Source organism: Acetobacter nitrogenifigens DSM 23921 = NBRC 105050, assembly GCF_000429165.1.
Classification (GTDB): Bacteria; Pseudomonadota; Alphaproteobacteria; order Acetobacterales; family Acetobacteraceae; genus Acetobacter; species Acetobacter nitrogenifigens.
In genome coordinates, this window is the sequence record NZ_AUBI01000006.1 from 172,679 (window position 1) to 230,349 (window position 57,671).

Consider the following 57,671-nt stretch of genomic DNA (forward strand, 5'->3'; position numbering starts at 1 on the left):
CCGCCTCCGCGCTGACCATCACGCGGGCATCAGCCGAACGAATAATCATAGCCTGCGTCGTTGGTAATTCGATCACTCTCTCGGAACGGCCAGTCATGAACCGGTCAACGGCGTTCCGGACGCCGGGAATGATTGAGTAATCGTGCGTGATAAGTATGCCCCCCGGAAGCATGCGCGGATAAAAGAATTCCAGGCCTGCATAAGTCGCGCCTTCAAGATCAACATCCAGATGCACAAAGGAGAATCGCAAATTCTCCAGACCTGCGGTGCTGGCCGGAAACACACCCTGATGAAAATGAACGCCCTTGTACCCCGTCAACACATTCTGGACTTCAGTCAGAGTTCCTCGAAATTCACCTTTTCGAAAAGTGCCTCTTTCCGCACCTGAAGGCTTTGGAAGGCCCGAGAAAGTATCGAACAGATGCAGCGGGGTGGCCCCTTTCACGGAACATAGCAGACGCGCCGAGCAGCCTTTATAGACCCCGAATTCAGCGAAAGCGCCACCATGTTCCGTCTGCGCCTGCGCCAACGCATGCAACATAAAAGATTCGTCGCCGCTGAGCAGTGAGTCCGCTTTCTTGCGGCACGATTCTATGGTGTCGATAACCTGTTTCGATTTATGGCCGCGCAGCAAAGCGAGTTGAAGATGCGTTTGAACGTCGGATGACAGAAAGCGGAAAACCCTGTTGCGACTTACAATCCGTCTAAGCCGTTCGTTTCGCATCCACATCCGCGTCTTTCCCCCTATCTGACTCAGGCCATGCGCCCTGCTTCGCTTCCTGTCGGCCGGGATAGCAGGCGTTCGACAACATCGATCAAAAGACTGCGCCCTTCGACCAGATCCGCTACCGCTTCGATCACCGGAACCGCCACGTCATGCCGCTTCGCAAGAGCCAGAAGGGCGCCGGAGGTCGCTACGCCTTCGGCCACGCCCGCAGGCGAGTGCAAAGCTTCCGCAAGCGTCATGCCATTTCCCAACGCGGCGCCGACACGAAAGTTGCGGGAAGCGCCCCCGGTGCAGGTGAGCAGCAGGTCGCCCACCCCTGCAAGACCCGCCAGCGTCTCGGGGCGTCCACCCAATGCGGCGGCCAGACGTCCGATCTCCGCCAACCCTCGCGTCACCAGCGCCGCGCGCGCATTTTCGCCCAGACCTGCGCCAATCGCCGCCCCGGCTGCTATCGCGATCACGTTCTTCGCGGCGCCGCCAAGCTGCACCCCGACAATGTCGTCGCTGTCATAGAGACGAAACCGAGGCGTCGTCAGCAGATCGCCCAGAGCGCGAGAAAGATTCGCCTCCCGTGCTGCGATCACCGCCGCCGCCGGCAAACCTGCCGCGATTTCATGCGCAAAATTCGGGCCGGACAACACCGCGCCGGAAACGCCGGGGAGCGTCTCTTCAAGAATCTGAAGCGGAAATCGTAAAGTTCCAGGCTCGACGCCCTTGCAGCACAGGACGACCGGCGCGCCGCTGTTGAGGCCGCCCAACACGGACGGCAGATGCTGCATCGGAACCGCCAGCAGCACCATGTCGGCGCGCTCTGGCATCCGCCCGCTCACCGACACCGTGTCGGGCAGCGGATGTCCCGGCAGACGCGGCATGGCGCCGTTCGTCAGACGCGCCGACGGGTCGCGCGCCCAGAGATGCACCTGCGCGCCCGCTCGCGCGGCCTGCAAGGCCAGCGCCAGCCCCCACGACCCGGCGCCGATTACAGCGATACGCTTCATTCCGGCGCGACCCATTCAACCTTCGCCTGCGTCTCTCCGTCGCCCAGATGGCGGCACAGCGGCTCAAGCATCATGCGCGCTTCCTCGTCGAACCGATAGGGCGGCTGCACCACCAGAAGCCCACACCCATTGAGACGCGACGGGTCCAGCGGCGGCCGCAGGGTGAACTCCACATTCAACACGTCGCGCAGCCCCGCATCCCGGATCGCATCCAGAAACGCCCGGACCGGCGCCCCATGCTTGATCGGATACCACGCGGCCACCATGCCGGTGGAAAAGCGCGCGCGAGCCTGCGTCACCGCCTGCGCCAGCCGTGCGAACTCATCAGTCCGTTCGAACGGCGGGTCGATCAGCGTCAACCCGCGTTTGGCCTGCCTTGGCGGCAACAGGGCGCCGATCGCCTCATACCCGTCGCGATGATGAACCGACACATTCGCCTTGTTCCGAAACAGGCGCCGCAATACCGCCTGATCTTCCGGATGCAGTTCGCAGCAGATGAGTTCGTCCTGCGGGCGTAGCAGGCGCGCGACCAGCTCCGGCGAACCCGGATAATGAAACGTGCCTTCCTCCGGCCTCAAACTGGCCCGCACCATATCCAGCCAGGGGCGCAGCGGCGCCAGTTCCGACGCGTCCTCTGGAATGGCAAGCAGCCGCCCGATCCCATCCCGCCATTCGCCCGTGGCTTCCGCCTGAACGCCCGCAAGATCGTACCCGCCAATCCCGGCATGGGTGTCCAGAACCGCAAACGGCGTAGCCTTGCGGGTCAGCGCGCCAACCAGCGCGGTCAACAGGGCGTGCTTCATGCAGTCGGCGAAGTTGCCAGCGTGGTAAGCGTGTCTGTAGTTCACTGAGAAATCACCGTAACATGTTGTTTTAATTTAAATTTACTGCAGGGGATGTCAGCTTGACTTACCCGCATACCCTCGCGTCACCGAATGTTGACCCGCATACCTTAGAGATGAGCCGATGACTGAGCCATCCTTCGCTCTGGTCAGCAGCCCAAACCTGACCGTCTGGCTCGCTCAACCGCTGATCTGTTGGCCATCGTCGAACGCATCCACGCCAAAAACGCGTCGTTAGTGATTTTGTCGATGGGCGGTCAGAGTTTGGATACGTCCAATCCCACGTCAAAAATGATGCTGACCATGTTGGCCGCCGTGGCCGAATGTGAACGCGACCTGATGTTGGAACGGCAACGAGAAGGCATCGCGGTGGCCAAATCAAACTGCAAATATCAGGGCCGCCCACCGATAGCTAACGAACAACGCGACGCGATCCTGACCATGCTGAACAACAGCATGTCACTCACGGAAACCGCCCGTCGATTGGGAATCAGCCGCGCCACCGTCTATCGCATAAAACGTGATTGGTATCATGGATTTCTATGATTTAAGACCATTAAATTCGCGCTCTTGTAGCGATTGCCATACACGCTGGTGGCGTGCTCTGCATATCGGGATAATACGTTTGAGGCGTGCCATATTTTTTTCACGAGAGTGAACCGACATTATACATTCATTTCTAGTGATTTGCGTTATCCGCATACAAGCAATTAAACTTTGTATTGCACGTCCTGTTTCAAGAGAGAATATGGCGGTAATTTGATATTGAATTTCCTGAAGTTCTATCAGCCGATTGAATGGGCTTTCAATGAAACGTTCCTTTAATTTTTCCTCTTGGGCTGAAAACACATTGCTGATTCGGCCGGATTTTTGTCTTATTTCCTTGAGTTTATTTAAAAACTCAATGCGGCCGTCGGCGAATCCGCTATCAACTTGTCTTCGAAAGCACTTGTCGACGATTTCAATATATTCGACACGTCTTGAAAATTTTTCGAGATTTAATTTCTCACGAGCGATTTCCTTTTGCGTTTGGGCAATTTCATGATTCACGGTGCCTAATCACCAACCGATGTAACCGACAAATCCGGTTACCAGAATCTGCGCGGCTGAGACGATTTGAGGCGCATATGTCACATACCACGGTTTGGCCAACGGCTTCGAATCATCGACAAGATGTAATGCGCCATCACTAGTCAAAATTCTGACGCCTGTTCCCGATGAAGCGTCTTTCATGCCCGCCACAATCGCCTGAATGTCGGATGGTGACAGCTTGATCGCGTCTGGTGCTGACGGCGGGTGTGGGGCGCTGTTGGCGATGCTCTGCCGGACCAGTTCGGCGATTGAATTGAGGTCGGCTTGGGAAAGATGCGCAACGATGTCGGACATATGAATCCAAAGGGTGTGTTTCCGATATGTTCACCCTAACACGAAAATCTGACTGCCCGTTACAACTTTGGCGTCAACCTGCGTGTATACAGGAACTCTCATCAAAGAATCCCCGCTGCGTCACCATTGAGAACCCCCGTGCGCTTGCCCCTGCGACTCTTGGGGCTCTACAAATGCACCAAAGCCCTGAGGCCACTGATTGTCGTTCACGACGCTTGAAAAATGAGGTTGAATTTCATGGTTCTTTCTCCAACTCTTCGCCTCTCGAACGGCGTCGAGATGCCCCAGTTCGGTCTGGGAACCTGGCCGATGGACGACGCGCAGGCCGCCGGCGCCGTCAGCCATGCGATTGACGCTGGTTATCGTCTTTTCGACACGGCTGAGAATTACCGCAACGAAGCCGGCGTTGGAGAGGGCGTTCGGCGCAGTTCCGCATCACGTGCCGAAATCTTCATCACCACCAAATTCAACAAGGAGTGGCACAGCCGCGACGGCGTACGGACGGCGTGCGAAGCAAGCCTGCGCCGTCTTGGGTTGGATTACGTTGATCTGCTGCTGATCCACTGGCCCAACCCTGCGCAGGACCGCTATGTCGAGGCGTTCGAGGGTATGGCCCAGCTGCTTGAGGCCGGGCTGACCCGTTCGATCGGCGTCTCGAACTTCAAGCCGGCTCATCTGGCGAAACTCTTCGACGCAGGCTTTGTGCCGCACGTCAACCAGATCCAGCTCGATCCGTATCTGCGCAGGGACGAGCTCGTCGCCATCCATCGCGAAAAAGGCATCGTCACGGAAACGTGGAGTCCGCTGGGCCGTAATGGCGAAATCATGCATGATCCGGTCATCGGAGAAATCGCCGCCCGAATGGGCAGGACGGTCGGGCAGGTGATCCTGCGCTGGCACCTGCAGAGCGGCTTCGCCACGACGCCGAAATCTGTCGATCCTGCGCGACAGAAAGAAAATCTTGGTTGTGTTTCCTTCGATCTTTCCAATGACGACATGGCGCGAATCGACAGCCTTGGGCGTACGGACATGCTGCCTGTCGATGCAGATAAATCGGGACATTAAAGCGACAGGGGGCCGCACAAGCGAACTGACGGTTGTGACGCACGTCGCGACGTCAGTTTCGAATTTTCGGTGATCTGCGTCCCGGCCCCGGCGGTGTTTCCGGTTCAGAGCGGCCGTGTCGGCATGATGCTTCTGCGTGACGCGTCACTATAGAAGTGCAATGAAAATTGCATTTTTAAAAAGGAGAAAATGCAAAATCAGGACGCAGTATGCCCTTGCGTGTAGCTCCTGTGATACCGTCCACCAAGATCCGTAAGCAGTTCATAACCGATCGTGCCTGCCGCGGCCGCGGCTTCGTCCAGCGAGATATGCGGGCCGATCAGATCGAACGGCGTACCCGCCGACACGGGCGAACCGCCCAGATCGGTAATGTCTACGGCGAGGGAATCCATAGACACCCGGCCAATGATCGGCAAATGCGTCTCAGGATGCGACGGCAGGACGGCGCGCCCGCGATTGGAGGCCGCGCGGTGGAAGCCGTCGCCGTAACCGATGCCAAGCAGCGCTACCCGCGTCGGGCGCGCCGCGGTGAACAGCCCGCCATAACCGACAGTCTGCCCCGTCGGGATGTCGCGCGTCTGAATCACCCGCGCCTGCAACCGCACGACGGGCCGCATGGGGTTGGGCCGCCCCGGCGTCGGGTTGACGCCATAAAGCGCCGCTCCCGGACGGACGATGTCAAAATGCCAGTCAAGACCAAGAAAAATCCCTGAAGACGCCGCAAGGCTGCGGGGCAGCTCAGGAAGCAGCGCCGTCAGACGCAGGAAGGCGGCCAACTGCGCGGCGTTCGCCGGATGCTGCGGCTCGTCAGCGCACGCCAGATGGCTCATGACGAAAAGCGGTTTGACTCCCGCCAGCATGCCTGGATCATTCGCAATATTCGTGACGATTTCGGCGGTCAGACCAAAGCGCGCCATGCCGGAATCAATCTGGATCACAGCGGGCAACATGCGCCCCAGACTGGCGGCGAGCGCGCGCCATTCGGCAAGTTGCTCGACGCTGTTCAGCACCGGCGTCAGCCCGGCTTCCAGAAGATCGCGCGATGTGCCCGGCGGAGGCCCATGCAGCACGAAAATCGAAATATCCCGGCTGATCGCGGGGCGCAGCGCCACACCCTCCGACAGATGCGCCACGAAGAAGCGGCGGCAACCGGCCTTCTCGAGCGTCGGCCCGACAGTCAGCGCGCCGAGGCCGTAAGCATCGGCTTTGATCGCCGCGCCGCACTCTCCGCCCACGACGCTTTGCAGTGTCCGATAGTTCGCGGCGATTGCCGCCAGATCGATCGTTAGGGCGCCGCCCGCCCATTGCGCAGCGATGTCCATTTCAGAACGTCCTCGATACATGCGGGGTTTTGCTCCGGAGAATGGAGAGCATGAAGGCCTCTGCGCTTGTTCCGGGCGCCCGCTCGGGTAGCGCCCGCGTGTTCCGATGAATCAGTATAAGGCGGCGATCCGCCCGCGCCACCCTCTCGTTACGAATTCGGAACGCCTTTGCTTGTCGAATATTCGAAATGCAGCGCCTGATCGGGGTGGACGATCGGATGGATCGCATGCGCCGCCATCGCGCCCTCGCTGAAACCCTGCAGGATGAGCTTCAGCTTGCCCGGATACGTCGCGACGTCGCCGATGGCGAACACGCCGGCCAGACTTGTCTCGCATGTCGAGGGCGTAACCGGAATCGTTGAGCGGATCTGGTCCATGCCCCATTGCGCGACAGGGCCAAGGTCGGTCGCCAGCCCAAAGAACGCCAGCAGATGATCAGCTTCAAGGCGGCGGCTTTCACCGTCCAGCGTCACCAGCTCCACTTCTCGCAACGCGCCGCTTTCGCCATGCAGGGCCTTGAGCTGGAACGGAGTGACTTTCTCGATCTCGCCGCGCTCCACGGCCTCGTCGAGCTGCCGCAGGCTCTCGGGCGCGGCGCGGAACTTGTCGCGGCGATGCACCAGATAAATCTTGCGCGCCAGTTCTTTCAACGAGAGCGCCCAGTCGAGAGCGGAGTCGCCCCCGCCTGCGATCACCAGCGTTTTCCCCTCGAAGTCCGCGCGGCGGCGGACATAATACTGCACCGAGCCTGTGTCTTCATAGGCTTCAAGCCCGTCCAGCGGCGGACGGTTCGGACCGAACGCCCCGGCTCCGGCCGCGATGATCACGGCCTTGGCGTGGATGACCTCGCCCTTGTCCGTGCCAAGGATGAACGCCCCGCGGTGACCTTTCAGGGTTTCTACACGGCGACCGAGCATCCGGGGGATGTTGAACGGCTCGATCTGGCGGGCGAGGGATTCGATCAGCGCAGCCCCTTCGATCGCTGGGTGGGCCGGAATGTCATAGATCGGCTTTTCGGGATAAAGCGCGGCGCACTGACCGCCGATATCGGCGAGGGCATCGACAAGCACGCAGTCGATCTTGAGCATCGCGCACTCGAACGCGGCGAACAGACCCGTAGGCCCGGCTCCGATGATGGCTACATCCGTCGTGATCGTCCCGTCTGTCATGTGTCGTCTCTCTCCTGCCGTGATCGGGGGCGGCGTCAGCGCAGGGTCAGCATGACCGTAAGCGTCTGATTGTCGTGTCTGGCGAAGTCGTTGTGCGTCAGAGCGGAGGCGAACGCAACGCGGTCGTTCAGCCGTTACCGGCTGATCCAGCCGCCGGTCGCGCGGAGGCGGCGGCTTTCGCGCCGCCGGGGACCGCTGCAGCGGGATCGTCAACGCGGTTCCACCAGCCGCCGCCGAGTGACTGGAACAGCCCCACCGTATCCGACAGCCGCGCCGCGCGGGCCTGAATCAGGGTCAGCATGGTTTGCAGGCGCGCCTCTTGCACGTTCAGCAGAGCGACCTGACTGACGTCGCCGAGGCGAAGCTGCGCCTGCATGATCTGGGCGCTTCTGTCCGACTCATGTTCGGCCGCAGCCGACTGAATCAGCGCGTCCGCGTCGGTGTGGACGGCGCTGAGGCTGTCGGCGACGTCCTGCACGGCGGAAACGATCGTCGCCCGATACTGGGCGGCGGCTTCCTCGTACCGTTTGCGCGCAGCCTGCTCCTGATGCTGAAGCTGGAACCCGTCGAAGATCGGCTGGGTCAGCATCGCGCCCAGCGTCCATTGACCGTATCCGGGCGTGGCCATCTGGGCGATCGTCGCCGCCGCGAAGCCGGGGTCGAAGCCAAGCTGAATGTTCGGCAGACGGTTGGCGATGGCGACGCCGACCTGCGCGCATGCAGCGTGGAAATAGGCTTCCGAGGTGCGGATATCCGGCCGCTGGGAGATGAGCTGCGCAGGCACGCTGACCGGCAGGACCCCGGGCAGCACGAACCGATCCAGCTCAAACTCCGGGGTCGGTGCGTCCGGCATGTCGTTGGACAGCGCCGCGATCTCGTCATGCAGCGTCGCCAGAGTCTGGCGCAGGGGCGGCAGCGTTGCGCGCGTCTGGGCCAGCAGGGTGCGCTGCATCGCAACGTCGGCGCCCGACATTGCGCCGAGGGCCTGCTCAGCCAGAGACGCCTTCAAAGTGCGTTCCTGATCCGCGACCAGCGCCTCGGTCGTCTCGATCTGGGCGCGCGTCATGGCGTAGGAAATGGCGGCGTCCACGGTGGAGCTGGTCAGGGTCAGCCACGCGGCTTCAAGCTGGTTGCGCTGCGCTTCACGTTCCGCCGCCGCTGACTCGATCTGACGGCGCACCCCGCCCCAGATATCCGGAGAGTAGGAGATGTTCAGCTGCGCCGTGTGGATTGTATACAGCCAGGAATTTGCGATCGGCACGTTGGAGTACGCCCGCGACGTCTTGAAGCGCGCCGGGTTGTAGAAACCGCTGACCGAAGGATACAGCGCGCTCTCGGTCGCTTTCTTGTCCTGTTGCGCGGCCTGAAGCGCGAGCTTCGCGGCTTCGAGCGTCGGGCTTCGCGCCAGCACGCGTTTCAGAAGCTGATCGAGCTCCGGATAGTGGAACAGCGTCCACCAGTCCGCTGGGATGTCCTTGCCCATGGCCAAAAGCTGTGGCGCGTCCTGATTTGACGGCAGACCCTTCTTCGCTTCGCTGCCCGACGTGCGCGCCAGACCTCCCGGTCCGTAAGTGGTCGTCGGCGCGTCAGGGCGGTGGAAGTCCGGCCCGACTGCGCAGCCCGCAAGCGCGCTCAGGGCGGCGGCTCCGAGAAGTTTCCTCATGCCGGAGACCCTCCGGTTTCGCCCGCATGCGATGCGGTCCGTTGTCGGTCCTCGCGACGTTTCGCCCAGGCTTCGATCCGCGCGTAGTACGTCGGCAGGATGAACAGCGTCAGGAAGGTGGCGATGCCCAGACCGCCCACCACCACGGTGGCGAGGCCGCGTTGCACATCGGTGCCGATGCCTGTCGCGATGGCGGCGGGCAACATGCCGACGCTTGCGACTGTCGCCGTCATGAGCACCGGACGGAAGCGCTCTCCGGCGCCCTCAAGGACTGCTGCGCGCAACTCCATGCCGTTGGCCCGGTGGCGGTTGATGTTCGAAACCATGATGATGCCGTTTTGAACCGCGACGCCGAACAAGGCGATGAAGCCGACGGCGGTCGCGACGTTCAGCGTTTCGCCACGCAGATGCAACGCCACCAGCCCGCCAAGCGTCGCCAACGGCACGACGCCGAGCACCAGCGCCGCCTGACGGAAAATGCGGAACTCCCCGAACAGCAGGACCAGCATGACCGCGAACATGATCGCCAGCGCGACCGTCAGGCGCGCCTGCGCGTGTTGCTGCTCCTGAAATGTGCCTGCCCATTCGAGCTTATATTGGGAGGTGTCGAAGCGAACGGCGCGGGTTATGCGCGCCTGAGCTTCCGTCAGGTATTGCGACAGCGCGCGATCGCCGTTGTTGACGCGAATGGTGATCTGACGGTGGTTGTTCTCATGCGAAATGTTGCTCTCGCCGGTTTCCAGCGTGATCTTCGCAAGCTCGTTGAGCGATATCTGGGAGCCGGAGGCCGTGGTGAACGGCATCCGTCCCAACGTCTGCAGATTGGCTGCGTCCGCCTGCGGAATGCGCACCGTCATGTTGTAGCTACGGTCACCGACGTAAAGCTGTGAGACGGCGGCGTCGCCGATCCCGTTCTGCACCACGTTCATCACGTCCGACCCGGCGACGCCGTAGCGCGCGACCGCCATGCGGTCGACGGAGATGTTCATCTCAGGAATTTCAGGTTCCTGAAAAATCGACGCGTCGCGGGTGCCCGGAACGGTCCACAGCACGCGGACGATTTCGTTGCCGATCCGGCGTAACTCTCGGAAATCCTGCCCGTAGACGCGCAGCACCAGCGGCGAATGCGCGCCGCCGACAAGGTCGTTCATTCCGTCTTCTATGGGCTGGCTGATGTCGAAGCTGATGCCCGGAATCTGGCGCAGGCGGGCGCGCAGTTTCTGCTCAAATTGCTTCTTTGTCTCGCCGCGTGGCCAGGTGCCGTAGGGTTTCAGCCCTACGGGCATTTCGATATGCGACGGCGTCCACGGGTCGGTTCCGGAGTCGTTGCGCCCGAGTTGCGTGATGGCGAAAGAAATTTCTGGAAATTCGTCGACTGCGCGGCGGATATCGCTGGCGATCGCGCTTGCCTTGTCGATCGAGATGCCAGAAGGCATCTGCACCTGTAGCCACAGCGCGCCTTCGTCCAGTTCAGGCAGGAACTCACGTCCGACCGTCGCCCCAAGCGCAATGACGGAAGCAAAGGCGACGACTCCAGCGAGATAGGCGATCTGCGGCCGGTCGACGATGCGGCCGAGCCAGCGCACATAGGTCCGGTGAAGCCACTCAAGCGGTTTGTTGTGAAACAGCCGGTGCGGCTTGCGCATCGCCAGCCACGCAAGCGCCGGCGTTAGCATGGTCGCGCTCAGCAACGCGCCGAACAGGGCGAAGCTGACTGTGAACGCCATCGGGCGAAAGAGTTTTCCTTCCGCCGCCTGAAACGCGAAGAGGGGGCTGTAGGCGACGATGATGATCAGCGTCGAGAACATGATCGACCGGCCGATATGGCCCGTGGTTTCGAGCACCTGGCTCATCTCCACCACGTCGTTCGGCCGCTCTTCGCGGATGCGCAGGATCGCCTCGGTCACCACGATGGCGCCGTCTACGACGACGCCGAAATCGATCGCGCCCAGAGAGAACAGGTTCGCAGGCATGCCGAGCAGGTTCATGACGACGAACACGAACGCCAGCGCCAGAGGAATGGTGATGGCTGCGACCAGCGCGCTTCGGGGGCTGCCCAGGAAAAGCACAAGCACGATCACCACGAGGCCGACGCCCTTGAACACCGTGTCCATCACCTTGTCGGTGGTGGCGCGGACAAGCACATCCCGGTCGATATAGGGCACGATCCTTACGCCCATCGGCGCAAGCTGCTTCTGCAGGCTGTCGACCTGGGCATGAACGCTCTGCAGAATCAGCGATGCGTTCTGCCCGCTGAGCATCGTGACGATGCCTTCGAGCGTGTCCGGGTTCGAGTCTTTGCCAAGAATGCCTTCGCGCACCTGATGGCCGAGCTGCATCTGGCCGAGATTGCGCAGGAACACCGGCACGCCGTTGCGCTGCGTCACCGAGATTTCGCCCATCTCGTCCAGCGTGCGCACCAGACCGCTGCCACGCACGACATAAGACTGGTCGCCGCGCGTCACGCGACCGCCGCCCGCGTTTCCGTTGTTGTTGCGGATTGCGGTCAGGACGTCATTGAGACCGATGCCGTAATAATGGAGTGAACCGGGATTCAGGACGAGCTGGTATTCCTTGATGAATCCGCCGAAATTCGTCACGGCGGCGATGCCCGGAATCTGGGTCAGCGCCGGAACGACGATCCATTTCTGGATGTCCGACAACTGCATCAGATTGGCGCGATCGGACTCCAGCGTATAGCGAAAAATCTCGCCCGACGGTCCGGTGACCGGACCCAGCCCCGGCGTCGCCCCGTAGGGCACGGTCACTTGAGCCAGTTGTTCGGTCACGCGTTGGCGCGCGAAATAGACGTCAGTGCCGTCCTTGAAGATCAGCGTGATCAGCGAAAGGCCGAACGTGCTGCTGGATCGGGAGTCGATCAGGCCCGGAGTGCTCGCGAGCTGACGTTCCAGCGGCGTAGTGATCTGCTGCTCGACTTCTTCAGCGGCGAGGCCAGAAACCTGCGTCGTGACCTGCACGGTCACGGCGCCCAGATCCGGATAAGCCTCGATCGCGATGCTTCGCCAGGCCAGAACGCCCCAGATTGCGAGAGCTATTGCCGCGGCGAAAACCAGGCGTCTGTTGCGAAGACAGCCTGCAATGACCCGATCAATCATCATTCAGCAGGATCGCGCCAACGGTGACGACGGAATCGCTGGGCGACAGACCGGAGGTGACGCGGCACTGGTCCCCTTCGTCATAGACGATCTCGACCGCGCGCCGTTCGAACACATGGGGGGCCACGCGGACGAAGACCGTCACCTTGTCATTGTTCATCAACAGCGCCGATTGCGGCACCGAGATCGTCGGTGGTTGCGGCTCCATGACCGTAATCGCTGCGTACATGTTCGGTCGCAACGCGCCGTCCACGTTTGGCAGGACGGAGCGTACCCGCAGCACCGCCATGTTCGGCTGGACGATCGGGTCGATGGCCGAGACCGTCGAGTGCAGGATGACGTTCGGAAAAGCGGACGGCGCGACGTTGACCTGCTGACCGACCGTGACGCCGCGGATATCGCGTTCGGGCACGTCGGCGATAGCCCACAATTCTTCCGAATTGGCCATGACGATCAGCGGCTGAGTGATGTCGACGACGTTCATGCCAGCGGTAGCGTTGACCGCGCTCACGTCGCCTTCGATCGGCGCCTTGAGGGTTATGATTCCGTCGGCGCCAGATGCGGATTGCAGCGCGCTCAATCTGGCCTGCGCGCGGTCCTCCTCGGCCTGCGCCTGCAGCAGGTTGCTGCGGGCGTTTTCGAGATCTTTCTGGGCGCCGCCGCCTGCGGCCAGAACGCCCTGGGCGCGGGTGAATGCGCGTTGCGCGAACTCCAGCCCCGCACGGGCCTTCGCCTCGTCGCTGGTTGCCTGCGCGGCGTCGCCGGAGATGACGCGAGCCAAAATCTGCCCGGCCTGCACATGATCGCCCGGATTCACCGTGACTTCCTGAATCAGGCCGGTGACGGGCGAAAAAACCGTGACGCTACGGGACGGTTCGGCGACGATCTGACCCGGCGTCCGGACCCCGCGATTCCAGATGCTCGCCGTCACAGGCGTCACGACAAGCGTTTTGTCGAGGGCGGAGTCAGCCTCGACCACCACCTGCCCTCGGGCGTTGCGGTGCGCCGGATTGTTCTCTGCGTTGGCCTGGCTCGCAAACCCGGAGCATGAAAGCATCGCAGCCGCCGCGACAGCGTAACGTCCGGATGTCTTGGGACGATGCATCCCGGTAACTGGAGCGGCGGCGCCCAATGGGCCGGGACGGCCGACGATTGGCAGGTTCATAATGGATAAGGCGCCCGTTCCCGAATTGCGGCTGGTCTGGAATGACATGCGTCGCAGACTGAATGAAGGTGCAATCATGCGACGACATCACGGGTAAAATGTGGCGGGCGACGCTGACGCCGCCACCGGGCGTCGTCGTTGTACTGATCGCCGGACGCCGTCTCTAGATGGCCTTTTTGAGGCTGCGCTCGGGCAGCCAAGCACCTAACTGAGTCCGGGGCGCTCCGCAATGGGCGGGCGATGCGCTTGGAGAGGTGAAGTGACGATCCGCGAGGCCCGGTGGAGGATCTTGAAACAGTTTGCGGCGATTTGTTCGCTTTTACGCGCTGAAAGGCGGCAGTTAGCGTGATTTATAAAAATATCTTATGAAATCAAAGATCTTTGTGAAGTTTTTATTTCCGCCGCAACGTGCTGTGTGTTCGTCCGAACCTAGCGGCTTGGAGGGTGGACATGTATTGAAATAATTTTGACGTGAATGGGAAATATTTATCGCCGCCAGACGGACCTCCGCTGGCGCGCCATGTCGCGAACTGTGATCGGTCCCGCGAATTGCGCCGGTGGACAATGCCGGAAAACGGGTGAATGACACATATTCCCTTTCGCCCCCTACGGTTCGTGATGTTCTCCGCCAAATCAGCCCAACACCTGCTCGCAGGGGCTCCGCCGCCACTTCCACTGATCGTGTTACTTGGCGCCATCACTGCGATCGGTCCGCTTTCAACCGACATGTACCTTCCGGCGTTTCCCACGCTGGACAAGGAACTGGAGGGCGGTGGGCCGGGTTCCGCGCAGTTCACGCTCGCGACATGGTTCGCGGGCCTTGCCGTAGGACAGTTCTCGTGCGGGCCGCTGTCGGATCGGTTCGGGCGGCGCGCTCCGCTGATCGCGGGATTGCTGGTCTTCACGCTGGCCTCCATCGGCTGCGCCACGACCTCCGATTTCCATGCGTTCTGCCTGTTTCGCTTTCTGGCGGCCCTTGGCGGAGCGGTCGGCGCCGTCGTGCCGCGAGCATTCGTGCGCGACATCGCGACCGGTCGGGACGGCGCGCGCATCATGACGCAGCTTACTTTAGTGTTTGGCGCGATGCCGATCCTCGCGCCGTCGCTGGGCGGCGCGGTCCTCACGTTCGGCTCGTGGCGCTGGATCTTCTGGATCGCGGTGCTCTACGGGGTCGCGGGCATTCTCGCCGTCTATCTGATGTTGCCCGATACATTGCCGCTGTCCCGTCGGGTTCCCTTGCATCCCGCTGCGATCCTTAATCGCTACATCAACCTTCTGGGCGAGCCGAATTTTGTGCTCAACGCGATTATCGCAAGTGCGGGCACTTTCGTTACATTCGCCTATCTGGGTGGAGCTCCCGTGGTGTTCGAACACCTGATCGGTTTCACGCCGATGCAGTTTGCGCTGTTCTTTGGCGTGAACGCAGCCACGTTCATTCTGTGCAATCAGATCAGCGGCAAACTAGTGCAGCGCGTTCCGGTCGAAACTCTGATGCAGAGAGGCGTCGCCGCCTGCGCTTCCGCTGCGGCCCTGTTCCTTCTGCTGACCGTGCTGCACGTCGCAACCCCCGGCCATCCGGCGCTCGTCGCCGTGCTGATCATGATGACGACCGGAACTCTGGGTTTCGTCGGCGCGAACGCTACCGTATTGGCGTTCCACCATCACGGGGCGCAGGCCGGAAGCGCCTCCGCGTTGCTGGGAACGATGCAGTTCAGCATCGGCGCGATCAGCGGCGTTCTGATGGGATACATGCCGACGAGTTCCATCATCCCGATGGCGTTCGTCATGGGCATTGGCGCGTTGATGATGGTCGTGGCCGACGTTCTTCGCAAACGACTGTGCGCTCCGGTGACAGCCTGAACCCTGCCGCATCGTTTGATCCGGTCAAACCAGCTTCAACGGTTCATCGGGCCTGCAAATGTCTGCAACTGCGTCAGGTGCGTAGCTGCACGGATATCGGCCAGAAACTCGTCTCGTGAGCCATCTACGATTTTGCCGTCCCTGATCCACGTGACACGCGCCCCGACGCACTGATCCAGACACGTGACGGCGATGGCGGGGCGCAAGGCGACGCCGCTGGCGCAAGCCATGTCCGCGTGTATGTCCGATGCCAGCGCGGCTGGGTCGAGCAGTCCGAAGCGTTGTGTTTCCTGCCAGGGATTGGGCTGATTTGTAGGGTCATCCACTGCAAAGAAGGGCGCGATGTTGCGTTCATCGCTCATCGGGCCCCGGCCGTGGCGGGTCAGGTAACAGCGCGTCACGTAGAATGCCTCGATCGTCTCCAGGCTGGCTTCGCGGGCGATCGCGGCAATATTGGCGACGCCGGTGTTCGAGCGGGTGAGGTAGGGAAAGTCAGGATAGTTTTGGTCCAGTCTCAGACCCTGCGCGGCTTCAAAGATCACGGTTTGGTCTGCGCCCAGTGTGGCGTCCTCCCTCAGGTCGACGGCGCTGGAAAAGAAAAGGCAATCATCCACAAATCGCTCGATGATACCGGACGACGCAGCGTGGCTCAGCGGGGAATCATTTCCGAATTCCAGACCCAACTGCTGCATCCGCGCGGGCAACCAGTCCCCCTGAATGGCGCGCAGTTTGTCACGCAGTTGCGGCGCCCGCAGATCGGCGACAGTCAAGGTATGTTCTGTGTCCTCAGTTCGTCCTACGGTTTCGCCAAATCCCATGCCGCACGACCCGTGCCGCCCTTCGCCACGAGATGACTCCAGAGCCTGATTGATCATCATGTCCCATGGCGTCGTGACCGCGCCGCGCGGGTCCGCGGTTACATGCACGCAACCGCTTTTCGCTGCGACCTGGTCCCGCTCTTCGCGAAAAAGCATGGGGTGGGAGACCATGAATTGCGACAGATGCGTTGACGCTCCCGCAAGCGCGCCCGAGCCGATATGGTGAAAGACGTGGCGTGTTCCGTCGGCGAGCGTAACCGTGTGCCCGGCCTGAGCGCCACCGTTGCTGCGCACCACGATCACGGCTCCCGGCGCCAGGGTCGCCAACCAATCGACCACGCGCCCTTTGCCCTCGTCGCCGTAGGCGGCTCCGATCACAGCTTGCGCGGCATGCGTCATTTCACGATGCTCCTTTAACGAGGAAAGCCGAAAAATCCGTCAGTTGATTGAGAGAGCTTGAGACGTGGCGGACCACCGTCTGTTGTGGCGCCGCCATGCGCGACGTCGCCCACCGCTTCGATCGTCGTTACGATGGTTTCCGCCAGTCGTGACGGGTCTCGTAAATGAATGACCCGTTCTGGAAGAATCGACTCCCATGAGCGACGCACACGATCGAGATTCCGCGCAGCGTAGGTGCCGTCCACGATGATATGAAATACTTCATATCGTTCTCGCGCCAGCGCGACGACCTCCCTTCCTCTGACGCCGCGTTGTGAAGAAAGCCCAAGGACCCGTTTGATCTGCTCCCGAGAGACGCCGTCCAGTACAGGTTCGTCGCCGACTGTGAACAAAAAGCCTTTCTGACCGCGCCGCTCGAAAGCATCATGGGACGTTTTCCATGCCGCAAACGCATGCGCCAGACAGTAGCTTTCTCCATCGTTGCCGCCGCCGCCTCCCTCCAGCCACAGACCGCGCAGTTGCTCGATGATGCGCAGATCGGCCTCGAATTGCGTCGCCTGCAAGGGAGCGCGATCACAAAACGCGTCTCCGATTGCAAGCGCCATGACGTGCGGGTCGCTGACCGGCCTGCGGTCCAGCAATTGCGTGAACGTCTCGTTCAGGCCCCGCACCACCAGTTCCTCCGCCAGAACCCCCATGGAGCCCGTGACGTCCACGCCGATGATGATCGGCGTGGAGAGAGGGTTGTCCACGCTGTCGCGGGATTCCCTGATATGGATACGGGCCGGATCGTAATGCGGATCCATGCTTCGCGAGGCGAACAGTTCGGAACGGCTCCGCCCGTGTACCGAGCCGGCCGCATAGCTCGCCCAGTCCTCGTCTCTCCAACGTCCGTGTCCCATGGCGTCCTCCAGGTGTCTCTCCGGCAAGCAGGATGGGCGCAGATTGGGACAGAATGCAAGATGCAAAATACATTTTGCGTTTAATTTGACGTGTGCGATGTGCTTCACTCATGACGACCACGTTTGAAAAGCCCATTCTTACGATCGATCTCGTGCCCTTGACGGTGCGTGACGGACGTTTGTGCGTGCTGCTGGCCGAACGTGGGCAGGAACCGTTCGCCGGTCGGCAAGCCCTGATCGGCGGTTATGTTCATGTCGATAAAGACTGCAATCTTGGCGAGACGGCGCGACGCGTGCTGCGCGACAAGGTCGGCCTGAGCAAACTCTACGTGGAGCAACTATCAACGTTTTCCGGAGCGGACCGGGATCCTCGCGGCTGGTCAGCCAGCGTCGCGTATTTTTCTTTGACGCCGTTTGAATGTCTTCAGCCTGCTCTGAACAGAACGGGCCTCGACCTTGTCGACATCGCTGCGGTCTCGGGTCTGCCGTTTGATCACGACCTTATCGTTCGGGCGGCTGTCGAGAGGTTGCGCGGCAAGGGCGCCTATTCAGATTTGCCTGCGCGATTTCTGGGAGAATCTTTCACGCTGCCGGAACTTCACCGCGTTTATCAGATCGTGCTCGGAGAAAGGATCAACATTGACGCCTTCCGGCGCAAAGTGCTTGAGCGTGACTTTCTGGAAGCCACGGGGGAGAAGCGAACCGACGAGGGCGCGACGCGGCCTTCCGCCCTTTTTCGCCTGAAGAGCGCGGCCTCGGTGTTCGACCGGCGGTTCTAGAACAGGCCCCGTTCAGACGGACTTGTCTGAACAGATGTGGGCTTTCGAAAAAACGCCCAGTACGGACCGTCCCTTCCTGCAACGGCATGCAGCCAATATGCTCCGAAATCGGACGGGGGGCTGGAAACCGGGCTATCCGTTGTAACAGCCCGGCTTTTCGATGTGTGATGAACAGTCTGCCAACGCAGCGTGCCAGCGGCGATCATCGCCCCTTGCGGCGCGTCAACTGGCTCACATCCCGCACGGCGCCGCGCGCCGCGCTGGTCGTCATGGCGGCGTATGCCTGCAACGCTGTCGAGACGACGCGCTCGCGATCCGGCGTCCACGCGTCCACGCCCCTGTCTTCCATCTGCGCGCGCCGTTCCGACAACTCCGCATCGGGAACGGCCGTCCGCAGGATGCGGCCCGGGATGTCGATCTCGATGATATCGCCATCCTGAAGCAGTCCGATGGCGCCGCCTTCGGCGGCTTCAGGCGAGATGTGGCCGATCGACAGCCCGGAGCTGCCGCCCGAGAAGCGGCCGTCGGTGATCAGCGCACAGGATTCCGCCAGTCCTTTGGATTTCAGATAGCTGGTTGGATACAGCATCTCCTGCATGCCGGGTCCTCCCTTGGGGCCTTCGTAGCGGATCACTACAACGTCGCCCGCCTTGATCTTGCCGCCAAGGATCGCGGAAACGGCGGCGTCCTGACTCTCGAACACGCGGGCCGGTCCGGAGAACGTCAAAAGTCCCGCCGCGACGCCAGCGGTTTTCACGATGGCGCCGTCTTCGGCGATGTTGCCGTAAAGCACGGCCAGACCGCCGTCCTGACTGAAGGCGTGAGGTCCTGCGCGCAGGGCGCCCTTTTCGCGATCCGTGTCCAGCGACTTGTAGCGGCTGGCCTGCGAGAACGCCTGCGTCGTGCGGACGCCGCCCGGCGCCGCGCGGAAGAACTCGCGCGCAGCTTCGGGCGCCTCGCCGCCGATATCCCATTGTGTGAGCGCGTCGGAGACAGACGGCGCATGCACCATCGGCGCGTTGCGATGCAGCAGCGCCAGACGATCCAGCTCGCCCATGATGGCCGGGATGCCGCCCGCGCGATGCACGTCCTCCATGTGAACGTCGGACCGCGACGGCGCGACCTTGCAGAGGTTGGGCACGCGCCGCGACAGGCGGTCGATATCGGCCATCGTGAACGCGACCTCGCCTTCATGCGCGGCGGCGAGAAGATGAAGCACCGTGTTCGTCGAGCCGCCCATGGCGATGTCGACGGTCATGGCGTTCTCGAACGCCTCCCGCGTCGCAATGGAGCGCGGCAGCACGCTCTCGTCGTTCTCTTCGTAGTAACGGCGGGCCAAGGATACCGCGAGTTCGCCCGCCTTCAGGAAGAGTCCTTTTCGGTCGGCGTGCGTCGCCACCAGACTGCCGTTGCCCGGCAGGGAAAGGCCAAGCGCCTCGGTCAGGCAGTTCATCGAATTGGCGGTGAACATGCCGGAGCAGGAGCCGCAGGTCGGGCAGGCGGAACGCTCGATCGTCTCGGACTCGCTCTCGCTCACGTCCGGGTTGGCGGCGGCCACCATGGAGGTGACCAGATCGACGTGCCGCTCGATTCCGTCTTCTGTCACGCGTCCGGCTTCCATCGGGCCGCCGGAGACGAACACTGTTGGGATGTTCAGTCGCATGGCGGCCATCAGCATGCCGGGCGTGATCTTGTCACAGTTGCTGATGCAGACCAGCGCATCGGCGCAGTGCGCGTTCACCATGTACTCGACCGCGTCGGCGATCAGTTCGCGCGACGGCAGGCTGTACAGCATGCCGCCGTGACCCATGGCGATGCCGTCATCGACGGCGATGGTGTTGAATTCGCGCCCCACGCCGCCTGCTTCGGCGATGGCGCCGCAGACGAGTTGCCCGAGATCTTTCAGATGGACATGGCCGGGGACAAACTGGGTGAAGGAGTTCGCCACAGCGATGATAGGCTTGCCGAAATCGCCGTCCGTCATCCCCGTGGCGCGCCAGAGGCTGCGCGCGCCGGCCATGTTGCGGCCGTGGGTCGTGGTGCGGGAGCGGTAACCGGGCATGGGGCGACTCTTTTCGGATCTGAACGGACATTTACGGGCGCGACCCTGAAGCAGTGCGGTCGTCGCGCCGTTGAAGCCGACCATAGTAGCCTGAAACGGCGCTCACGTCAGCATCAGACGCGATTCGGGCCGCGACTTACGCCGCGTGCCAGTTGCCGCCCTGCTTGTAGGCCATGTTCAGATCTTCGATCATGTGATCGAAATCTCCCGCGTTCAGGATCGTTACCGTAGGGTCGAAGTTCTGGCCCGCGCGGAAAGCAGCGTGCAGCCGCCGGTTGAGTGCGCGGTTGAAAACGCCGGGACCAGTTTTGTAGGCGATGTACAAATCCTTGTGCAGAAAACTGTTCCGATAGATCGAGAGCAGGCAATCGGCGAGGATCGGGCTGTTACGGCGGCTGCCGAAGAAGTCGTTATGGACGTAGTGGTTGTCCGTCAGGAAGAACACGTGCGACGGCTGCAAAGAGATCTGGCGGGCGAACGCCTTGGGCGACCGTATTCTGATATCGGCGTCCAGCCACCAGCCGCCCAGTTCCTGAATGACATGAACGCGCAGGAAATCGGCTGCTTCCGCAGGGTGTCGAGCCGCAAGGAACAGATCACGCGCTTCGGCTCCATAGGTCGAATACAGCCACTCCGCGCCTTCCTCGCGATTGAACATGCGTACCGGCGCATCCAGCGTGTCTTGATGATGCTGAAGGTTTTCGGTGACTTCCTCCGGCGGGTCGCGGTCCCAGTACATGTAGACGGCGGGCGGTATCATCTGCTCCGGCGTCGCCGCCTTCTGCGGCGCCGAGGGCTTCAGGACGCTCAAGGCTGTCTCAAGATAGAGAACGTCCGCCTCTTCGCCGGTGTGGAAGCTCTCGAAACAGCAACCCATCCGCTCCAGCGCGGCCTTGGGACTCTGTTGCCGCCAGGCCATCTCGATGCCCGTTATGTAGTTGTAGATCGGGGTCGAAAGTCTCTGAAGCTGCTCCAGCTCTTCAGGCGGAACCGGCAGGCCAGCTTTCAGCAGGCACAGCAAACGGGCCTGGAGCAGCGACGAGGCTAGAGGATACTCGGTGGGACTCTTCGAGTGCAGGTTGAATGCGAGCCCGTAAAAATTCGCGGCCTCCCTGACCAGCTTGTGCATATGCAGAATGTTGGCGAGTGCGAAGGCGTGCTCGACAGTGCCGCCGCCATGCTTGTTGTAGTAATTCTGGGCCTGATGATTCCCGGCGAAATCTTCAAGCGAGAAATCTGACGCCTTGTCTACTGCAACGAACACGAAACCGTCGGCGTCAAGGTTTTCAGTGGTCATGACCTGTTCTTTATTGCTCTCTGTCACGCGCCGCATCGAGCGGCGTTCACGGGTTTCATCTGCCCAGCATTTCGCTGACATTGCAACATAGGGCGCAGGACGCGCCGCGGCCGCGTGGCCGGTATTTTCAGGCGCTCTCGGCTCCCCCCGCGCGCCATTCCCGCGTGAGGGTAGCGACCAGTTGAGCGGCCGGTATGAACCGACTGCGTCGGACGCCGCTCCCGGCCCAGAAGGCGCCGTAACCGCTCTCCCCCCCCGCGCGCGCGGCGGCGTCGAGCGCTTTTCCGGCATCGTAGGCATAGGGGTAGGGCGGGGTCGCCGGGCGATCGTTGCGCGCGCCCAAAGCGGTGAAGCGATTGACAAGGCATCGGGCGGGGCGCCCCGAAATTGCGGAGGTCATCACGGTGACGTCCCCCTCCGACGCGCTCCCGGACGCCGCCAGCGCCGTGCGGTAAGCTGGGCTGGCGGCGCTCTCGTCTGCGGCGACGAAGGCCGTGCCAAGCTGCGCTGCGCACGCTCCGGCCTGCAGAACCGCTGCGACGTCCCGGCCGTTCATCAGCCCTCCCGCTGCGAAAAGAGGGGTAGACGTGGTCTGAGACAGCTCCCCGAGCAGCGTGTGCAACGGAAGCTTTCGGTCCGCCCCCTGCGGATCGAAGACGCCGCGATGGCCGCCGGCCTCGTGGCCTTGGGCGATCAGGACGTCCATGCCTGCCGCGTCGGCCACTTGCGCCTCCAATACGCTGGTCACGCTTGTGGCGAGCAGAGCGCCAGATCGCCGCAGGACGTTGGCCGCATGCGCTGACGGCGCGCCGAAATGAAAGCTGACCAGCGCCAGCCGTTCTTCAGCCAGCATGGTGAGCATGGCGTCGTTGTCGAGGAAGCTGAGATAGATTTCGCGCAACGATTCAGGCGGGACCGCGTCGTAGCGCGCGAATTCCGGTCGCAGCCATTCCAGCCATGCGGCGGCGCGATCGGGCGCGCACTCCTCCGAGCGATGGCAGAAAAGATTCACTGAAAAAGGACGGTCGGTGAGGCGACGGGTTTCACGGATCGCGGCTCTGGCGGCCTCAACGCTCATGGCGCCAAGACCCAGCGAGCCCAGACCGCCTGCCTCTGACACTGCGGCGGCTAAAGCAGGCGTGGACACGCCGGCCATCGGCGCCTGCACGATAGGCGTGGTCATGCCGAGGCGGCGCAAAACGGGATGCAATTCGGTCATCGCTTCGGTTCCTTGGCGCGCGATGAGGCGCTGTTTCCGGCGTTGATCTGAGGCATGAGCAGGGACAGGATCGTCGCAGCCGCCTCGTCGGGCGTGCGCGGACGGACGTCCTCTCCACCGGGAAACGCCTGAGCGCGCATTCGCGTTGCAGTCGGGCCGGGATCGAACAGAGAAACGAGGAAGGCCGGGCGGTCCGCCATCTCTTCCCGCCAGCTTTCCACAAGCGCTTCGAGCGCTGCGCGGCAGACTGCGCCGCCGCTCCGAAAACGTCCCGGCGCAGTATCCTGCCGGTTGATGAGAATGACGGCGCGGCCAAGCGCCGCCTCCCTGAGAAGAGGCGTTGTCGTCCGAAGCAGCCGCATCGACGCGATGAGATTGACGCCCAGCGCCTGCTCCCAGTCCTTGTCGCGGATGTGCGCGACGGGACTCAACGGGACGAACATGGCGGCAGCGTGGACCAGCAGGTCAAGCCGCCCAAAGCGTCGTGCGATGGACGGCCCGAGCGCGTCTGCTCCGCTCCCGTCAGCGAGGTCGAGCGGCAGCAGGGTGGAGCGCCGTCCCGTGGCGGCGAGGATCAGATCGTCGGTTTCTTCAAGCCCGCCGACCGTACGCGCAGTGATGACGCAATGAGCGCCCTGCGCGGCGAGGGCGACGGCGACGGCCCGCCCAATGCCCCGGCTTGCGCCCGTCACCAGCGCGACTTTGCCCGTTAGTGGCCCTTCGGGGCACCCAATGGATGACGCGGCGCCTGAGGCAATGTCGGCGTTTGCAACTGCGCCTTGAGCCGTCCCGGTGAACGCACCCGCAAGCGGACTTTTGGTCGGTCCGCTCATGAGTCAGCTCAGGCCGCGTCGGCGCCGTGTTCCTGCTCGTAATCGACAAGCGGGATCGGATAATCGCCGGTGAAGCAGGCGTCGCAATACCGGATGCGGTCTGCGTCGCGCTTTTCATGGCCGAGCGCACGATAAAGCCCGTCGAGCGAGATGAAGGCGAGGCTGTCGACGCCGATCAGTTCCGCCATCTTCGCCACGTCATGCTGCGCCGCGAGCAGCTTGCTGCGCTCGGGCGTGTCGATGCCGTAGAAGCATGAATGCTTCGTGGGCGGCGAGGAAATGCGCATATGCACTTCCGCCGCCCCCGCCGCGCGCACCATGTCGACGATCTTGCGCGACGTGGTGCCGCGCACGATCGAGTCGTCCACCAGCACGACGCGCTTGCCGTCGAGCATGGTGCGGTTGGTGGAGTGCTTCAGACGCACGCCGAGGTTGCGGATGTGGTCAGTCGGTTCGATGAACGTCCGGCCGACATAGTGATTGCGGATGATGCCCAGTTCGAACGGGATGCCGCTGGCCTGCGCGTAACCCATTGCCGACGGAACGCCGGAATCCGGGACGGGGACGATGACGTCGGCGTCGACAGCGCTCTCACGCGCCAGTTCGACGCCGATCTGCTTGCGCACGTTATAGACCGACATGCCGTCGAGCACCGAGTCGGGGCGGGCGAAATAGATGTATTCGAACACGCAGAAGCGCGATTGCGTCGGGATGAACGGGCGCACCGAGCGCACGCCGCTCTTGTCGATGATGACCAGTTCGCCCGGCTCCACGTCGCGCACGAATTCGGCGCCGACGATGTCCAGTCCGCAGCTTTCCGAAGCCAGCACCCAGCCGGACGCGTCGTCGGCGGAGCCGGGGATGCGCCCGAGCACCAGCGGACGCACGCCCAGCGGGTCGCGCACGCCCATCAGCGTCTCCCGCGACAGTACAACGAGCGAATATGCGCCCTGCACCTGCTTGAGCGCGTCGATCAGCCGGTCTTCGACCGTCGCGTAGAGCGAAATGGCGATCAGGTGAATGAACACCTCGCTGTCCATCGTCGACTGGAACAGACATCCGCGACGTATCAGAGCTTTGCGAAGCGTGTTCGCGTTGGTCAGGTTGCCGTTATGGGCGACGGCCAGACCGCCGAACTCGAACTCGGCGAAAAGCGGCTGTACGTTGCGCAGCAGCGTGTCGCCGGTCGTCGAATAGCGATCGTGCCCGATCGCGTTGGCGCCCGGAAGGGCCGCCATGACGCGGGAGTCACTGAAAACGTCGCCGACAAGGCCGAGGCCCTTGTGCGTATGGAAGCGCTCGCCGTCGAAAGTGACGATGCCGGACGCCTCCTGCCCGCGATGCTGGAGCGCATGCAGGCCAAGCGCGGTGATCGCTGCGGCGTCCGCTGTGTTCCACACGCCAAAGACGGCGCATTCCTCATGCAGTTCGTCGCCGCCGTGACGGTCGTCCGGATCGATCGTGTCCTGCCACGATGAAGAGGTCTGGAGCATGGATGGGTCCCTTTTGGGCGTCCGCCTCACCGGCAGAACTGGCGATACGTCACGGGGTGGAGGAGCCGGACGCGTCCGGGCTCTTCCGTTCGGCGAGGTCATGGCGCGAGCCGCCCGGCGGCGCAAGACCTGATCCCGCGAATTTGGGGAGAAGCGGCGCCAAATGCGAGGCCTCGTTCGCCGTTCTGCGCGCCATTTCTTGCATGAGAGGGTTGTCACGCATTTGCGCCGCCCAGTGATACGCAGGCGACACCCATGTCGACAATGCGTACATGGCCGCGACGACGACGAACCCCCGCAAAGCCCCGAACACGCCGCCCAGCAGACGATCAAGTCCGGCAAACGGTGATAACAGCACCAGCCGGGACACGCGGGACGCGATGACGCGGCATAGAACCAGCAGCACGGCGAACGTTCCGACGACTCCGAGCCAATAAGCGATGAAGTGGTTCGAAATCTGTCCGTCCAGCCACATGGTCACCTGATCGTGGAACGCGCCTGTAAGCGCCAGCGCGACGATCCAGCTCGCGAGGCTCAGGACTTCACGTGAAAAGCCGCGCCAGACGCCAAACAGAGTGGAGATCGCTACGAGGCCGAGCGCCGCCAGCCCCAGGGTTCCCGGAGGGTGCGAGAACAGATCGTCACGCCAGGCCAGAGCGGCGGACTGTGCGGCTGATTGCGCGGCCGCGACGCTCGTATCGGTCAGAGACGCCATGACCGGCTCCATGACGCAGGCGAGGACGTATTCGGAGGCTGGACGCCAGAGCCAGTCGGAGCAGCGGCCGTTCCTGCGCCGCCCTCACGCCCTACGGTCGGGCGCAGGCTGTGTCCGATATAGGGTTCGTCAGGGTGTCCATGCCGACTCATGCTGGGGCTTATGCCACTCAAGTCGCGTCGAGTCATCGAATCCCGCGTCGTCGGCGAAAGGCGTGCGTAGCAGGTCGCCCGGCGCTACGGCAGCTTGCTTGTCGCCACCCGCCACGGAGCCATGCGCCGGGCGCCCGTGCGTGTGGGCGAGCGGCTGAGGCGCAGGCTGAGTTCCCCCATTTCGATACGGGCGTGTAATTCGGTCCAGACCGTCTCCGGGTCGACGCCCGCAAGCCGCCACAGATGCAGCAGGGATTCCAGAAACGCTGCGCTTTCCCGCACGACCCCTTCGGGATCGCCTGCAATGGAGGCGATTGTGCATGCCGTTGCGGCGGCGCCGGTTTCACGTGCGACGACATCCCCGGACGCCTCTCCGGCGCCCAGCCGCGCCAGCGAAAGGCTTTTGACGGCGGAGGGCGACTTTTCTGTCATCGGACGATCATGAGGAGCGGGATGCGACCTCGTCAAATCTGTCACCGAGGGCGGTCTCCTGCTGCATTCGCCTGCTGATTCTGCGCATGTTGAATTTGGACGCCCATCTGAAACGCCCCGATGGCGAAAAAGCCCCCGCATGTCTGGCATAACGCGCAAGCGTTGCGGACCGGTAAGAGGGGCGGGGGATTCACGGTCCGACTTCCGCCGCGTTGTCCCGGCACCACAGCGCGACCTGCTCATGGGTCGCGAACCAGACGTCTCCGCGGGCGCGGGCTGCTTCCAGTAATGCGGAGATCACGCCGACGCGGCTGCGATGTCCGCTGACATGCGGGTGGAGCGTCAGCAGGAAAAGGCCGCCTTCGTCGTAGGCTCCGTCGAACTCAGCCATGAAAATATCCAGCACATCGCGCGGCGCGGTGTATGGGCGCAGGGCCGAAAACCGGTCGAAATTGAAATAGACGGCGTCGTCGCGGATCCATTCGGGCGGTAGTTCGACAATGCCGGTGGCTTCCCCGTTCTGGAGAAGTTCGTAAGGGTCGTCGTCAGCCATCAGACTGCTATCGTACAGAAGCCCCATCTGCCGGATGATGGAGAGCGTGTTGACCGAGAAGTCCCAGCTTGCCGTGCGGATGCCGGCGACCGGGCGACGCCCGATGTCCTGCAGTACCGCCTGCGCGCGGGTTGTCAGGTCCAGCTCGGTCTCGCCGTCGAGATGCGTGTTGCGCTCATGAATCCAGGAGTGGATGCCGATCTCATGCCCATCGGCGACGACGCCCCGGACTTCGTCGGGGTAGAGCAGGGCGGAGACCGCAGGATAAAAGAATGTCGCAGGCACGGCGTGGCGTTGCAGCAGGTCCCGGATGCGCGGCACGCCACGTCGATGGCCGTAGTGGCCCTGACTGATGCGCATGGGGCTTTCGTCGCTGTCGCGCAGCGGAATCGTGTCATGATCGGCGTCGAACGAGATGGCGAAAGCACAGCGCGCGCCATCGGGCCAGGCTTTCGGACGCAGGGAACGCCCGGCGCGTGCGCGCCCGACGGCGGCTCGCCAGTAGTTTTCCGGCCATTGCCATGGGGGGAGCTTATCGTTCGGGAGTTCGGTCATAGGGCTATGTCCATCATGTCCTGCTCTCGCCTGAGTGTTGTCGTCACTGGTTCCGCGCCACGCCACCGGGCGTCCATGCGCCGCGCAATGGGAATGAAGAGAGCCGACCCCAGTGCTGCCAGCGACGCCAGGGCGCACAGATCGCCAAACAGGTGGGCGTACGCCATCGGCGCGGCGGCTCCGTCGCTCGCCCCTCCGACAGAGACGCCGGTAGCGACGACGCTGCCAAGATAACTCGTCAGCCCGGCCAGCACGGAAAAGCACCCCATCAACTGTCCTGTTGCACCCGGGGGCGCATATCGTGCGATTGCGGCCAGCCCGAGCGCTGCAATCAGTAGCTCGCCCGCTGAGAACAGGCCGTACCCCGCCACCATCCACCATGGCGAAATTGTCGCGTTGATGCTGGCGAGGGCGGCGGCGCGCCAGAGCTGAAACGAAAGCGCAAGGAAGATGAAACCGCACAGGAAGCGGATCGGCAGGGAAATCGGTCGGTCACGACGCTCGGCGCGATGATAGAGCGCGGCCAGACCGGGAGCGATGGCGAGGATCCACAAGTTGTTCAGGGATTGAAACTGTCCGGCCTGCAGCGTCCAGTTTACGCTCGCCACACGAATCGTAGTCGCGACATGGTCTCGGGCGAAACTGGTAAGGGATGTCGCGATCTGCTGGTTGAACAGAAAAAACAGGACCGCCTGCGCCTGTAATGCGAAGGACAGCCGCAGCCCCAGGCGCCAGGCTGGCGTCGCGCGACGGTACAGAAAACTCCAGACCAGCAGAATGGCGATCGCCGCGATCCAGATGCAGATCCGGGCCAGCGTCGGGTAATGCAGCAGGACAAAGGCGAGGCCGATTGCGGCGGCGCATGCGGGCCATACCCATGTGTCGCGTTTTCGCGCTGCCGCCACGGTGCGAGGAAGGGTCAGGGATACTGCGAAACCCACCCACAAGACGGCGGCTGCGATGGCGAAGCTCTTCCGCCACCCGATATGTTCGGCAAGGAACGGAATTGCGATAGCTGCGACGGTCGCGCCGATATTGATCGACATATAGTAGATGGTGAAGACGATATCGACGCGATCCGAGGCGTCGCTGAAGGTCTGTCGCAACAGGCTGGCAACGTTGGGTTTGAAAATTCCGCCGCCCAGTATCAGCACGGCGAGCACAAGAGACACTCCCGCCGAGCCGCCCAGACCGCAGGAGAGACCGCTGTATCCGACGGCCAGCAACGCCATCGCGATTGTCACTGTCCGTCGCGTGCCGAGAACTCTGTCGCCCAGCCAGCCGCCCAGAACAGGAATGCCGAACATCAGGGCGCTGAATGCGCCCCACAGCATCACGGCTCCCTGTTCCGTCAGCCCCATGGTCTGCACGAAATACGCTATCGAAACGCTTTGCAGGCCGTAAAAGCCAAAACGTTCGCAGATTTCCAGGCAGGCGATTTGCAGAAACGTGCGGTTGCGGGAATGCATCAGAAGAAACGCACGCTGGCTGGGGCGGCGTGGGCGCGCTGCAAGGGCCGCTCCGAACGAGGCAAGGGCCACCATCTGGTCTGAAGACTCTGCGCGTGCCCCGGACCATCCTGATGAATTCTTGTAGTCGCAAACATACAAGGGGAAATTTCAGGGCAGGAGGCAGCGAAACTCGCACTGCCAATCGCGCAGAAAACACTACTCGTCTGATACCGGCCAGACGCATCTGCGTTCCGCGCTGGACGCGCACGACGTTGCGACGAAAGGCGATAGCTGCGGGAGGCGAGGGTTCTCTGACGGCCATCGAGCATGGTCATTCTGTAGACGAAATGGAAGCGCGTGAAAACCTTTCGCCACGCAGGTTGCGGCGTCCTCTCCTGTTTGCTGCAGCGGTCAGCTTTCGAACGGCGCCCCCCCCCGGGCCGCCGCCGCCGAGACCATAGCCAGCGCGGTTTCAGTCCGCCGCCGCGTTCGCGCCAGCCAGCCTCGTCCGAAGCGTCGAAACCCGTCACGGGAACGATATTCACGTTGCTGCATGCCGCAGAGGACCATCACGGTCGCCATTTCCGCGCCGCCCGGTCGTGCTAGTGCGCGGCGTACCTCCGGGCCAATGCCGCTGCTGGGCGGAAGTCCGAGCCGCGCATGCAACGCAGCCAGAGAGTCGGGATCGATCTGGGGCAAAAGGTCTGTGACGTCGATATGCGACACTGCATCAAGGGTTTTTGGCCCGATGCGTCCGTCCGCCACAGCGCCGACGATGCGCTGCAGCAGCGTCGCAGACGCGCCCACGCCGCAATTCCAGCCGAAGTCGAACGTCATGAGATCGACGCCCGCAGGAAGCGCGGATCCCGCCAGCGGATTCCAGTAGCGCGAGCGGGCGATGGCGTCGAAAGTCTTCAGGTCCAGCGCGCGCATGTTGTCCGCCGAAATCGCCACGGGCGCGGACCATGCGGCCAGCGTCATTGCGGAGACGCCGTAATGGCTGCCGATCAGCGTGTCGCCTTTTCCTTTGTCGCCGCACAACCAGTTTCCTGGATCTTTGGGATCGTCGTTGTATCCGCCTTCCGCCGTACGGACGAAATCGAGGCATGCGTCGAAATTCTGGGCGGTCAAGAAACGTCTCCGGTGCTGGCGGCGAAAAGCCGCGACCGCGCACCGATGCGTGCGGCGGTCGTCGGGACGTCATCTTACGTGTCTCTGACGACAAAAATCTGATTGAAAACAGGCGGGAGCATCACAGAAGCGGGTTCCGACGGCCGCTTTCTGCAGTCAGCGCGGAGTATGGAAAATACCCAGAGAAGAACCGGGGAAGAGGTTTGCGGGCGTCCTGTCAGCGTCGTCTAGTGACACCCGAGCAGTAGACACTAACCGAAGGCGCAAAAATGCGCTTTAGGCTCATTCAAGATCGTTAGCCCAGGCGCTGTCGGGCCGCTCTTCAGGCTACAGGCGCCAGGACGTCTCCCGGAACGCCATTCATGGCGGTCAGCGCATCCGTCGGAGAGAGCTTCACCTGCACGCCCCGCGCGCCTCCGTTCGCGACGATATACGGCTGTTCCAGAGCCTCGCGCGCCAGAATTGTTGGCGTCGCCTTGCGGCGGCCGAACGGACTGATCCCGCCGACTTTGAATCCGGTCACGCGCTCGGCGTCGGCAGGTTTCATCATCCGGGCGCTCTTCCCGCCCGCTGCCGCCGCAAGCTTTTTCATACTCAGCTCGCGCGCCACTGGAATCACGACGCAGACGGCCGCGCCATCGACCTCGGTCATCAGGGTTTTGAACACTCGGTCTTCCGGCTCGCCCATGGCGGCGGCGGCATGGACTCCAAGCCGATCCGCCGATGGGTCGTAATCGTAGGACAGCGTTTCGAACGGGACGTTAGTACGGCGCAAAAAGGCGGTGGCGGGCGTGGTCTTGCTCATGTGCGAAGCCTACACCAGCGCCTCGCTCGGAGATATCCCGCATGGCGCATGGCATTGGTTCATTTGGCTCGCCATGTGAAGACAATAATATTCACCGCGCGAACCGAGTGAAGGATGTGACGGCGGCCTGTTCACTCCACCGCTGACCCAGCAAACCGGTGTCCGCAATTCTCTGGATGCTCGAGCGATGCTTGTTCGCGTTCACTCATGAACGTGGCTCTTTGGCGCTGTTTTGATTGAGCATCTTGATCCGTGCGCATGGATGCACCCCGCCGGGACCTGCTTTAACGGAACGCGAACCGGACCCCACCGGGTAGACTGCGCAAGCCGCGCCATGCCTGCACACGAAATCGACGCATCAACATCCGCACTTATGATGTCCGGTCGTGTCCGCCTCCCCGAAGTTTCGAATAATCTCGTGGGCTGCATCCGGTGATCGACCTGAAAGCGGCGCCGAACGCGCCGCTGCTTTCGTAGCCGACTTCAAGTGCTGCGTCGGTGACGCTGTGACCGCGCGCCAGCAACTCTTGCGCGGCCAGCACACGCAGACGCCGCCGCCATGTGGAGAAGGGCATGCCGGTCTCCGTCATGAAACGTCGCACGAACGATCTGGGTGACATTCCGGCGTCGCTCGCCCAGTCGGGCTGTTCACGTGGATCGGCAGGATTGTCGCTTAACAGATCGGCCACGCGTCGAAGACGCGGGTCCATCGGAAGCGGCAGAGACAGGGCCGCGTGCGGCAGTGAGCGGAATTCATCCCAGAAACTCTCGGCCAAACGAAACAGCGGCTTATCCCAAATCATGCCGGAGGCATGGCGCGCAAGGCGTTCCGCCTGCGCGCGAAGCAGTCGCGATCCCTGCGTCAGGAACGGTTCGGACGACAAAGTCTGGCTGCGGGCTTCGCTGATATACAGAAGCCAGCCGGTAATGGCGCCGTGGGAACGCGCCTGATGCGGTAGTCCGGGCGGAAGCCACAGGCACTGGCCGGGACCGATCTGCCAGTAGGACTGCTCGGTCCTGATGCCGATAACGCCTTCATCAACCCCGAGAATCTGCCCGTAAGCGTGCTCATGCCGTTCAGCCATGCGGCGGGTCGTCTGGCTGAAATATCCACCGTTCAGCCACGGCGGATCGCCTGCGGCAGAGTCCAGGGCGAGGGGCGGCATGGGGAGCGTGGCGCGCATGAGTCGAAATATGGCCTGCAGACGTGAGCACGCCAAGCGTAGGAGGCTTACCATGGGCGACATGACCAAATCCCCGCAGCGGGCGGCCTTCATGGAAGAGAAAGCAGATGAAAATCGGTTTCATAGGACTGGGAGCCATGGGCGTAGTGATGGCCGGGCGCCTGATCGACACAGGGTATGATCTCGTCGTGCACAACCGCACGCGCGCCAAAGCCGACGCTCTTGTCGCGCGTGGCGCCGTCTATGCAGAAACTCCAGCGGACGTCGCACGGGATGCGGACGTTGTCTTTTCCATGTTGTTTGATGATGCTTCCACTCAGGACGCGACCTTCGGCGACAACGGAATCGCGACGACGCTCCAGCCTGGAGCCGTCCATGTGTGTTGCAGCACCCTCTCGCTCGCGCAGGCGCGTCGGCTGCGTGACGGGCACGCCGAACGCGGGCAGGCGTACGTCAGCGCCAATGTTCTCGGGCGCCCGCCCGCCGCGGAGGCCGGGCAGCTTTATGTCATCGCCGCCGGAGGCGAGGAAGAAGTGGAGCGGCTTGGGCCCATACTGCAATGCTTTGGCCCCCATCTTTTCGTTGTGGGGACAGATCCCGTTCAGGCGAACCTCGTCAAACTTTCTCTGAATTTCATGATCTATTCGACCATAGAGCAGATGTCAGAGGTCTTTGCGCTGAACGAAAAAGCCGGAACCGACCCGCGCAAGATATTCGATATTATGACGGGAAGTTTCTACAATGCGCCGGTTCACAAGAATTACGGAAGCCTGATGGTCGACAAAAGCTACGACGCGCCGGGCGCGCCGGTCACGCTGGGGCTTAAGGACGTGAAAATGTTCATGGACGCTGGCGGAGAATATGCGGTCCCGCTTCCCTATGCCTCGGTTGTGCGAGACAGGTTGCTGAGCGCGATAAGCGCCGGAGACGGTGAACGGGATTTCGTCGTGTTGTTCGAGCGCGCACGGCAGGAAAGCGGCCTGAAGTGAGGGCTCCCCAAAGAAAACGTGAACCCATTCTGCTGATCATGGGAAGTGTGAGGTCTGGAAGGCGTTGCCCGGAGATCTCGGAATGGATTGCCGCGATCGGGCGCGCCGCAACCGGCGCGGACGTCGCGATCGTCGATCTGCGCGACTGGCCCTTGCCCATGGATGGCGAACCGTCCATTCCCGCTCTGGACGACTACACACAGGCGCATTCAAAGGCATGGTCTGAAAAAATCGCGAATGCGGCGGGTTATGTCTTCGTTGCGCCACAGTATAACTGGGGCTATCCGGCGGCGCTGAAAAATGCGATCGACCATTGCTACAAGGAATGGCGGGGAAAGCCCCTGTTTGTCGTTACCTATGGAGGGCACGGCGGCGGAAAATGTGGTGCGCAATTGCTGCAGGTCGCTGAAGGTTTGAAGATGCGCGCCATAACGCCTTTTGTAGAGCTGCACCTCTCGGAAGAGGTCATCCGTGGCGGTGTTCTGGATATAGAGCGCGAGTTCGGCTCCCGGCGAGACGCAGTGGTCATGGGGTTCGAGGCGCTGCTGGAGGCGATATGGGACCCGGAGAGCCAGTGACGAGGTGGGCTTTCTGGAAGCGTGTGTTGAAGTCCGCCATGCTCTGTTGAGTTTGATCAAAGATTGCGGGCAGGGGCGTCATGAAAACACGTTCAAGTGCAACGTGAGTTCTCTATAAGATTTGCTTCGTTCGTGTTCTCAGGCGTTGTGATTCTCTGGACTCGGCCTCCGAACGCACAAATGGCGCGTCGATCCGTCCCCATCTGTCACATCCAAAAACTGGTGCTGGCTGGGCTTGGCGAGGCCTTGCAGGCAAGCGTCTGCGGCTGACCTGAGCCGTTTCAATCCCTGCAACATGGCTCGTCCCCGGAAGCTCAGCGCGGCCATGACGAACAGGCTGCGCCGCGCGACGTCGCCTTGGCCTATGTCAGGTTTGCGATCGCCAATCCGGGTCTCTTCACGTTGATGTTTCGGGGGCGACGCCATCGACCGCAAGGATGCCGATTTCCAAGCGGCGTCCGCGCGCGCGTTCGCCTGGCAGGCATGGCGCAGGCGGGAGAGCAAGAGGACCGCGCCGCGACCATGGTTTCTCTCTGGGGAAAGGTGCACGGCGTGGCCGTCCTTGCGGTAGACGGTCTCTTGACTGGAATCGCCGACACAAACAGCCTGGAGGCGTTTGATGGTCTGATTGAAAGGGTGTTTCGCTAATTCTTCCTGGGTGCGAAATACAGCGTTGCGGTGTTCAGAACGTAAGACTGGATGCCAGAAACGGCCTGGTCTTCACCGCCGCTTCCCCAACGTCACGGCAAGCGCGATATCGGCCAGCCTGCCGAAAGGCGCCCGCAGCAGCGAAGGAAGGTTCCAGCGCCGTTGGATGAACACGCCCTTCGCGTGGCTCATGCTGCGAAAGCCTTCTATGCCGTGATAGGCGCCTATGCCGCTGGCTCCGACGCCGCCGAAGGGTAGATCGTCGAGCGCCACATGGATCAGCGTGCTGTTGATGCCGACATTGCCTGATGTCGTGCGCGCCAGCACTTTCCGGCGGTCGGCGTCGTCGTCGCCAAAATAATACAGGGCGAGCGGTCGCGGCCGGGCATTTATGAGGTCGATGACCTCGCCGATTGCGCGATACGTCATGATCGGAAGAATGGGACCGAAGATTTCCTCGCGCATGACCGCAATGTCGCTTCTGATCGCGACGACCAGCGTCGGAGCGATGGTGCGGATTCTGTCGGCCGCCGTCTCTGGTCGCACCCCGATCCGGATGATGCGTGCGCGCCTCTCGCGGGCGTCCTCAATCAGGGCGTTCAAACGTTCGTAGTGTCGGTCACTGATGATGGACGCATAATCGTCGCTGGTTGGGCCGTCTGGATAGGTTCGGATAACCGTTGCGTCAAAGCGCGCGATGAATGCCTCAAGATCGTCTTCGTGCACGAGCGCGTAATCCGGCGCTACGCAAGTTTGGCCGGCGTTTGACAGTTTGCCGAACACGATACTGCTCACCGCCCGCTCGGTAACATGACCACGCGCTACGATGACCGGACTTTTGCCGCCAAGTTCCAGCGTAACGGGAACAAGATTTTCGCTGGCTGCTTGCATGATTTTATGGCCGACCGACGTGCTGCCGGTAAAAAGCAGATGGTCGAACGCCAATCGACTGAACGCAGCCCCGACCTCAGCTCCGCCTAAAATCACAGCCACGACGTCTTTGGCAAAAACTTCGGCCAGTATCGTCTGGATCAAGCTGCTTGTGCGAGGCGTCAGCTCGGAGGGCTTCACCATGACGCGGTTGCCTGCGGCCAACGCAGTCGCGAGCGGGATCATCACCAGTGAGATCGGGTAGTTCCATGGCGCCATCACACCGATCACGCCTTTGGGCTGCCAGATAATTTGGGCGCGGCCTCCTTGATAAACCAGACTGACGTGACGCTTCTCCGGTCGCATGAAGCGGTGAAGGTTTCGTGTCAGGTAATCAATGGCCTGAATGACCCCGACAATCTCCATCAGATCAGTTTCGTAGTATGATCGGCGTCCAAAATCGGCGTCAACTGCTTTGCATAACGCGGTACGGTGGGACAGCACAGCCACGCGCAGACGGGCGAGACGCGCCTTGCGTTCAGCTATTCGTGGCGAAGCATCGCGGAGGAAAGCTGTGCGTTGGTCGTGTAATATCGCCTCCATCACAGTCGCGGACCCAGCATCGTTTGGCATGGTAAGGGGGGCGCTCCGTGTCGATGTGGATGCGGGGAGCCCCATGACGCCGCCCGCAAAGCTTTTGAGTGTTTGGTGGCAACGAAAGTGCCTGCGTTGATCGTAGCCGCATGGGGTGCAGTTTCAAGTTGAAGTGCGTCGCATCATGATATCGCCGGCCTTGGGCGGAAACCGTCGATGAGCTTGCCCATTCCAAGAATAATATTAACGCAGGACTCGACGGATTCATCTGCATGTAAATCATATCGACATATTTTGATATAACGAGGTGACATGACGCTCATGTAGAGTGATGTCTGATCAAGCGCCTGCGAGGGATCCAAAAAATCTCCGTTTGTCGAGGCTGATAATAAAAAAATAACAACCAAAGTCCGACATATCGGATCGCAAAGAGGAATCGCGCACATGTGGCTCCGGCAAATAATCATGGCGTCGACACTGCTGCTCCTCGCTTGCTCGGCGGCGATAGCCCGTCCGGCCAACGACGTAACAACAAATTATTACTCGGATCCGCAACACACAAAATGGATCGGGTCGACCGAACTTACATGTGGGGGCGGCAGAATTTCTTTCGGTCGGCGGAGTCAATATTACACGCGTCAGAGCGATTCATGCGGCGATCACAGGGTTGGCGTAGACGCGGTAAAGGCGTACGGCGCCAGTAGACTTCCGCCGCTTCAGGTGTGTTATTCCATCTGCGATCGTAAATACGGCCGCCCTGGAATGTGCCTTCCGGATGGAACCTGCCCGGATCGTGAGGCGCTTGATGCGTGTCTGGATACATGTAAACAGGAGTACGCGACCCCATAAAATGCGATCGGAATCCGATATTGCGTTGCAAATTCCGGCTGAAGTGCGTCGTTGCATGGGCTCAGGAGGAACTGGGCGCCGAATGACGGGACTGTAAGCTCGTAGACGATATAGCGAGCGCTCGTCACATCGCACAGCGTTTTCTGTGGAGTTCGTGGAGAGAAGACAGTCAGGTTTCGCCTTTCACCTCAGGTATGTAGGGCGCCATTTTCGCTTCCGCAAAGCTGACATTACCGCATTGCGACGGGTTCGGGCCGGAGTATTGGCAACCGCACCACGCAACCTTGCAGGCGGTTGACCCGAATGCGACAGCCAATTGCTCAAGCACGGACGGCCCGCAGCGCACATTCCGGCGTTGGGCTCCTTGGATTGCACCGGAGACGGGCGATGAGGATTCTGTGGCGACGGGGGCGCCAGCGCGTTTGGACAGGAGTAAACCGGAGAAAGGTCTTTTCGTTTGCCCATGCAACGCCTGATCGGCTGCCTCTAGCGCCGGGTCCAGCCTCGCGGTCGGCTGCTCCGATGTCGGTTCGATCTCGATATCGGGCGCAACGCCTCTAATGCTCCAGGACTGTGCTATCTGGCATGGTCTCATTTTCCACTGCGATCTGTATGGAGCCGCCATCGGGCAACGGATAATAGTGGCTGCCACGTGCCGAGCCGTTTGTGAGCTGGCCAATAAGGATTGCTCTCTCGGCTTGCTGCAACACCCGAGCCGAAATTTCAGCGGCGTTGACTGTTCCTAGAGAGCGTTATGCACTTTGCGGGAGCAGGCTGGCTGCGTTTTTCAGCATGAAACCTGCGAATGCGATGGTGTGCATAACACCCTCTAGCTCGTCGCGGCGAATCAGTATTCTGGTGTTTGGGCCATGATCGTCTCTAGATAGGTTTTGTACAGCGTCTGAAAGACCGGCCCGGGATGCCCCTCGCCCACAGTTTGACCGTCAAAGGCGACGACGGGCACGGCGATGGTCGAGGCGCTGGTGTAGAAGGCCTCGCTGGCCGTCAGAACTTCATCGGGCGTGATGTTGCGTTCAACAAGGTCGAGCCGCATGCCGTGGGCGATCTTCATGATCGTCCGGCGCGTGACGCCCGGAAGCACGGCTGACGACAGGCGTCGCGTGACGATCTGTCCCTCCTTGGTGACGATGAACGCCGTAGATGAGGCGCCTTCGGTTATCGAACCGTCGCGGACCATCCAGGCTTCGTTGGCTCCTGCCTGTTGGGCGGCCTGCTTCGTCAGAACCTGCGCCAGAAGCGACGTCGATTTGATATCGCATCGGCTCCAGCGTTGGTCGGGCAACGTCACGACCTTCGCGCCAGTTTCGATGATCGGGTTGTCCTGAACGCGCTTGAACTGTGGAAACATGACGATCGTAGGAGCAAGGCCGGTCGGGTATTGGAAATTGCGTTCGGCGACGCCACGCGTGACCTGAATGTAGATCAGTCCGTTTTCCAGTCCGTTGCGTCGCGCCAGATCGCGCTCGATTTCTGTCCAGACACTGGCCGAATAAGGATTGGGAATGTCGATCTCGCGGAGGGAGCGGTCGAGGCGCGTAAGATGGGCGTCGTCGTCGGCGAAACGTCGTTCGATGACCGCCGTCACTTCATAAACGCCGTCGCCGAACAAGAAGCCGCGATCCATCACCGGAATGGAAGCAGCGCTCAGTGGCGTGAATTCTCCGTTGACGAAGGCGATACGGTTGTCTTGTGCATGTGTCATGTCTGTCCGCCTGTTTCCTTCCGGGATGGAAATCATGGTCCCAAAGCACGTCTAGGCGCGGCAGAGCTCGAAATCATGCGCGATCTTCGCGCTGATTATTCAGGGAGGTTATAGTTGGGGTCGAGACATTGCTTGACGTAAGGCCTCCGGCGCGACGAGTCAGGAACCTGATACAGGGGGGTTCGTATGACCGGATTTGATCTCGTCCTTCGCAATGGCACGGTTGTGTCCGGAACGACGGAGCGCACCGATATTGGGTGCCGCGACGGGAAAATCGTCGAGATCGGCGATCTGGCACGGGCCGTGGCGCGGGAAGTCGTCGACTGCACGAACCTGCATGTCTTGCCTGGGTTGATTGATCCGCATGTGCACTTGCGCGATCCGGGTGATCCGGCTGTCGAAACGTTTGACGCCGGCACGCGCGGCGCGGTGCTGGGCGGAATCGCAACTGTGTTCGATATGCCCAACACCTCGGAATCGGTGACATCGACAGACGTGCTGAATCGCAAGCGGGCGATGCTGGACGGCGCGGTGTGGTGTGACGTCGGCCTTTATGTCGGCGCGACGAAGGCCAACATTCCCGAGCTGGCGGAGTTGGAAGTTCAGCCGAATGTCTGCGCGATCAAGGTGTTCGCGGGCAGTTCGACCGGAGATCTGCTGGTCGAAGATGATGAAAGCCTCGAACGGCTGATGCGTAGTGGACGTCGTCGCGTCTGCTATCATTCGGAAGACGAATATCGCCTGCAGGCGCGCAAGGCGTTGTTCCACGAGGGGCAGCCGCATCGCCTTCATATGGAATGGCGCGATGAGGAATGCGCCTTTCTCGGGACGCGGCGGCTGATGGCTTTGGCGCGCAAGACCGGGCGGCCAGCGCATATCCTGCACACCTCCACTGCTGAGGAGCTTGCTTATCTGCAGGGTTATCGCGATCTGGCGACCGTCGAGGTGTTGGTCAATCATCTGACGCAGATTGGCCCGGACGTATACGATCGCCTTGGCGGCTACGCCATCATGAACCCGCCGATCCGCGATCGGCGGCATTACGACGCCGCCTGGGCGGCGGTGAACACGGGTGGCGTGGACTGCATCGGGTCGGATCACGCGCCGCACTCCCGCGCGGCGAAGGAGCGCCCCTGGCCGAATACGGCGGCGGGGCTGACCGGCGTGCAGACGCTGGTTCCGATCATGCTCGATCATGTCAATGCGGGGCGTCTGTCACTTGCTCGCATGGTGGAGTTGATGGCTGAGGGACCTGCGCGAGTCTATGGGGCTCTGGGCAAGGGAAAGATTGCGCCGGGGTACGACGCCGACTTCACGCTCGTCGATCTGCAGGCGACCCAGATAATCGAGGAAAGCTGGATCGCCTCGCCCTGTGGCTGGACGCCGTTCGCGGGGCATCGTTGCACGGGGTGGCCAAAAGCGACGATCGTACGTGGCGCCCTCGTCATGCGAGAGGACGAGGTTTTGGGGCAGCCGGCGGGTCGTCCGGTCGGCTTCAGAGTCGCCTGAGGCTGGAGGGTTCTAAGAATCTCTCTTTTCCCGTTGGAAGGAAAGACATAATCCTTTGATATTATGTGAGGCATGGAAGCTGAAATAGAGGCTTTTCGAACCCGCCGACTTGCTCCGCGGCAGCGCCCGGACTCAAGGCTTTCTTAAAGCCTGAAAATCCTGTGACGGGCGTTGTTCAACCGGGTTCCTCGATCGGGGCGATCCGGGTAAAAACATCCCGCATACGGTCGAGGAAAAAGCGGGCAAGGCGGGATAATTCCCTGTTTTCAGCCCAGATCGCGGAGGCCGTCACGGGAATGTCGGGCAGGAACGGGCGGCTCACCAGATCGTAACGACCGCCGCGGGCGGTCAGGGGATCCACGATCGCCACCCCCGCGTCGGCTTCCGCCAGCGCGCAGGCGCTGTTGCCGTAGCGGACTTCGGTGGCGAAATCGAAGGGAACGTCCGCGCGCTCGAATGCGTCGCGGATCGCTTCGCCCAGCCGTGTTCCGCGTTCCAGAGCAATGAAGCGATGCGCCAGCAGATCGCCGGGTTCGACGACTTTCTTGCGCGCAAGTGGATGATCCGGACGCATGACGCAGACCATTTTGCCTTCGAACAGGACCTCGCTCGCCAGCCCTGGCTGCTCACGAAAACCAAGAATGAAGCCGAGTTCCGCGTGATTCGTCTCGACGCCCGAGACGACGCCTTCATAGCGGCGGACGTCAAAATAAGTGCGGATCTTCGGGCGTTGGGCTTGAAGCTCGCGGATCGCCGTCACGACGACGCTGTAGCCGAGCGGAGGGGTGGCGACTAGGCGCAGGCGACCGGCCCGGCTGTCGCGCAGATCGCGGATGCGGTTCAGCAACCGTTCGTGCATTTCGAAGATCGCTTCGGCGTCCTCGGCCAGCAGCCGCGCTTCCGGCGTGGGATAGAGGCGATTGTTCACGCGCTGGAACAGCACGAAGCCCGCCTGATCCTCCATTGTCTTGATTGCGTTGCTGATGGCGGGCTGCGACAGTCCCAATGTTTTGGCGGCCGCGACGGTCGTGTTGTAGCGGATGATGGCCCGAAGAATCTCGATCTGTCTCAGGTTCATCCATAAGTCCAGTGAATAGGGTGGGGTGAATTTTGATTGCCGGGATTATTGAGTGGGGGAGGTGAGGCTGGCAATGCTTTTGTCACGCATTGCGAACGATCTCTGTTCGCTGCGATGATACGGCAACGGTTGACGAGGTAGAGATGAGTCGCGTGATTCGGGTGGCGGGCGCCCAGATGGGGCCGACGCAGAAGGCGGACTCTCGTAGTGCGACGCTGGACCGGATGATCGCTCTGCTGGAGCAGGCGGCCGAGCGTGGGGCGAGCCTTGTCGTTTTTCCGGAACTGGCGTTCACCACCTTCTTCCCACGCTGGTTGCTGGAGGATGCGGAACTCGCGACCTATTACGAGACAGCGATGCCCAATCCGGAAACCCAACCGCTGTTCGACCGCGCGCGGGCGCTCGGCGTGGGGTTCTATGTGGGCTACGCCGAGATGACGCCGCAGGGCGAACGTTTCAACTCCAGCATCATCGTCGCGCCTGATGGCGCTATCCTGGGTAAATATCGCAAGATTCACTTGCCGGGATCGGTTGAGCCGCGCGCGGGCGCGCGTTTTCAGCAGCTTGAAAAACGCTATTTTGAATATGGCGATTCCGGATTTCCTGTTTTCCGTGCGGATGCGACGTGGCATGGCGCGCTGATGGGAATGCTGATCTGCAACGACCGACGCTGGCCTGAGGCATGGCGGTCGCTTGCCCTGCAGGGGATGGAACTGTTGTGCGTCGGTTACAACTCGGCTGCGTACGATCCGAACGGCGGCGACACCGAAAGCGCAGGGTTGCGCACATTCCACTCGAAACTTGTTGCGCAGGCCAACGCCTATATGAACGCCTGCTGGGCGGTCGCCGTCGCCAAGGCGGGTGATGAGGATGGGTCAGGGCTGGTCGGCGGAAGCTGCATCGTCGATCCGAACGGCGTCATCGTGGCGGAGGCGCAGACATTGGGTGACGAGGTGATCGTCGCGGATTGCGATCTGGACATGTGCGTGCAGGGCAAGACGAAGATGTTCAATTTCGAGGCTCACCGCCGGCCGCAATGGTATCGCCGCATCACCGAGCAGGTCGGCGTCACGCCACCGGATGGCGATGCCGCCTGATGATCGATCGGTGGGGCGTCCTTTTGATGTCTGGCGTGCTGGCGGCGTGTTTCTGCGCACCCGTCGCAGCCATGGCTGACGCCCTGCGCATTGCCGTCAATCCGATTTACCCGCCGCTGGAATTCCGCGACCCGCTCACTGACCATCTTACAGGGTTCGATATAGATCTGGGCGAAGCGATCGGCGCCCGGTTGGGTCGACAGGTGGAGTGGGAGGAAACGGCCTTCCCGGAGATGACGCCGGCCCTCGCCAGTAACCGCGCCGATATGGTTCTGAGCGGGTTCAGCGATTTACCAAGTCGACGTGGATTGATGGATTTCATCCATTATCTTCGATCTGGCGCGCAGGTTGTCGTTCTTGCCAGCGACTCCGTGCCGACGCCGGAGGCGCTGTGCGGGCGCCTGATCGCCGCCAGCCGCGCTACGGCTTTTCCCGGCATGATCAGGACATGGAGCCACCAGCACTGTGCGGCTCATGGTCTGCCGGATATGCGCTTCTATCCGTCCGAAAGCGGCGCCGACGCCCGCATTCAGCTTTTACAGGGGCGGGTCGCGGCGATGGTGCAGGGCAGCGAAACGGTCGGGTATTTCATCACGCTGACGCACGGGGCTTTCCGCACGCTCGGAGCCCCGTTGTCCGAGACGTGGCTGGCGATGGCGTTCGATCCCTCGCACCATGCGCTGGAGGGCGAGGTGAGAGGGGCGTTTAACGGGCTTGTGGCGGATGGAACGTATGCGCGCCTCATTCATCGCTGGTCGCTGGAACGGAGCGCGCTGCCGCAAGGAGAAACCGGGCCATGACGGGATCATTTTCGTACGATTTCGCAGAAGAAGCGGAGCGGTTGTGCGCTCTGCCGGTGCGACGGAGACCGGCCTGGGGACATATCGTTTCCGCGACGCTGATTGTCGTCGTGTGCGCATGGATCGTGCGCGCCTTCGCGCTGGGGCAGATTGAATGGCGCTATGTCGGCGCTTTCCTTTTCGCGCCCTCGATCCTGCGCGGCCTCGGCGCGACGTTGCTGATGTCGGCCTGCGCGATGGCGCTTGGGCTGGTCGTGGGGCTTGGGCTTGCAGTGGGGCGGCTGTCGTCCTCTCTGGTGCCGCGCTGGTTCTCCATTGCCTATATCTGGCTGTTTCGGGGCGTTCCGGTCATCTTGCAGCTTCTGGTCTGGTTCAACCTCGCCCTGATCTTCCCGCATGTCGGTCTGCCCGGTCTTGGCGAGGTGCGGACAGTCGACGTCATGACGCCTTTCCTGTCGGCGTTGCTCGGGCTCGGGCTCAATCAGGCGGCCTATATCGGTGAAATCTTGCGGGGAGGACTGCAAAGCATCGATCGCGGCCAGTACGAGGCCGCCGAGATGATCGGCATGACGCGGGGCGTCGCCCTGCGGCGGATCATTCTGCCTCAGGCGATGCGCGTCGTGATTCCGCCCTTAGGCAACGAGTTCATCAACATGATCAAACTCACTTCTTTGGCCAGCATGATTCAGTATCCAGAAATTCTGCACAACGCCGAGAACATTTATTACGCGAACACGCGGGTCATGGAGCTGCTGATCGTGGCCGGGTTCTGGTATCTCATGGCGGTCACGGTTCTGTCGCCGCTCCAGCACCTGCTTGAACGACGCGTATCGAGGGGCAGTCTGTGACGGGCGCGCCCGCCATATGGGCGCGTGGCGTCGCCAAGTCGTTCGGCGGCGCCCCTGTGCTGCGCGACGTCTCTTTCGACGTCGCGCGCGGATCGGTCGTCTGCGTTCTCGGCGCCTCAGGTTCCGGCAAGACCACGCTTTTGCGGTGCCTGGCGCAGCTCGAAACCCCGGAACGCGGCGTGATGGGGATCGAAGGCGAATTGCTGGGCCACGTCGAACGGGGCGGCGCGCTGCACAAACTGCCCGCGCGGTCTCTGGCGCTGCAAAGATTGCGGACCGGCATGGTGTTTCAGCGTTTCAACCTGTTCGGTCATATGACCGCGCTGCGTAACGTTATGGAGGGGCCCGTCACCGTGCAGGGGCGTCCCCGCGCGGAGGTGGAGCGTGAGGCGCTGGCGCTGCTCGACAAGGTTGGGCTGGCGCATCGTGCCGGACATTACCCGGCACAGCTTTCTGGTGGTCAGCAGCAACGTGTGGCGATCGCCCGTGCGCTGGCCTTGCGGCCTGCGGCGATGCTGTTTGACGAGCCCACCAGCGCTCTGGATCCGGAATCGGTAGGCGACGTGCTGGCCGTCATGCGCGCTGTCGCGGAATCCGGCGTGACCATGGTGGTCGTGACCCATGAACTGGCCTTTGCGCGGGAAGTCGCTGATCGTGTCCTGTTCATGGACGGCGGGTCGATCGCCGAGGACGCGCCGGCCGAAACCTTTTTTGCCGCGCCGGGACATCCTGCGTCGCGCGCGTTTCTTGCGGCCGCATTGAGCCGGCCCAATCCTTCGGAGACGATTGCCCCATGACCATCCGCAGCTATGACGACGTGCCGGTGCGTCCCGCCAATCTGGCGGGACCGGCTCCCGAGTTTCCGTGGCCGGACGGCAAACGTGCGGCGATGATGCTGTCTTTTGACGTGGACGCGGAGACGTACGCAACCAGCAAAGACCCGGCCCACGCCGAGCGGCTCGTCTCGATGTCCTACGGGACGTATGAAGCCCGCGTCGGCATGCCCAAGGTGCTTGAGTTGTTGCGTGAACTGGGGCTGAAGGCGACCTTCTTCACCACGGGCTGGGCGGCGGACGCGCATCCGGCGACGGTCGAGGCAGCGGTGAAGGATGGGCATGAGATCGCCCACCATGGTTATCACCATCTGCTACCGGACCCTGGTTCGGCGCATATCGAAGACGAACTGGCCATGGGGTTCGACGCTCTGAAGCGTCGTTTCGGCATCCGTCCGATTGGATATCGCGCGCCGTACGGCGAAAGCTGCGACGAATTGCGAATCGCGCTGAAGCGTGAGGGGATCGTCTATTCCAGTTCGTGGCGGGACGATGTGCGGCCCTATCGTCAGGTTCTTCCGGACGGCGCTCCGGGCGTGATCGAGATTCCTGCGACGGCCAGCTACGACGACTGGATGCACGGTATGAGCACGCGCTTCGGGCCGCGTTCGATCTTTCCCAAAGAACACGTGCTGTCCATGTGGAAAGACGAACTGGACGAAATCCGCGACTGGGGCGCGATGGTGACGACGGTGTTGCACCCACAGGTCAGCGGCCGACCGATGCGTTTGCGTCTGCTGCGAAACTTCCTGACTTATGCGATCGAATGTCGCGACGTGTGGATTGCGACAGGCGAGCAGGTTGCGCGACATTTCGAGACCTGTGAACGCGCGGACGAGGGCGTCGCGTCGTGACGGAAGATGGCGGGCAGGGCGTGAAAGGGCGGCCTCAGCGCTTCGCAAACCTGTCCTGGGCCGTTCTGTGGGACGAAGTCGCAGGCGGCCATGTCTATGCCCGCAACGTCGATCTGGTTGTGCGGGACGGACGGATCGTCTTTGCAGGTCCGGCGGCTGAACTTCCGGGCGAATATGCCGGGCTTCCGGTCGATGTCGACGGAACGGGGCTGATGGCCATGCCCGGTTTCGTGAATATTCATTCTCACCCCGCGACCGAGCCAATGAACCGCGGCCTGTTCGATGAACTCGGGTCGCCGGGGCTCTATTATTCGTCGCTCTATGAGTACATGCCGGTGTTTCGGTCGGACGCGCGCAGCAAACCCGACTGCGCACGCGTGGCCTATAGCGAAATGCTGCTGTCCGGGGTGACGACGGTCGTCGATCTGTCCACGCCATGGGACGGTTGGCTCGACGTTGCGGCGGAGAGCGGGTTGCGCGTCTGTCTCGCGCCGATGTTCCGTTCGGCCGCCTGGCGGACGGATGACGGTCACACGGTCTCATATAGCTGGCTGGAAGACGATGGCCGCCGGGGCATGGCGGAAGCGCTCGAGATCGTCGATGCGGCGCGTGGACACGCCTGCGGCCGCCTGATGGGGATGGTCGCGCCCGCACAGATCGACACGTGCTCCGAAGAATTGCTGAAAGCCTCCTTCGTCGAGGCGGATAAGCGCGACATCGCGTGGCAGACCCACGCGGCCCAGTCGATTGTCGAATTCCACGAGATCACCCGGCGCCACGGGATGACGCCGATCCAGTGGCTGCATCATCTGGGCGTGCTGTCTCCCCGCAGCATTGTCGGGCATGGCATCTTCCTGGACGATAACCCGTCCACGCCCTGGCATACGAAGACCGATCTTTCGTTGCTGGCCGATGACGGCGCTTCGGTGGCGCATTGCCCGACTGTTTTCGCTCGTCGCGGTTATGTGCTCCGTGATTTCGGGCGTTACCGTAAGGCGGGCGTGAGGCTGGGCATAGGCACCGACACATACCCGCATACGATCCTCGACGACCTGCGGCTGGCTGCCTATCTGGGACGCGTTCAGGCGGGGTCGCCGACGGCGGTTCCGACACGGGCTGTATTCGACGCCGTGACCGTCGCGGGCGCAGCGATGCTGCGTCGCGACGATCTGGGGCGGTTGGCCGTCGGTGGCTGTGCGGACATTGTTCTGGTCGATCTGAAGCACCCGATGATGCAGCCGTCGATTGATCCTGTCCGTTCGCTGATCGTATCGTGCGACGACCGCGCCATTCATTCGGTCTATGTCGGCGGTCGCAAGGCGGTGGAGGCCGGGCGCGTGCTGACGATGGATTATGTCGGCGCGACGGAGCGCCTCGTCGGCGAGCAGGCGAGGATCGTCGGCTCGGTAGCCGAGCGCGACCGTCTTGGCCGGTCGGCGGAAACGCTGATTCCCTCGACGTTTCCGATAAGATAGCGTCGCGATGTCGCTTCGGGTTCTGTTGGCGGCGTGCTTGTTTCTGTGCGCGCCTCTGGAGCGGGCGTTCGCGCGCGTCGTCACGGTCGGGCTGTACCCCAGCTATCCGCCGCTGGATATGCGCGATCCGGCGACGGACAGGTTGATGGGCTTCGATGTCGATCTCAGCCAGGCGTTGCTGCAACGCATGGGGATGGAGCGGCAGATTGCAGAGACGTCTTTCGCGCAACTGATCCCGTCGCTCACCACCGGCCGCATCCAGATGTTTTTCAACGGTATGATGGATACCCCGGCCCGGCGCGGCAGCATCGCCTTCGTCGACTACCTGCGATCGGGCGTTCGGTTTCTGGTTCTGGCTGATGACCCCCATAGCCCGGCAGCCCTGACAGGGTTATGCGGTCGGCCGGTGGCGGCCAGTCGCATCACGTCAGAACCGGCGCAGTTGATAGACTGGAGCGATCGTTTCTGTGTGGCGCGCGGGTTGCCGCCCGTCGTTCTGTTCGCCGCCGAAAATTCGGCGGATGCGCGGCTGCAGATGATGGAAGGACGTGTGGCCGCGACTTTACAGGATAGTCTGACTGCGCCGTGGATCATTGGCCTGAATCACGGTCGTTTCCGGGCGCTTGGGGAGGCGTTTAACATGACGCCATTGGGCATAGGTCTGGCGAAAGACGATCCTGCGCTGGTCTGCAAGACTGGCGCGGCGCTGGACGCGCTTCGTGCGGAAGGCGTGTACGCTGCATTGATCCGCAAATGGGGGCTGCCGCCCGACAGCGCAGTTCCAGCATCCGCCGGAGTTTCCTCATGTCCTCCATAGAGTCCGGGAACATTCTGGTTATCAATCCCAACTCATCGGAGGCAGTCACACGGGCGATCGACGCGGCCGTGGAGCCGTTGCGCGCAGCCAGTCCGTTTCCGATCATTGTGACTGGATTGCGCGATACGCCTTCGGGCATCGCCCTTCAGAGCGACGCCGATCAGGTGGCGCCGCCTGTTCTGCAGACCATGCTCGCCCATCCGGCGCGAGGTTACGTCGTGGCGTGTTTCAGCGATCCCGGAGTCACGGGCGCCCGTGAAGTCATTGCGGCCCCGGTGCGTGGCATCGGTGAAAGCGCGATCCTGCACGCGATGACCAGAGCCGATCGTTTCGGGGTCATTGCGTTGTCGGCCAGTTCGGTCCTGCGGCAACGGCGACTGGTCCGCGTCATGGGCGTCGCGGAGCGCTACGCAGGGAGTCGCGCTGTGGACGCGCGGGCCGAGGAGACCACCAACGACGCACTGCTGGACCGCATGAACGAGGCGGCGTTCAGGCTGGTCGCTGATGGCGCTGACATCATCATCATGGGGTGCGCAGGCATGGCGCATTTCCGCGCCAGAATAGAGGCGCATTGTCAGCGCCCGGTCGTTGAGCCGACGCGCGCTGCAGTGGCGGCTCTTATCGGAGATTGCCTGTTGCGGTCCTGTGACGTTTGAGAGCGGCCGCGTCGGTGGCGTGCGCAGTTAATTTGGCGCGACCATAATTTTCAGTGATGGAAAGGACGCAATTGCGATAGGATGTTTCGATAAAGATATGACTGAGCCGTTGGCGTCCGTGCTTATATTTTCCTGTATTCTTCAGGAGATCTTATACCATGGCGCGACGCACATGCGTACGTTTGCTTTTGTTGGCGACGACCTGCGTGACGGTGATTCACGTTGGTCATGCTCGCGCCGAAGATGTTGTCAGCCCGCTGCAGGACCGCGAGGAACGCATTACCGTCAAGGGCGGGACGGCCAGTGCGAATGGGGTGACCAACACCACGCCCGGTGGTGGGATGATGCCACGCCAGACTGCGGCGAAGGCCATCAGCGGCGTCAGTCGGGACTTTATCGCGAAACAATCGCCGACCACGAATGCCTTGACGATGCTGAAAGCGATGCCTGGCGTAATCGTGGCGAGCGTCGATCCGCTTGGGACCTCGGATCGCATGAATGTCTCAATTCGTGGGCTCAATCAAACGGAGATAGGGACGACATTCGAAGGAATGCCTGTCGGAGACAAGCTGTATTATAGCCCATTCACTTCGGAATGGTCGGACACGGAAAATCTGGGCTTCGTGGACGTCGCTCAGGGCGCGCCTGATATAAGCGCGCCTGTGTATAACTCGGTCGGAGGTCAAATCAACGCCGGTTTGCGTAATCCGTCGGACCATTTTGGCGGCCTCGTGGACGTGGCTGGCGGCACAAAGGCGGTCAATCGGGAATTTCTGCGCGTTGATACGGGCTTGATTGGCAAGACTGGGACCAAGGGATACATCTCGTTCTCCCACTCTGGCAATGATAACTGGCGCGGCACAGGTGGGCAGACACGTTATCACGTCGATGCAAGAGCGGTGAAGGAATGGGGCGACGATAATAGAATAGCGCCTTTTCTGTCCTGGAATCTTGTGCAGGCTGACCTGTTCACAAACCCGACTCTGGCGCAGTGGAACCAGTATAAGGATTCATATAACTACTCAGGGACATACAGCTTCGGGAATACGGCCTACCAGAAATTCCACTTTTATCGCCGGCAGACCGTCATGCTGGCGGCGCCGTCCAGATTTTCGCTGACGCCGAACCTCAAGCTGTCGGTCACGCCGTACTTCATGTACACGCATGGCATTATCAATGGAGCGTCTGTTCTGAACGATAGCAGTGTCTTTTACGGAAATCAGGCGGCCGGACCGTTGAATTTGCCTTATAGCGTCAACGGAAAAACTACAGTCGAGAATGTTGACCCCTATACGCAATTTTCAGCGGGGCAGAATGCCTATCTGACCTGGACGCAGGGGCGCAATACGCTACAATTTGGCTACTGGTATGATTATTTCGACCACAACGAGGCGTCGTCCTACTCAGTCGCCGATTTCTCAGGCAATGTTCGCAACTCGTACGGCCACACTCCGGTTCTGACATCTGGCGGCGATGTTCTGCGGTCATTTGACGGTCATATCATTCAGCAGATAAATGCACTTTTTATCAGCGACACGATGAAATTTTTCCACGACAGATTGACGCTGAACGCCGGCTTCAAGGAAGTTATGGTGTCGCGCAGCGCGACCAGCATGTTGCCTGGCTCCACGTATGCGGTAACGGCGAATGACGCAGTGCCGTTACCCCAGTTTTCGGCGAGTTATAAAATTACGCAGAATGATCAGGTCTATATCAACGGTAGTACAGCTTTTCGTGAACCCGCCTCCATTAACTCATATGTCGATATCTTCAATTCCTCCACGGGAAAGATGTCCAGTACGCATAGTTCGAATCTGAAGCCGGAATATTCAATATCCGAGGAAATCGGCTATAGGCATTACGGATTGGTGAATGCGTCTGTCGCTTTCTTCAATTACAACTTTACAAACCGTCAGGTTTCAACCAGCGCATTGGTCAACGGCACCCCGGAGACTTCGTCTCTGAACGCGGGGGGGCAGACTTCGCGAGGCGTTCAGGCGGAGGTTGGGCTGCGCCCGTGGCGGCATTTCAGTCCGTATGTGTCGGGGCAGTATTTACATGCGACGATTGACAACAATTTCGCCGTCAGTGGCGATTTGCTTCCGACCAAGGGGAAAACGGCTGTTCTTAGCCCAAAATTTTCTGGGTCAATAGGACTTTCCTACGACGATGGCTCGATGTTCGGCAACTTCGCGCTGACCTATGTCGGGTCGCAATACACCACATTCATGAACGATCAGCATATTCCAGGTTACGAGACGGCGAACATGACCCTCGGGTATCGCTTCAAGACGGTGGGGCCGGCGAAGCATCCGCAGATACAGCTAAATCTTATTAATATAGGCAATGAGAAATACCTCTCTGGTGCTTACGGAGTGACGCCTAACGCGCGAACGACGCGTGGTGTGTACGGCACAAGCCTGTCCGGGAGCAGCCCGACCTACTACGTCGGCGCCGGTTTCGCCGCTGTGGTTTCGCTGAGTTCCGGTTTCTGATTCCGTTTTGGAAATATCGACAGGAGGGGGTGGCCACGTGCAGTGCGGATCCTGCGCGTCCGACGCCATCGCAACCACCGGCTTGCCATCAGTGTTTCTTGCCGCGGGCAGGGCGGTCTCTTATATGGAAACATATGTTTCCTTTAAATTGAGGGCGATATGCCGCAATCGCATGTGGAGCCAGAACGGCTGACCGTGCTTCGGGTCGAAGAACTTTGGTCTCCGTCTTCGTTGGGTGCACAGGATGTCGTGATTCAACGAGACCGGATTGTAGCCGTTCTTCCCGACGCGAGCGGCCTGCTGCGGTTGTTTGGTGGGCCGCAGCCACGCGAATTGCAGGCTGCCCGCGCGATCCCGGGCTTGATCGACCTGCATATGCATCTTCTTGGTGGTGGGGACGGGGACGGTCTCCTTGGCCGGATGCCGGAGATGTCTGCGTCGGCGCTGTTCGCCGACGGCGTGACGACGGTCGCGACGCTGCTCGGTGTCGACACGCGTTTCAAGACGCTGGCGGGATTGTTGAACAAGGCCGAGGGCGAGGCGGCGGCAGGTTTGACTTGCTTCGCTTACACCGGCGGCATGGGCGCCGAGCCGCCTTCAATCCTTGGCGATCACGTCAGCGACGTGGCGTTGTTTGCGCGGGTGATTGGAGCGAAGGCGGCGATTGCCGATCCGCTATACGACACCCAAGTGATCGCGCTTGAGGCGCTGGCGACCCAGATGCGGCAGGCGCGAGCGCTGACTGGCAAGCCCTCCATCCTGCATCTGCATGTAGGGCGCGGATATGAGGGGTTGGAGCCTCTGTTCCGGCTCTGCGACCGGACGGGCCTGCCGCCCGGACAGGCTGCGCCGACGCATGTCAATAGAGCGGCGGCGGTGTCGCCGGCGTTCCGGCAAGGGCTGGACTGGGCGAGGCAGGGCGGCGTTATCGACTTCACCTGCTGTCTGGGGCCGCAGGATGGAAGTCCAGTTGGAATGGATCCGGTTCGTGCAGTGCTGGAGGCTCTGGATGCTGGCATTCCATCTGATCGCCTGACCCTGTCGTCGGACGCCGGAGTTGCGGTTCCAGACGGGAGCGGCGGATTTCGGCAAGTTTCGGGGGGCGTTCTGATGCGCGATGTCCGGCGGTTGATCGCGGCTGGACTTTCTTGCGAGACTGCCTTGGCGTTGGTGACCTGTAATCCGGCGGCGCGTCTGGGAATATCGGGCCGGAAAGGTCGCATCGCGGCTGGGTTCGACGCCGATATCGTATGTCTGGACGACAGTGGCGTGGTGACGCAAGTCCTCGCGGGCGGCGTGGTCCGTTTCACGCGAACCTGCGACGATATGACGCCGGAATGATTGACACGCAAAGCCGTTGCTCGGTAGTGTTTAGAACCTTTAGTTTCCCAATGAGAAACATTCTGTGGAATCCGCCCGCGTGTTCAGGTCGACATCGCTGGGGCGCCGCGCTGTCCTGACAGGGCTCGGCGCGGCGTCTGTCGCGCGGCCACGTTTCGGCGTAGCGCGCGGGCTGGATCCTGTTGTGGTCATGATGTTCGGATCGAGTTGGGAACGGGTGTTCAAGCCTCTGGCGCCGCTTTTCCGCGACAGGGCAGGGGTGGAGATCGTTCCGGTTCTGGAGAGTAGCGCCATGGAGGGGTTGGCGCGGCTTCAGGCGTCACGGCTGGATCTGGATGTAGATGTCTGGTTTACCAGCGAGACCGTCGCTAGCCGGGCGGCTGCGGACACGGCTCTGTTCGGCGAGATCGACGTTGGCCTGATTCCCGCACTCGCGCGGTGCGAGACCGTTGGGCGGACGGAACGCTTCATCCCCTATTGGTCGTTTCCGGTCGGGATCGTCTATCGGACCGATCTCGTGCCCGGTGGGCGGATCGAAAACTGGGAGCAGTTTTTTTCACAGGCGTTTTCGGACGAGATCGCCGTAGCCGCGCCTACGCTCTATCCCGGTTGCTCCGTGCTGGTCGTCACGATGCTGGAGGGAGGCATTTTGCCTGACGTCGACTCTGGTATGCGGTTTCTTAGGAAAATCCGCGACCAGGTGGCGATCTTTAACTCTTCCGACACGCTGGCCCGACGGTCTCTGGCGCGCGGCGATATCTGGGCGATGATGGGTTCGCCTTCGGCCCTCAAGGAACTGCATGACGCAGGCGCGCCCGTGGCGATGGCATGCCCGTCGCCGACGCCGCTGGTCGTTGAGGGCATGATGATGTTGAGCGGACGTCGCCAGGACGCGGCTCTGCGTTTCATCGATCTGGCGTTGGGGCGGGATGTGCAGTCCCGGATGACCGACGTTTACAATCTGCTCCCGGTGAATCGCGACGTGGCCTTGCCAAATCTTCTCAAATCGATCGCAGCGCAACGGGAAACGTTTATCCATCCTGACGCGGGAATGGTCAGTCGTCATCTCCAGCTATGGACCGACCGGTTCAATGACGCCATCAATGATTGATTCCCCGAGCGAACCCGGCGCCAGTCTGCAGATATGCGGGCTGAAGAAAAGTTATGGCGACGTCGCCGTCCTGCATGGGATCGATTTGAGTGTGGCCCCCGGCGAAGTCCTGTCGCTGCTGGGGGAGTCTGGGTGTGGAAAGACGACCGTGCTGCAATCGATCTCGGGTTTCGTCAAACCTGATAGCGGGGACATTCTTTTCGACGGTCGTTCAATTCTCGCAGTTCCGCCCGAGCGACGGCGGGCTGCCATGTTGTTTCAAGGGTACGCCCTGTTCCCGCATATGTCCGTGCAAGACAACGTGGGGTTTGGATTGCGCATGGCGCGCATGCCGCGTGAGGAGGCCGAGCGCGCTGTTGCGGACGTTTTGAAGCGCGTGCGGATCGGCGATCTTGCCGAGCGTCGTCCTGCACAGCTTTCGGGTGGGCAGAAGCAGCGCGTCGCCCTGGCGCGCGCCATCGTGACGCGGCCACGCATGATGCTGCTTGACGAGCCGCTGGGCGCACTGGATCAGGGATTGCGCGAGGAAATGCAGGCGGAAATCTTGCGGCTTCAGCGCGCGGCGCAGTTGACCATGGTCGTCGTGACGCATGATCGGGCTGAGGCATTGACCCTGTCCGATCGCATTGCGGTGCTTAAGATGGGGAGGATCGAGCAAATTGGAGCGCCGATGGAGATTTTCGATCGCCCCGCGACGCGCTATGTGGCTCGGTTCATGGGGGTCGAAAACCTGTTGACCGTCGTGGTCGATGACCGCGGCGTAGTTGCTCTGGGCGGGGCTGTCATTGAAGGGGTGCGCGCGGAACCGGGGAGGCGTGCGCTTGCGATCCGCGCGGCGTTCGTTCGGGTGTCGCGCGCTTCGATAGGGCCGGAGGCTGTGGTGACGGAGTGTCGGCCCGTCGGCGCGCATATGCGGATAGCCGCAGTTCTGTCGTCTGGCGAGATGGTGGTGGCTGAGGTCACACGACGTGACGGCGCGTATCTTCCGGCAATCGGCGCACGCGTCAGTCTGCTGTTTCCGCCAGCCAATTGCGTCATTCTTCCCGCGGATGACGGATGTTGACGGGGCGGCGTTTGTCAGCGAGGGCGCTCCTGTGGGTTCCCGCCGTGACTATGTCTGCAATGATTGTGGCGGTCCTGATTGTCCTGCTCGACTATAGTCTTGGATACGTATCTGTCTCTGCCGATGCTGGTGGATCGCGTTTTGCGCTTTATCGCGCCCTGCTATCGTCGTCGTCCTTCCATCGCACGATCATGGAAACGCTCTGGCTGGCTGGAATTGTGACGGCTCTATGTAACGTAATGGGTTTTCCGTTGGCGCGGGCGATTTTATTGACTCCGTCGCCCAGTTTGCGTCGGAGCGTGCTGCTGGGTCTGTTCGCGGTGCTGATGTCCGGAGCGGTGACGCGCGGCTATGCATGGATGCTGATTCTGGATAAGCGAGGTCTGCTGAACGCAGCTCTGGTCGCGTTACATTGTCCGCCTGCTCGGCTGAACAATAGCATGGGCGCGGTGGTCGTGACCATGACAAGTGTGACGTTGCCGTTCTATGTCCTGACATTATTTGGAGCATTGAAGAATGTGACTCCAGAAATTGAGCGCGCGGCGGCAAATCTTGGCGCAACGTCGTGGCAGCGCCTGCGGCATGTCGTTCTTCCTTTGGCGGCGCCGGGATTGGTCGCCGCCAATACGGTCTGTTTCTCGTTGTCGCTGGGAGCATTCTTGTATCCCGAACTGTTGGGCGGCGGTCGGGTTCGCGTGCTCGCGACGGCGATTTACGAAGATGTCCAGACAGCCTATGACGTGCCGCGCGCGGCTGCGATGTCGGTGCTGTTTCTGAGCGTCGCATTGTTGTTGCGTAGTTTGCTCGCTGTATCGGCCCGGTGGGCCGGAGACGGGCGGTGAAGGCGTTGCTGGCTCATCTTGGTCACGCGCATTCATGGCGACATATAACGGCTGTTTTGGCTTTGATACAGATTGGCGCGCCAATTCTGGTTATCGTCGGATCCGCATTTAGCAAAAACGCCTATGGCCTGTTTTCGGGAGGTGTCACGTTGCTGTGGTTTGACCGCCTGTTTGCAACGCGGTCATTGTTGACGGCGTTCGCGACAAGCGTCGAGATCGCTCTCGCCACCACTGGCGTCGCGTTGTGCGTGGCCCTGCCGACAGCTATAGCGGCCGTACGCGTTCGCTTTCCGGGGCGGTCAGTCGTTTTGTGGTTGCTGGGTCTGCCGATGTTGCTTCCTGGCGTTGTGGTCGGTTTGGCCGGGTTGTCAACATTGCTGCGGTTCGGCGTCGCTGCGCGGACGGGTCCGATGGTGCTTGTACTAACCAGCGTGATGACGCCGTTGATGCTGCGACCAATGGTTGCAGCGCTACAGCAGGTGGACGCCAATCAGGAGGCTGCGGCGCGTAATCTCGGTGCGACGCCCTTGCGTGCGTTCCAGCTGGTCACCGTACCCCAGATCCTGCCCGCCATGGTGGCGGCGTCATTGTTCTGTTTCGTGGAGACGCTGGACAATTTCGCGATCACGGCCTTTCTGAGTAATATGCATGCGACGACTCTTCCGGTGGAAACGTATGATTACATAAGAGATTTTGACGACCCTGTGGTGTCGGCTCTGTCGACCGCCCTGACTTTGTTGGGTTTGGCGTTCGCTGTAGCGTTGGATCGCGTCATTTCCATAGAGCGTTTCGTAGATGCCTCATGACGCCGGCGCCTATCAGTCTGTGTGATAGATGCGCCGTTTTTGTGATATAAATTAGAAACTTTTGTTTCCTGTATGTCGTCGTTTATGCAATGATCCGATATAGAAACAAAGCCGACGTTGAGGCGATGAGCCGACGATAATGCGTCGCGCTGCTCCAATATTGTTTGAAGAGACATCGAATGCATATGAAGCGCTCCCTGCTCCTGGCGACGTCTTTGCTGACGGCGTTCGCCGGGGAGGCCGCAGAAGCGGCTGTCGCCAGACACCCTGTTGTGAAGAGGGTAGCGACGCGGGCGCAAACTCCGACCTCCGCAACCTCGGTAACCAGGCCGGCGACGGTGGTTGCTCCTGCTGTTCGGACGCAAACGCCGCAGCGGCGGGATACAGTTTATTCCGGGCCTGGTGAGGAAATCATCGCCACAGGCACGCGCGATACGGGACGCAAAGCGCGAGACAGTATTGCTCCAATCGATATCGTTACGGCAAAGCAGTTGATGGGGACGGGAGAAACCGATCCTGCGCGCGCCTTGACGCGTCTGATGCCATCTCTGTCGATGCAGGCTTACGGCAACGACACGCAGGCGTTCAATTCCACGATCCGCATGAGGGGCCTAAGTCCCAACGAGGTGCTGATTCTTGTTGATGGGCAACGTCGGCATCAGACCAGCATCATGAATTTCGATACTGGACCCGAGCAGGGCACGACTCCTACCGATCTGGACATGATTCCGGCGAGCATGATTGACCACATCGAGGTTCTGCGGGATGGCGCAGCGGCGCAGTATGGGTCCGATGCTATTGCCGGCGTGGTCAACGTCATTCTGAAAAAGAGCGTTCACAAGGGATCGGCCTACAGCCAGATGGGGCAAACCGAAGCTGGCGACGGGTTCTCTGTGACGGCGGGTGGAGATTACGGTTTTGCGCTCGGAAATGACGGATTTCTCCGACTGAGCTTCGACTTCAAGCATCAGGATCACACGAATCGTACCGGTCCGGATAATCGCAACGGCACGTATGACAACAAAATCATGGGGCAACCGGAAGTCACGCGCGAGACGTTAGGTCTGAATTTCGGCAAGGACATCATTGGATCACGTTTACAGTTTTTTGGAAACATCACGTACGGCCACCGCCATGGCGAGAGTTACCAGAACAACCGGCTGGCTTCGTCTTTGCCTGCAGTTTATCCTCATGGCTACACGCCGATACAGACTGACGAAGAAAACGATTATGCTGCGAATCTCGGTTTAAAAGGCGACGATCTTTTCGGGTTTGGCTGGAAGGCGTCTACGACGTGGGGCGCAGATCAGGCGAATATCGGCAACAAGAATACGGCGAACCTGGCCTATTATTCGACCTACGGCTACACGCCGACCAGTTTCGACGTTGGAAACTATAAAAGCACGCAATGGACGAGTAATTTCGATCTGACTCGCTCTGTAAAAATTCCCTTCATGACGACCCCCGTTCACTTTGCGGCGGGAACCGAATACCGCTACGAACAATATGATATCGGCGCTGGCGAGTATGCCTCCTATTACGGCGGTGGGTCGCAGGGCCTGGGTGGCCTGACGCCTGCTAGCGCCGGATCGCACAGCCGCGACGTCGTGGCAGGTTACATTGACGTCGATGTGCATCCTGTAAAGCGTCTGGATATCGATCTGGCCGGACGAACCGAGCATTATACCGACGTGGGGGATAC

Annotated in this window: 53 protein-coding genes (2 of these 53 running past the window's edge); 23 read left to right on the forward strand and 30 right to left on the reverse strand. The window is 61.4% G+C overall.

The window, feature by feature from the left end:
- From G442_RS21870 to G442_RS0110575, 3 genes are all read right to left on the reverse strand, one after another.
- Window positions 1-541, reverse strand: partial view of a TylF/MycF/NovP-related O-methyltransferase gene (locus G442_RS21870; protein ID WP_161628352.1) — the 5' portion only. It extends 23 nt beyond the left edge of the window; the window shows 541 of its 564 coding nt (coding positions 1-541); its start codon is at window positions 539-541; its stop codon lies off the left edge, out of view.
- A 212-nt stretch (window positions 542-753) separates the two neighbouring features.
- Window positions 754-1,740, reverse strand: coding sequence for an NAD(P)H-dependent glycerol-3-phosphate dehydrogenase (locus G442_RS0110570; protein WP_371863400.1), 987 nt, complete (start codon window positions 1,738-1,740; stop codon window positions 754-756).
- Window positions 1,722-2,573, reverse strand: coding sequence for a 23S rRNA (adenine(2030)-N(6))-methyltransferase RlmJ (locus G442_RS0110575; RefSeq protein ID WP_026397973.1), 852 nt, complete (start codon window positions 2,571-2,573; stop codon window positions 1,722-1,724). The genes G442_RS0110570 and G442_RS0110575 overlap by 19 nt, the downstream gene beginning before the upstream one ends.
- A 165-nt stretch (window positions 2,574-2,738) precedes the next feature.
- Here G442_RS0110575 and G442_RS21875 point away from each other — a divergent pair, with 165 nt between their 5' ends.
- Entirely contained in the window at window positions 2,739-3,113 is a 375-nt protein-coding gene (locus G442_RS21875) for a recombinase family protein (protein WP_307188549.1), read from the forward strand.
- Here the strand turns inward: G442_RS21875 and G442_RS25080 are convergent.
- Both G442_RS25080 and G442_RS0110585 read right to left on the reverse strand, forming a co-directional pair.
- Entirely contained in the window at window positions 3,108-3,617 is a 510-nt protein-coding gene (locus G442_RS25080; RefSeq protein ID WP_146882249.1) for a hypothetical protein, read from the reverse strand. The two genes, G442_RS21875 and G442_RS25080, sit on opposite strands and share 6 nt — an antisense overlap.
- Window positions 3,618-3,626: 9 nt before the next feature.
- Window positions 3,627-3,953: a type 1 periplasmic-binding domain-containing protein gene (locus tag G442_RS0110585; protein WP_026397974.1), complete on the reverse strand. Its 327-nt coding sequence runs from the start codon at window positions 3,951-3,953 to the stop codon at window positions 3,627-3,629.
- A 237-nt stretch (window positions 3,954-4,190) separates the two neighbouring features.
- On the opposite strand from G442_RS0110585, the gene G442_RS0110590 reads away from it, so the two are divergent.
- Window positions 4,191-5,018 carry an aldo/keto reductase gene (locus tag G442_RS0110590; RefSeq protein WP_026397975.1) on the forward strand — a complete coding sequence of 276 codons (828 nt, stop codon included), beginning with the start codon at window positions 4,191-4,193 and terminating at the stop codon, window positions 5,016-5,018.
- 197 nt (window positions 5,019-5,215) lie between these two features.
- On the opposite strand, the gene alr is transcribed toward G442_RS0110590, so the two are convergent.
- From alr to G442_RS0110615, 5 genes are all read right to left on the reverse strand, one after another.
- Window positions 5,216-6,340 carry an alanine racemase gene (gene alr / locus G442_RS0110595; RefSeq protein ID WP_026397976.1) on the reverse strand — a complete coding sequence of 375 codons (1,125 nt, stop codon included), beginning with the start codon at window positions 6,338-6,340 and terminating at the stop codon, window positions 5,216-5,218.
- A gap of 149 nt (window positions 6,341-6,489) precedes the next feature.
- On the reverse strand, window positions 6,490-7,509 hold the full coding sequence (locus G442_RS0110600) for an NAD(P)/FAD-dependent oxidoreductase (protein ID WP_026397977.1): 1,020 nt from the start codon (window positions 7,507-7,509) through the stop codon (window positions 6,490-6,492).
- Between the two features lie 127 nt (window positions 7,510-7,636).
- The gene (locus tag G442_RS21880; protein ID WP_084440519.1) at window positions 7,637-9,172 is read right to left on the reverse strand and encodes an efflux transporter outer membrane subunit; all 1,536 of its coding nucleotides are present in this window, start codon (window positions 9,170-9,172) and stop codon (window positions 7,637-7,639) included.
- Entirely contained in the window at window positions 9,169-12,288 is a 3,120-nt protein-coding gene (locus G442_RS0110610) for an efflux RND transporter permease subunit (RefSeq protein ID WP_026397978.1), read from the reverse strand. The genes G442_RS21880 and G442_RS0110610 overlap by 4 nt, the downstream gene beginning before the upstream one ends.
- A complete protein-coding gene (locus G442_RS0110615; RefSeq protein WP_051292199.1) occupies window positions 12,281-13,453 on the reverse strand; it encodes an efflux RND transporter periplasmic adaptor subunit in 1,173 nt (390 codons plus the stop codon). The genes G442_RS0110610 and G442_RS0110615 overlap by 8 nt, the downstream gene beginning before the upstream one ends.
- A 618-nt stretch (window positions 13,454-14,071) precedes the next feature.
- Here G442_RS0110615 and G442_RS0110625 point away from each other — a divergent pair.
- The gene (locus tag G442_RS0110625) at window positions 14,072-15,313 is read left to right on the forward strand and encodes a multidrug effflux MFS transporter (protein WP_051292216.1); all 1,242 of its coding nucleotides are present in this window, start codon (window positions 14,072-14,074) and stop codon (window positions 15,311-15,313) included.
- A gap of 35 nt (window positions 15,314-15,348) precedes the next feature.
- Here G442_RS0110625 and G442_RS0110630 read toward each other — a convergent pair whose 3' ends face one another.
- Window positions 15,349-16,530: an adenylosuccinate synthetase gene (locus G442_RS0110630; protein ID WP_026397981.1), complete on the reverse strand. Its 1,182-nt coding sequence runs from the start codon at window positions 16,528-16,530 to the stop codon at window positions 15,349-15,351.
- 14 nt (window positions 16,531-16,544) lie between these two features.
- On the reverse strand, window positions 16,545-17,432 hold the full coding sequence (locus G442_RS0110635; RefSeq protein WP_026397982.1) for a hypothetical protein: 888 nt from the start codon (window positions 17,430-17,432) through the stop codon (window positions 16,545-16,547).
- A 110-nt stretch (window positions 17,433-17,542) separates the two neighbouring features.
- On the opposite strand from G442_RS0110635, the gene G442_RS0110640 reads away from it, so the two are divergent.
- Complete coding sequence (locus tag G442_RS0110640) at window positions 17,543-18,211, forward strand: NUDIX hydrolase (RefSeq protein ID WP_026397983.1); 669 nt, start codon at window positions 17,543-17,545, stop codon at window positions 18,209-18,211.
- Between the two features lie 202 nt (window positions 18,212-18,413).
- Here G442_RS0110640 and ilvD read toward each other — a convergent pair whose 3' ends face one another.
- The 13 genes from ilvD to G442_RS0110705 form a co-directional block, all read right to left on the reverse strand.
- A complete protein-coding gene (ilvD, locus tag G442_RS0110645) occupies window positions 18,414-20,273 on the reverse strand; it encodes a dihydroxy-acid dehydratase (RefSeq protein ID WP_026397984.1) in 1,860 nt (619 codons plus the stop codon).
- 136 nt (window positions 20,274-20,409) lie between these two features.
- Window positions 20,410-21,570: a glycosyltransferase family 32 protein gene (locus G442_RS0110650; RefSeq protein WP_026397985.1), complete on the reverse strand. Its 1,161-nt coding sequence runs from the start codon at window positions 21,568-21,570 to the stop codon at window positions 20,410-20,412.
- 127 nt (window positions 21,571-21,697) lie between these two features.
- A complete protein-coding gene (locus G442_RS0110655) occupies window positions 21,698-22,789 on the reverse strand; it encodes an NAD(P)H-dependent flavin oxidoreductase (protein WP_026397986.1) in 1,092 nt (363 codons plus the stop codon).
- Complete coding sequence (locus G442_RS21885) at window positions 22,786-23,622, reverse strand: SDR family NAD(P)-dependent oxidoreductase (RefSeq protein ID WP_084440521.1); 837 nt, start codon at window positions 23,620-23,622, stop codon at window positions 22,786-22,788. The genes G442_RS0110655 and G442_RS21885 overlap by 4 nt, the downstream gene beginning before the upstream one ends.
- 8 nt (window positions 23,623-23,630) lie before the next feature.
- On the reverse strand, window positions 23,631-25,115 hold the full coding sequence (purF, locus tag G442_RS0110665) for an amidophosphoribosyltransferase (protein ID WP_026397987.1): 1,485 nt from the start codon (window positions 25,113-25,115) through the stop codon (window positions 23,631-23,633).
- 49 nt (window positions 25,116-25,164) lie between these two features.
- On the reverse strand, window positions 25,165-25,830 hold the full coding sequence (locus G442_RS23955) for a CvpA family protein (protein ID WP_051292200.1): 666 nt from the start codon (window positions 25,828-25,830) through the stop codon (window positions 25,165-25,167).
- Entirely contained in the window at window positions 25,818-25,982 is a 165-nt protein-coding gene (locus tag G442_RS25085; protein ID WP_154660366.1) for a hypothetical protein, read from the reverse strand. The genes G442_RS23955 and G442_RS25085 overlap by 13 nt, the downstream gene beginning before the upstream one ends.
- An 84-nt stretch (window positions 25,983-26,066) precedes the next feature.
- Window positions 26,067-26,414, reverse strand: coding sequence for a nucleoside triphosphate pyrophosphohydrolase family protein (locus G442_RS23960; protein WP_084440541.1), 348 nt, complete (start codon window positions 26,412-26,414; stop codon window positions 26,067-26,069).
- 190 nt (window positions 26,415-26,604) lie between these two features.
- A complete protein-coding gene (locus tag G442_RS0110680; protein ID WP_026397988.1) occupies window positions 26,605-27,522 on the reverse strand; it encodes a polysaccharide deacetylase family protein in 918 nt (305 codons plus the stop codon).
- Window positions 27,519-29,066 carry a peptide MFS transporter gene (locus G442_RS21900; RefSeq protein WP_051292202.1) on the reverse strand — a complete coding sequence of 516 codons (1,548 nt, stop codon included), beginning with the start codon at window positions 29,064-29,066 and terminating at the stop codon, window positions 27,519-27,521. The genes G442_RS0110680 and G442_RS21900 overlap by 4 nt, the downstream gene beginning before the upstream one ends.
- Before the next feature lie 318 nt (window positions 29,067-29,384).
- Window positions 29,385-30,104, reverse strand: coding sequence for a glycoside hydrolase family 108 protein (locus G442_RS0110690; protein WP_026397989.1), 720 nt, complete (start codon window positions 30,102-30,104; stop codon window positions 29,385-29,387).
- A 322-nt stretch (window positions 30,105-30,426) separates the two neighbouring features.
- Window positions 30,427-30,909: a Cys-tRNA(Pro) deacylase gene (gene ybaK / locus G442_RS0110700; protein ID WP_026397990.1), complete on the reverse strand. Its 483-nt coding sequence runs from the start codon at window positions 30,907-30,909 to the stop codon at window positions 30,427-30,429.
- 371 nt (window positions 30,910-31,280) lie between these two features.
- On the reverse strand, window positions 31,281-32,093 hold the full coding sequence (locus tag G442_RS0110705; RefSeq protein WP_246789411.1) for an AraC family transcriptional regulator: 813 nt from the start codon (window positions 32,091-32,093) through the stop codon (window positions 31,281-31,283).
- A 107-nt stretch (window positions 32,094-32,200) separates the two neighbouring features.
- Between G442_RS0110705 and G442_RS0110710 the strand changes: the two genes are divergently transcribed.
- The 3 genes from G442_RS0110710 (at window position 32,201) to G442_RS26560 (ending at window position 34,308) form a co-directional block, all read left to right on the forward strand.
- Window positions 32,201-33,082: an NAD(P)-dependent oxidoreductase gene (locus G442_RS0110710; RefSeq protein WP_026397992.1), complete on the forward strand. Its 882-nt coding sequence runs from the start codon at window positions 32,201-32,203 to the stop codon at window positions 33,080-33,082.
- Window positions 33,079-33,660, forward strand: coding sequence for an NADPH-dependent FMN reductase (locus G442_RS21905; RefSeq protein WP_246791232.1), 582 nt, complete (start codon window positions 33,079-33,081; stop codon window positions 33,658-33,660). Before G442_RS0110710 ends, G442_RS21905 begins: the two co-directional genes overlap by 4 nt.
- Before the next feature lie 405 nt (window positions 33,661-34,065).
- Window positions 34,066-34,308, forward strand: coding sequence for a hypothetical protein (locus tag G442_RS26560; RefSeq protein ID WP_371863402.1), 243 nt, complete (start codon window positions 34,066-34,068; stop codon window positions 34,306-34,308).
- Window positions 34,309-34,380: 72 nt separating this feature from the next.
- Here G442_RS26560 and G442_RS0110725 read toward each other — a convergent pair whose 3' ends face one another.
- The 4 genes from G442_RS0110725 to G442_RS0110730 form a co-directional block, all read right to left on the reverse strand.
- Window positions 34,381-35,811, reverse strand: coding sequence for a coniferyl aldehyde dehydrogenase (locus G442_RS0110725; RefSeq protein WP_051292204.1), 1,431 nt, complete (start codon window positions 35,809-35,811; stop codon window positions 34,381-34,383).
- A 979-nt stretch (window positions 35,812-36,790) separates the two neighbouring features.
- Complete coding sequence (locus tag G442_RS25765) at window positions 36,791-37,216, reverse strand: hypothetical protein (RefSeq protein WP_146882247.1); 426 nt, start codon at window positions 37,214-37,216, stop codon at window positions 36,791-36,793.
- A complete protein-coding gene (locus tag G442_RS26565; protein WP_369423553.1) occupies window positions 37,179-37,331 on the reverse strand; it encodes a hypothetical protein in 153 nt (50 codons plus the stop codon). Before G442_RS26565 ends, G442_RS25765 begins: the two co-directional genes overlap by 38 nt.
- Before the next feature lie 137 nt (window positions 37,332-37,468).
- The gene (locus G442_RS0110730; RefSeq protein WP_026397994.1) at window positions 37,469-38,344 is read right to left on the reverse strand and encodes a D-amino-acid transaminase; all 876 of its coding nucleotides are present in this window, start codon (window positions 38,342-38,344) and stop codon (window positions 37,469-37,471) included.
- 186 nt (window positions 38,345-38,530) lie between these two features.
- On the opposite strand from G442_RS0110730, the gene G442_RS0110735 reads away from it, so the two are divergent.
- Entirely contained in the window at window positions 38,531-39,853 is a 1,323-nt protein-coding gene (locus G442_RS0110735) for a dihydroorotase (protein ID WP_026397995.1), read from the forward strand.
- Window positions 39,854-40,028: 175 nt separating this feature from the next.
- On the opposite strand, the gene G442_RS0110740 is transcribed toward G442_RS0110735, so the two are convergent.
- A complete protein-coding gene (locus G442_RS0110740; RefSeq protein ID WP_026397996.1) occupies window positions 40,029-40,931 on the reverse strand; it encodes a LysR family transcriptional regulator in 903 nt (300 codons plus the stop codon).
- A gap of 143 nt (window positions 40,932-41,074) precedes the next feature.
- On the opposite strand from G442_RS0110740, the gene G442_RS0110745 reads away from it, so the two are divergent.
- The 15 genes from G442_RS0110745 to G442_RS0110815 form a co-directional block, all read left to right on the forward strand.
- On the forward strand, window positions 41,075-42,028 hold the full coding sequence (locus G442_RS0110745; protein WP_026397997.1) for an N-carbamoyl-D-amino-acid hydrolase: 954 nt from the start codon (window positions 41,075-41,077) through the stop codon (window positions 42,026-42,028).
- The gene (locus tag G442_RS0110750) at window positions 42,028-42,828 is read left to right on the forward strand and encodes an ABC transporter substrate-binding protein (protein WP_051292205.1); all 801 of its coding nucleotides are present in this window, start codon (window positions 42,028-42,030) and stop codon (window positions 42,826-42,828) included. The genes G442_RS0110745 and G442_RS0110750 overlap by 1 nt, the downstream gene beginning before the upstream one ends.
- Window positions 42,825-43,676 (forward strand): amino acid ABC transporter permease, encoded by an 852-nt coding sequence (locus G442_RS21915; RefSeq protein WP_051292206.1) that lies wholly within the window; start codon window positions 42,825-42,827, stop codon window positions 43,674-43,676. The genes G442_RS0110750 and G442_RS21915 overlap by 4 nt, the downstream gene beginning before the upstream one ends.
- Window positions 43,673-44,473 (forward strand): amino acid ABC transporter ATP-binding protein, encoded by an 801-nt coding sequence (locus tag G442_RS21920; protein ID WP_035376471.1) that lies wholly within the window; start codon window positions 43,673-43,675, stop codon window positions 44,471-44,473. The genes G442_RS21915 and G442_RS21920 overlap by 4 nt, the downstream gene beginning before the upstream one ends.
- Complete coding sequence (locus G442_RS0110765; protein ID WP_026397999.1) at window positions 44,470-45,363, forward strand: polysaccharide deacetylase family protein; 894 nt, start codon at window positions 44,470-44,472, stop codon at window positions 45,361-45,363. Before G442_RS21920 ends, G442_RS0110765 begins: the two co-directional genes overlap by 4 nt.
- On the forward strand, window positions 45,360-46,838 hold the full coding sequence (locus G442_RS0110770) for an amidohydrolase family protein (protein ID WP_246789412.1): 1,479 nt from the start codon (window positions 45,360-45,362) through the stop codon (window positions 46,836-46,838). The genes G442_RS0110765 and G442_RS0110770 overlap by 4 nt, the downstream gene beginning before the upstream one ends.
- Window positions 46,839-46,845: 7 nt before the next feature.
- On the forward strand, window positions 46,846-47,655 hold the full coding sequence (locus G442_RS0110775; RefSeq protein WP_026398001.1) for a transporter substrate-binding domain-containing protein: 810 nt from the start codon (window positions 46,846-46,848) through the stop codon (window positions 47,653-47,655).
- Window positions 47,643-48,311, forward strand: coding sequence for an aspartate/glutamate racemase family protein (locus G442_RS0110780; RefSeq protein ID WP_026398002.1), 669 nt, complete (start codon window positions 47,643-47,645; stop codon window positions 48,309-48,311). Before G442_RS0110775 ends, G442_RS0110780 begins: the two co-directional genes overlap by 13 nt.
- A gap of 158 nt (window positions 48,312-48,469) precedes the next feature.
- Window positions 48,470-50,806, forward strand: coding sequence for a TonB-dependent receptor (locus G442_RS0110785; RefSeq protein WP_026398003.1), 2,337 nt, complete (start codon window positions 48,470-48,472; stop codon window positions 50,804-50,806).
- Window positions 50,807-50,965: 159 nt separating this feature from the next.
- Entirely contained in the window at window positions 50,966-52,147 is a 1,182-nt protein-coding gene (locus tag G442_RS0110790) for an amidohydrolase family protein (protein ID WP_026398004.1), read from the forward strand.
- A 79-nt stretch (window positions 52,148-52,226) separates the two neighbouring features.
- Window positions 52,227-53,258, forward strand: a complete 1,032-nt coding sequence (locus G442_RS0110795) for an ABC transporter substrate-binding protein (RefSeq protein WP_146882245.1) — start codon at window positions 52,227-52,229, stop codon at window positions 53,256-53,258.
- On the forward strand, window positions 53,251-54,321 hold the full coding sequence (locus G442_RS0110800) for an ABC transporter ATP-binding protein (RefSeq protein ID WP_035376472.1): 1,071 nt from the start codon (window positions 53,251-53,253) through the stop codon (window positions 54,319-54,321). Before G442_RS0110795 ends, G442_RS0110800 begins: the two co-directional genes overlap by 8 nt.
- 50 nt (window positions 54,322-54,371) lie before the next feature.
- Window positions 54,372-55,163 (forward strand): ABC transporter permease, encoded by a 792-nt coding sequence (locus tag G442_RS0110805; protein ID WP_211229137.1) that lies wholly within the window; start codon window positions 54,372-54,374, stop codon window positions 55,161-55,163.
- Between the two features lie 56 nt (window positions 55,164-55,219).
- A complete protein-coding gene (locus G442_RS0110810; protein WP_161628355.1) occupies window positions 55,220-55,969 on the forward strand; it encodes an ABC transporter permease in 750 nt (249 codons plus the stop codon).
- A gap of 185 nt (window positions 55,970-56,154) precedes the next feature.
- On the forward strand, window positions 56,155-57,671 hold the 5' portion of the coding sequence (locus G442_RS0110815; RefSeq protein ID WP_246789413.1) for a TonB-dependent receptor plug domain-containing protein. It continues 964 nt past the right edge of the window; 1,517 of the gene's 2,481 nt are visible here — the first part of the coding sequence; its start codon is at window positions 56,155-56,157; its stop codon lies off the right edge, out of view.

Excerpts from the sequence above, each read along its gene's own strand:
- G442_RS0110570 (WP_371863400.1), bottom strand. The coding sequence starts at position 1,740 with ATGGGTCGCGCCGGAATGAAGCGTATCGCTGTAATCGGCGCCGGGTCG.
- G442_RS0110585 (WP_026397974.1), bottom strand. The coding sequence starts at position 3,953 with ATGTCCGACATCGTTGCGCATCTTTCCCAAGCCGACCTCAATTCAATC.
- G442_RS0110590 (WP_026397975.1), top strand. The coding sequence starts at position 4,191 with ATGGTTCTTTCTCCAACTCTTCGCCTCTCGAACGGCGTCGAGATGCCC.
- alr (WP_026397976.1), bottom strand. The coding sequence starts at position 6,340 with ATGGACATCGCTGCGCAATGGGCGGGCGGCGCCCTAACGATCGATCTG.
- G442_RS0110600 (WP_026397977.1), bottom strand. The coding sequence starts at position 7,509 with ATGACAGACGGGACGATCACGACGGATGTAGCCATCATCGGAGCCGGG.
- G442_RS21880 (WP_084440519.1), bottom strand. The coding sequence starts at position 9,172 with ATGAGGAAACTTCTCGGAGCCGCCGCCCTGAGCGCGCTTGCGGGCTGC.
- G442_RS0110610 (WP_026397978.1), bottom strand. The coding sequence starts at position 12,288 with ATGATTGATCGGGTCATTGCAGGCTGTCTTCGCAACAGACGCCTGGTT.
- G442_RS0110615 (WP_051292199.1), bottom strand. The coding sequence starts at position 13,453 with ATGAACCTGCCAATCGTCGGCCGTCCCGGCCCATTGGGCGCCGCCGCT.
- G442_RS0110625 (WP_051292216.1), top strand. The coding sequence starts at position 14,072 with ATGTTCTCCGCCAAATCAGCCCAACACCTGCTCGCAGGGGCTCCGCCG.
- G442_RS0110630 (WP_026397981.1), bottom strand. The coding sequence starts at position 16,530 with ATGACGCATGCCGCGCAAGCTGTGATCGGAGCCGCCTACGGCGACGAG.
- G442_RS0110635 (WP_026397982.1), bottom strand. The coding sequence starts at position 17,432 with ATGGGACACGGACGTTGGAGAGACGAGGACTGGGCGAGCTATGCGGCC.
- G442_RS0110640 (WP_026397983.1), top strand. The coding sequence starts at position 17,543 with ATGACGACCACGTTTGAAAAGCCCATTCTTACGATCGATCTCGTGCCC.
- ilvD (WP_026397984.1), bottom strand. The coding sequence starts at position 20,273 with ATGCCCGGTTACCGCTCCCGCACCACGACCCACGGCCGCAACATGGCC.
- G442_RS0110650 (WP_026397985.1), bottom strand. The coding sequence starts at position 21,570 with ATGACCACTGAAAACCTTGACGCCGACGGTTTCGTGTTCGTTGCAGTA.
- G442_RS0110655 (WP_026397986.1), bottom strand. The coding sequence starts at position 22,789 with ATGACCGAATTGCATCCCGTTTTGCGCCGCCTCGGCATGACCACGCCT.
- G442_RS21885 (WP_084440521.1), bottom strand. The coding sequence starts at position 23,622 with ATGAGCGGACCGACCAAAAGTCCGCTTGCGGGTGCGTTCACCGGGACG.
- purF (WP_026397987.1), bottom strand. The coding sequence starts at position 25,115 with ATGCTCCAGACCTCTTCATCGTGGCAGGACACGATCGATCCGGACGAC.
- G442_RS23955 (WP_051292200.1), bottom strand. The coding sequence starts at position 25,830 with ATGGCGTCTCTGACCGATACGAGCGTCGCGGCCGCGCAATCAGCCGCA.
- G442_RS25085 (WP_154660366.1), bottom strand. The coding sequence starts at position 25,982 with ATGAGTCGGCATGGACACCCTGACGAACCCTATATCGGACACAGCCTG.
- G442_RS23960 (WP_084440541.1), bottom strand. The coding sequence starts at position 26,414 with ATGACAGAAAAGTCGCCCTCCGCCGTCAAAAGCCTTTCGCTGGCGCGG.
- G442_RS0110680 (WP_026397988.1), bottom strand. The coding sequence starts at position 27,522 with ATGACCGAACTCCCGAACGATAAGCTCCCCCCATGGCAATGGCCGGAA.
- G442_RS21900 (WP_051292202.1), bottom strand. The coding sequence starts at position 29,066 with ATGGTGGCCCTTGCCTCGTTCGGAGCGGCCCTTGCAGCGCGCCCACGC.
- ybaK (WP_026397990.1), bottom strand. The coding sequence starts at position 30,909 with ATGAGCAAGACCACGCCCGCCACCGCCTTTTTGCGCCGTACTAACGTC.
- G442_RS0110705 (WP_246789411.1), bottom strand. The coding sequence starts at position 32,093 with ATGCGCGCCACGCTCCCCATGCCGCCCCTCGCCCTGGACTCTGCCGCA.
- G442_RS0110710 (WP_026397992.1), top strand. The coding sequence starts at position 32,201 with ATGAAAATCGGTTTCATAGGACTGGGAGCCATGGGCGTAGTGATGGCC.
- G442_RS26560 (WP_371863402.1), top strand. The coding sequence starts at position 34,066 with ATGTTTCGGGGGCGACGCCATCGACCGCAAGGATGCCGATTTCCAAGC.
- G442_RS0110725 (WP_051292204.1), bottom strand. The coding sequence starts at position 35,811 with ATGCCAAACGATGCTGGGTCCGCGACTGTGATGGAGGCGATATTACAC.
- G442_RS25765 (WP_146882247.1), bottom strand. The coding sequence starts at position 37,216 with ATGAGACCATGCCAGATAGCACAGTCCTGGAGCATTAGAGGCGTTGCG.
- G442_RS0110730 (WP_026397994.1), bottom strand. The coding sequence starts at position 38,344 with ATGACACATGCACAAGACAACCGTATCGCCTTCGTCAACGGAGAATTC.
- G442_RS0110735 (WP_026397995.1), top strand. The coding sequence starts at position 38,531 with ATGACCGGATTTGATCTCGTCCTTCGCAATGGCACGGTTGTGTCCGGA.
- G442_RS0110740 (WP_026397996.1), bottom strand. The coding sequence starts at position 40,931 with ATGAACCTGAGACAGATCGAGATTCTTCGGGCCATCATCCGCTACAAC.
- G442_RS0110745 (WP_026397997.1), top strand. The coding sequence starts at position 41,075 with ATGAGTCGCGTGATTCGGGTGGCGGGCGCCCAGATGGGGCCGACGCAG.
- G442_RS0110750 (WP_051292205.1), top strand. The coding sequence starts at position 42,028 with ATGATCGATCGGTGGGGCGTCCTTTTGATGTCTGGCGTGCTGGCGGCG.
- G442_RS21915 (WP_051292206.1), top strand. The coding sequence starts at position 42,825 with ATGACGGGATCATTTTCGTACGATTTCGCAGAAGAAGCGGAGCGGTTG.
- G442_RS0110765 (WP_026397999.1), top strand. The coding sequence starts at position 44,470 with ATGACCATCCGCAGCTATGACGACGTGCCGGTGCGTCCCGCCAATCTG.
- G442_RS0110775 (WP_026398001.1), top strand. The coding sequence starts at position 46,846 with ATGTCGCTTCGGGTTCTGTTGGCGGCGTGCTTGTTTCTGTGCGCGCCT.
- G442_RS0110780 (WP_026398002.1), top strand. The coding sequence starts at position 47,643 with ATGTCCTCCATAGAGTCCGGGAACATTCTGGTTATCAATCCCAACTCA.
- G442_RS0110785 (WP_026398003.1), top strand. The coding sequence starts at position 48,470 with ATGGCGCGACGCACATGCGTACGTTTGCTTTTGTTGGCGACGACCTGC.
- G442_RS0110790 (WP_026398004.1), top strand. The coding sequence starts at position 50,966 with ATGCCGCAATCGCATGTGGAGCCAGAACGGCTGACCGTGCTTCGGGTC.
- G442_RS0110800 (WP_035376472.1), top strand. The coding sequence starts at position 53,251 with ATGATTGATTCCCCGAGCGAACCCGGCGCCAGTCTGCAGATATGCGGG.
- G442_RS0110805 (WP_211229137.1), top strand. The coding sequence starts at position 54,372 with ATGTCTGCAATGATTGTGGCGGTCCTGATTGTCCTGCTCGACTATAGT.